Origin of the sequence: Filimonas zeae (assembly GCF_014641615.1) — a bacterium.
In the GTDB taxonomy this organism is placed as follows: Bacteria; Bacteroidota; Bacteroidia; order Chitinophagales; family Chitinophagaceae; genus Filimonas; species Filimonas zeae.
Genome location: NZ_BMIB01000006.1, coordinates 1 through 57671 on the forward strand (window position 1 = coordinate 1; position 57671 = coordinate 57671).

The 57671-nt window shown below is 45.7% G+C and carries 41 protein-coding genes (1 of these 41 running past the window's edge); 22 read left to right on the forward strand and 19 right to left on the reverse strand.

All coding sequences use genetic code 11. The annotated features are described in order from the left end of the window. Positions 1–1356: 1356 nt before the first annotated feature. The gene (locus IEY13_RS26120; protein WP_188958012.1) at positions 1357–2022 is read left to right on the forward strand and encodes an ABC transporter ATP-binding protein; all 666 of its coding nucleotides are present in this window, start codon (positions 1357–1359) and stop codon (positions 2020–2022) included. A 24-nt stretch (positions 2023–2046) separates the two neighbouring features. After that, positions 2047–3492 carry a TolC family protein gene (locus IEY13_RS26125; protein ID WP_188958014.1) on the forward strand — a complete coding sequence of 482 codons (1446 nt, stop codon included), beginning with the start codon at positions 2047–2049 and terminating at the stop codon, positions 3490–3492. Positions 3493–3496: 4 nt separating this feature from the next. On the opposite strand, the gene IEY13_RS26130 is transcribed toward IEY13_RS26125, so the two are convergent. Continuing rightward, positions 3497–4951 carry an isocitrate/isopropylmalate family dehydrogenase gene (locus IEY13_RS26130; RefSeq protein ID WP_188958016.1) on the reverse strand — a complete coding sequence of 485 codons (1455 nt, stop codon included), beginning with the start codon at positions 4949–4951 and terminating at the stop codon, positions 3497–3499. Between the two features lie 98 nt (positions 4952–5049). On the opposite strand from IEY13_RS26130, the gene apaG reads away from it, so the two are divergent. Further along, positions 5050–5436 (forward strand): Co2+/Mg2+ efflux facilitator ApaG/CorD, encoded by a 387-nt coding sequence (gene apaG / locus IEY13_RS26135; RefSeq protein ID WP_188958018.1) that lies wholly within the window; start codon positions 5050–5052, stop codon positions 5434–5436. A 51-nt stretch (positions 5437–5487) separates the two neighbouring features. On the opposite strand, the gene gldB is transcribed toward apaG, so the two are convergent. Beyond that, positions 5488–6510, reverse strand: coding sequence for a gliding motility lipoprotein GldB (gene gldB / locus IEY13_RS26140; protein ID WP_229688026.1), 1023 nt, complete (start codon positions 6508–6510; stop codon positions 5488–5490). Positions 6511–6552: 42 nt separating this feature from the next. On the opposite strand from gldB, the gene IEY13_RS26145 reads away from it, so the two are divergent. Next, on the forward strand, positions 6553–8235 hold the full coding sequence (locus tag IEY13_RS26145; protein WP_188958020.1) for an NAD+ synthase: 1683 nt from the start codon (positions 6553–6555) through the stop codon (positions 8233–8235). Between the two features lie 55 nt (positions 8236–8290). After that, complete coding sequence (locus tag IEY13_RS26150) at positions 8291–9463, forward strand: TlpA disulfide reductase family protein (protein WP_188958022.1); 1173 nt, start codon at positions 8291–8293, stop codon at positions 9461–9463. A 71-nt stretch (positions 9464–9534) separates the two neighbouring features. On the opposite strand, the gene IEY13_RS26155 is transcribed toward IEY13_RS26150, so the two are convergent. Together IEY13_RS26155 and IEY13_RS26160 are read right to left on the reverse strand one after the other, a co-directional pair. Continuing rightward, entirely contained in the window at positions 9535–10374 is an 840-nt protein-coding gene (locus IEY13_RS26155; protein WP_188958024.1) for a universal stress protein, read from the reverse strand. A gap of 67 nt (positions 10375–10441) precedes the next feature. Next, on the reverse strand, positions 10442–11617 hold the full coding sequence (locus IEY13_RS26160) for a thiolase family protein (RefSeq protein ID WP_188958026.1): 1176 nt from the start codon (positions 11615–11617) through the stop codon (positions 10442–10444). A gap of 113 nt (positions 11618–11730) precedes the next feature. Between IEY13_RS26160 and IEY13_RS26165 the strand changes: the two genes are divergently transcribed. Continuing rightward, positions 11731–12783: a quinone-dependent dihydroorotate dehydrogenase gene (locus tag IEY13_RS26165; RefSeq protein ID WP_229688027.1), complete on the forward strand. Its 1053-nt coding sequence runs from the start codon at positions 11731–11733 to the stop codon at positions 12781–12783. 143 nt (positions 12784–12926) lie between these two features. Here IEY13_RS26165 and IEY13_RS26170 read toward each other — a convergent pair whose 3' ends face one another. Continuing rightward, entirely contained in the window at positions 12927–15983 is a 3057-nt protein-coding gene (locus IEY13_RS26170; protein ID WP_188958028.1) for an AsmA-like C-terminal region-containing protein, read from the reverse strand. A gap of 112 nt (positions 15984–16095) precedes the next feature. Between IEY13_RS26170 and IEY13_RS26175 the strand changes: the two genes are divergently transcribed. The 8 genes from IEY13_RS26175 to IEY13_RS26210 all read left to right on the forward strand — a co-directional run bounded on the left by IEY13_RS26175 (position 16096) and on the right by IEY13_RS26210 (position 25014). Further along, entirely contained in the window at positions 16096–16872 is a 777-nt protein-coding gene (locus tag IEY13_RS26175) for a TerC family protein (RefSeq protein WP_188958030.1), read from the forward strand. Positions 16873–16892: 20 nt separating this feature from the next. Further along, positions 16893–18086: a carbamoyl phosphate synthase preATP-grasp domain-containing protein gene (locus IEY13_RS26180; protein ID WP_188958032.1), complete on the forward strand. Its 1194-nt coding sequence runs from the start codon at positions 16893–16895 to the stop codon at positions 18084–18086. A 462-nt stretch (positions 18087–18548) separates the two neighbouring features. Further along, positions 18549–19928, forward strand: a complete 1380-nt coding sequence (gene radA, locus IEY13_RS26185) for a DNA repair protein RadA (RefSeq protein WP_188958034.1) — start codon at positions 18549–18551, stop codon at positions 19926–19928. A gap of 178 nt (positions 19929–20106) precedes the next feature. Beyond that, complete coding sequence (locus IEY13_RS26190; protein ID WP_188958036.1) at positions 20107–20649, forward strand: ComF family protein; 543 nt, start codon at positions 20107–20109, stop codon at positions 20647–20649. Positions 20650–20714: 65 nt separating this feature from the next. Then, the gene (locus IEY13_RS26195; RefSeq protein ID WP_229688028.1) at positions 20715–21263 is read left to right on the forward strand and encodes a glutathione peroxidase; all 549 of its coding nucleotides are present in this window, start codon (positions 20715–20717) and stop codon (positions 21261–21263) included. 56 nt (positions 21264–21319) lie between these two features. Continuing rightward, positions 21320–22549, forward strand: coding sequence for a DNA polymerase III subunit (locus IEY13_RS26200; protein ID WP_188958040.1), 1230 nt, complete (start codon positions 21320–21322; stop codon positions 22547–22549). A gap of 142 nt (positions 22550–22691) precedes the next feature. Beyond that, positions 22692–24143, forward strand: a complete 1452-nt coding sequence (locus IEY13_RS26205; RefSeq protein ID WP_229688029.1) for a PSP1 domain-containing protein — start codon at positions 22692–22694, stop codon at positions 24141–24143. Between the two features lie 166 nt (positions 24144–24309). Continuing rightward, positions 24310–25014, forward strand: a complete 705-nt coding sequence (locus IEY13_RS26210; protein WP_188958043.1) for a porin family protein — start codon at positions 24310–24312, stop codon at positions 25012–25014. Positions 25015–25095: 81 nt separating this feature from the next. Here the strand turns inward: IEY13_RS26210 and IEY13_RS26215 are convergent, their stop codons facing one another. From IEY13_RS26215 to IEY13_RS26230, 4 genes are all read right to left on the reverse strand, one after another. Continuing rightward, positions 25096–26277 carry a transporter gene (locus tag IEY13_RS26215; protein WP_188958046.1) on the reverse strand — a complete coding sequence of 394 codons (1182 nt, stop codon included), beginning with the start codon at positions 26275–26277 and terminating at the stop codon, positions 25096–25098. A gap of 11 nt (positions 26278–26288) precedes the next feature. Then, positions 26289–26942 carry an ATP-binding cassette domain-containing protein gene (locus IEY13_RS26220; RefSeq protein WP_188958047.1) on the reverse strand — a complete coding sequence of 218 codons (654 nt, stop codon included), beginning with the start codon at positions 26940–26942 and terminating at the stop codon, positions 26289–26291. A gap of 88 nt (positions 26943–27030) precedes the next feature. Then, positions 27031–28770, reverse strand: coding sequence for a DUF4836 family protein (locus IEY13_RS26225; RefSeq protein ID WP_188958049.1), 1740 nt, complete (start codon positions 28768–28770; stop codon positions 27031–27033). A 54-nt stretch (positions 28771–28824) separates the two neighbouring features. Continuing rightward, positions 28825–31731: a serine hydrolase domain-containing protein gene (locus tag IEY13_RS26230; RefSeq protein WP_188958051.1), complete on the reverse strand. Its 2907-nt coding sequence runs from the start codon at positions 31729–31731 to the stop codon at positions 28825–28827. Between the two features lie 617 nt (positions 31732–32348). On the opposite strand from IEY13_RS26230, the gene IEY13_RS26235 reads away from it, so the two are divergent. After that, entirely contained in the window at positions 32349–32942 is a 594-nt protein-coding gene (locus IEY13_RS26235) for a MauE/DoxX family redox-associated membrane protein (protein ID WP_188958053.1), read from the forward strand. A 42-nt stretch (positions 32943–32984) separates the two neighbouring features. Then, entirely contained in the window at positions 32985–33284 is a 300-nt protein-coding gene (locus IEY13_RS26240) for a hypothetical protein (RefSeq protein ID WP_188958055.1), read from the forward strand. A gap of 40 nt (positions 33285–33324) precedes the next feature. Here IEY13_RS26240 and IEY13_RS26245 read toward each other — a convergent pair whose 3' ends face one another. The 6 genes from IEY13_RS26245 to IEY13_RS26270 all read right to left on the reverse strand — a co-directional run bounded on the left by IEY13_RS26245 (position 33325) and on the right by IEY13_RS26270 (position 42374). Then, positions 33325–34686 (reverse strand): RagB/SusD family nutrient uptake outer membrane protein, encoded by a 1362-nt coding sequence (locus IEY13_RS26245; RefSeq protein WP_188958061.1) that lies wholly within the window; start codon positions 34684–34686, stop codon positions 33325–33327. Between the two features lie 83 nt (positions 34687–34769). Next, entirely contained in the window at positions 34770–38345 is a 3576-nt protein-coding gene (locus IEY13_RS26250) for a SusC/RagA family TonB-linked outer membrane protein (protein WP_188958067.1), read from the reverse strand. Positions 38346–38485: 140 nt separating this feature from the next. Then, the gene (locus tag IEY13_RS26255; protein WP_188958069.1) at positions 38486–39703 is read right to left on the reverse strand and encodes a FecR family protein; all 1218 of its coding nucleotides are present in this window, start codon (positions 39701–39703) and stop codon (positions 38486–38488) included. Between the two features lie 70 nt (positions 39704–39773). After that, complete coding sequence (locus IEY13_RS26260) at positions 39774–40340, reverse strand: RNA polymerase sigma factor (protein WP_188958071.1); 567 nt, start codon at positions 40338–40340, stop codon at positions 39774–39776. Between the two features lie 377 nt (positions 40341–40717). After that, entirely contained in the window at positions 40718–41371 is a 654-nt protein-coding gene (locus IEY13_RS26265; RefSeq protein WP_188958073.1) for a hypothetical protein, read from the reverse strand. 394 nt (positions 41372–41765) lie between these two features. Continuing rightward, the gene (locus IEY13_RS26270) at positions 41766–42374 is read right to left on the reverse strand and encodes a pseudouridine synthase (RefSeq protein ID WP_188958075.1); all 609 of its coding nucleotides are present in this window, start codon (positions 42372–42374) and stop codon (positions 41766–41768) included. Positions 42375–42695: 321 nt separating this feature from the next. On the opposite strand from IEY13_RS26270, the gene IEY13_RS26275 reads away from it, so the two are divergent. The 4 genes from IEY13_RS26275 to mutL all read left to right on the forward strand — a co-directional run bounded on the left by IEY13_RS26275 (position 42696) and on the right by mutL (position 49842). Continuing rightward, a complete protein-coding gene (locus IEY13_RS26275; RefSeq protein WP_188958077.1) occupies positions 42696–43499 on the forward strand; it encodes a hypothetical protein in 804 nt (267 codons plus the stop codon). 22 nt (positions 43500–43521) lie between these two features. Next, positions 43522–44169 carry an alpha/beta fold hydrolase gene (locus tag IEY13_RS26280; RefSeq protein WP_188958079.1) on the forward strand — a complete coding sequence of 216 codons (648 nt, stop codon included), beginning with the start codon at positions 43522–43524 and terminating at the stop codon, positions 44167–44169. A gap of 193 nt (positions 44170–44362) precedes the next feature. Then, on the forward strand, positions 44363–47641 hold the full coding sequence (locus tag IEY13_RS26285; RefSeq protein WP_188958081.1) for a S41 family peptidase: 3279 nt from the start codon (positions 44363–44365) through the stop codon (positions 47639–47641). A 182-nt stretch (positions 47642–47823) separates the two neighbouring features. Then, positions 47824–49842 (forward strand): DNA mismatch repair endonuclease MutL, encoded by a 2019-nt coding sequence (gene mutL, locus IEY13_RS26290; RefSeq protein ID WP_188958083.1) that lies wholly within the window; start codon positions 47824–47826, stop codon positions 49840–49842. A 189-nt stretch (positions 49843–50031) separates the two neighbouring features. Here the strand turns inward: mutL and IEY13_RS26295 are convergent, their stop codons facing one another. Continuing rightward, positions 50032–51336 (reverse strand): D-alanyl-D-alanine carboxypeptidase/D-alanyl-D-alanine-endopeptidase, encoded by a 1305-nt coding sequence (locus tag IEY13_RS26295; RefSeq protein ID WP_188958085.1) that lies wholly within the window; start codon positions 51334–51336, stop codon positions 50032–50034. A gap of 114 nt (positions 51337–51450) precedes the next feature. Between IEY13_RS26295 and IEY13_RS26300 the strand changes: the two genes are divergently transcribed. After that, positions 51451–53493 carry a M13 family metallopeptidase gene (locus IEY13_RS26300; RefSeq protein ID WP_188958086.1) on the forward strand — a complete coding sequence of 681 codons (2043 nt, stop codon included), beginning with the start codon at positions 51451–51453 and terminating at the stop codon, positions 53491–53493. A 63-nt stretch (positions 53494–53556) separates the two neighbouring features. On the opposite strand, the gene IEY13_RS26305 is transcribed toward IEY13_RS26300, so the two are convergent. Further along, on the reverse strand, positions 53557–54693 hold the full coding sequence (locus IEY13_RS26305; RefSeq protein WP_188958089.1) for a formimidoylglutamase: 1137 nt from the start codon (positions 54691–54693) through the stop codon (positions 53557–53559). A gap of 138 nt (positions 54694–54831) precedes the next feature. Here IEY13_RS26305 and IEY13_RS26310 point away from each other — a divergent pair, with 138 nt between their 5' ends. Further along, the gene (locus IEY13_RS26310) at positions 54832–56610 is read left to right on the forward strand and encodes a BatD family protein (RefSeq protein WP_188958091.1); all 1779 of its coding nucleotides are present in this window, start codon (positions 54832–54834) and stop codon (positions 56608–56610) included. Here IEY13_RS26310 and IEY13_RS26315 read toward each other — a convergent pair. Together IEY13_RS26315 and IEY13_RS26320 are read right to left on the reverse strand one after the other, a co-directional pair. After that, positions 56607–57317, reverse strand: coding sequence for a response regulator transcription factor (locus IEY13_RS26315; protein WP_188958093.1), 711 nt, complete (start codon positions 57315–57317; stop codon positions 56607–56609). The two genes, IEY13_RS26310 and IEY13_RS26315, sit on opposite strands and share 4 nt — an antisense overlap. Position 57318: 1 nt before the next feature. Further along, positions 57319–57671: the 3' end of a sensor histidine kinase gene (locus IEY13_RS26320; RefSeq protein WP_188958095.1), read on the reverse strand. 634 nt of this gene lie beyond the right edge of the window; 353 of the gene's 987 nt are visible here — the last part of the coding sequence; its start codon lies beyond the right edge, outside the window; the stop codon is at positions 57319–57321.

Genomic DNA, 57671 nt, shown 5'->3' on the forward strand with positions numbered 1-57671 from the left:
TTGATTTTCATCTGTGATTTGGTTGATAATAAGGTTGTGAACCTTCAGGCCGTATGCCGTTATCATTTGTAGTTAAAGAGCTTTTCTTTTCCCTTTTGACTTTTTACTTTCAATCGGGTTGCAAAGGTAAGCGTTTTATTTTCAATCTTCCAAAAGTTTTTCAGAATTATTTTTGATGTTTCTTCTGACTAACTTTCTGATTTTCAATACTTTTTAAGAGCTGTTCCGTTTTTGAAGCGGGTTGCAAAGGTAGCAGTTTTTAAACTTCAGTTCCAAATTTATTTTCAGATTTTTGAACGTTTTTATTCCTGACTGTCAACCTTTTAAAGAGCTTCCGTTTTCGTTGAACGGGCGGCAAAGATAAGAGGATTTTATTCCCCGCCAAATATATTTGAAATGTCTGCGGAAAACTTTTCAGTGCAGACGGTAGTTTACTCAATGAAGAGTGATTCAGCACTAGCAAAAAGCACTTTAGTGCTTACGGATTTTCCGTAAGTGCTGACGGATTTCTCGTCAGTGCTGACGGATTTCTCGTCAGCGCTAACGGATTTCTCGTCAGTGCTGACGGATTTCTCGTCAGCGCTAACGGATTTCTCGTCAGCGCTAACGGATTTCTCGTCAGCGCTAACGGATTTCTCGTCAGCGCTAACGGATTTCTCGTCAGCGCTAACGGATTTCTCGTCAGCGCTAACGGATTTCTCGTCAGCGCTGACGGATTTCTCGTCAGTGATAACGGATTTCTCGTCAGTGCTGACGGATTTCTCGTCAGCGCTAACGGATTTCTCGTCAGCGCTAACGGATTTTCTGTAAGTGCTGACGGATTTCCCGTTAGCGCTGAGAACTTTTCCCTAAGCAACCAGGTATTTCCCCTAAGCACTTAGTACTTTTTTTTCAGCAACCAGGATTTTCCTCTAAGTGCTTAGCACTTTTCCCTCAGTAACCAGGATTTTCTCCTAAGCGCTTAAAACCTTTACCTCAGCAATCAGAAATTACTCTTTAGTAATCTAATGGCTTCTTCCCTCCTGATGAATCCTCCGCAGCACTGACTCCTTTTTTGCTGGTAACAAAAGTTCCACCGACATCTCCAACTCCCGGTCACACAGCTGATGCATACATTATATATCGGAAGTTACATATGGCATACATGGCTTATGGAAAACAATATTTGTGTGGATAGTAATATATTGAGTGCTGAAAAACAGCAACTGCTATAAGGATATGCACTGCATACATGCCGCTGTATCAAATAGATACAAAAGCTGTATCGAAAGCGAACAACCAGAGCAGCTATGTATTCCTAACCAAAACAGAACCAATCACTTATTCAATTGGCACATTTCTATAAACCTAAGAATCATGATTAAGTTACAGCACGTTTCCAAATGGGTAAATACCGGCTCAACCCGTACGTTTTTACTGAAAGATGTAAGTCTGGATATTGCAGAAGGTGAGTTTGTTTCTATTATGGGGCCTTCCGGTTCCGGCAAATCTACCCTCCTCAACGTAATTGGCATGCTGGATCAATTTGATGAAGGCCAATATGCCTTTCTGGATCAGCCCGTTCACCAGCTGAAAGAAAAACAACGCACCGCTTTATATAAACAATATATCGGTTTTGTATTTCAGGCCTACCACCTCATTGACGAACTAACAGTGTACGAGAACATAGAAACCCCGTTATTATACCAGAATGTAAAAACGGCCGAGCGGAAGGCCATCGTGGCTGATACGCTGGACAAATTTCAGATCGTGGGCAAAAAAGACCTGTTCCCTTCACAGCTGTCAGGCGGCCAGCAACAACTGGTGGGCATTGCCCGGGCACTGGTAGCCAGACCCAAACTGTTACTGGCAGATGAACCTACCGGCAACCTCAACTCTAAACAGGGCGAAGAAATTATGGAGTTGTTCAGCAAACTGAATAAAGAAGAAGGTGTAACCATTATACAGGTAACCCATTCAGAAAAGAACGCCGGCTACGGATCACGCATTATTAACCTGCTCGACGGCAGAATTGAATCATAATCCCATCAGAAAGTATTTGTTACCATGAGTATCCGACGCAGTACTGTTATCCTCTCCTCCTTTCTATCACTTTACTGCGGTATTGTTACCGCACAGGCTTCGGGCGATACCGGCAGGCTGTCGCTTCAGCAGTGCGTGGAAATTGCCATAAAAAACAATGCAGATGTGCAGCGGAAAGGATTACAGAGAGAATCTGCCCATCTGAACTGGACGCAGTCTAAAGAATACCTGCTGCCTACTTTAAATGCAGATGCCTATCACGGCAGCAATCAGGGCCGCAGTATTAACCCTTATACCAACACGTATATTGATCAGCAGCTTACATATGCCAACTACAGCGTTTACTCCAACCTCACGCTGTTTCAGGGGCTGAGCCTGCAAAATGCCATTAAACAAAACAGGCAGAACTTCAATGCCGCCTCTTACGAAGAACAGCAGCAGAAGGAGTTGTTAACGCTAAACGTGATTATGGCCTACCTGCAGGTACTGACCAATGAAGATTTGCTGGCTCTTTCTTATCAGCAGCAGGAAGTAAGTACGCGGCAGGTGGAGCGGCTGGATATACGCAATGCCGACAGTGCTGCTGACCCTAAGGAATTGTATGACTTAAAAGGCCAGTTAGCCAATGATCAGTTATCCGTGGTAAATACGCAGAACAGCCTGGAAAACGCACGGCTAAGTCTGGCGCAGCTAATGAATATTCCTTACACCCCACTCCTGGCCTTTCAGCGCATGAGTACGGGCAGTAACAGCCAGCTGTTGTACGACGCCAGTGCAGCAGAGGTTTTTAAAAATGCCGAAGCCAACCTGGCTATGGTAAAAGCAGCCGATCTGCGAAAAGCCAGTGCCGAAACTGCCATTCAGGTACAAAAAGGAAGGGGATATCCTACCGTGTTTTTAAATGGAAGCCTTGCCACCAACTACTCCAGCGCCGGTACACTTCAAAACCTGGTAAGAACCACAGAAGCAGCAGGCAACAGCTATGTAGATTATAACGGCACCAAACTGCCCGTAATAGAGCAATACAACGAATACAAAGCTTCCAGAATACCTTACGGTACACAATTGAACAATAACCTGAATAACAGCATCAGTATAGGTGTAACTATTCCCATTCTCAACAGCTTCCAGAACAAAAACCGGATAGCACAAGCCAGAATTACGGCAAAAGACGCGGCTATTACTGCCAATACCGTACGTATACAGTTACAACAAAGTGTGGAGCAGGCTTATTTTAACATGACGGCCGCCCAAAACAAATACAAGGTATTACAACAGCAACTGGCTGCTTTTAAAGAGAGTTTCCGCGTAGCAGAGGTAAAGTTTAATGCAGGGGCAATTAACTCGGTAGATTATGTGGTAGCCAAAAACAACTACGACCGGTCTAACATAAATATGGTAGTAGCCGGGTATGATCTGCTGATACGGATCAAATTACTCGACTACTACCAGGGAAAACCTTTATGGTAACAGCTTACTGACCTTGTGCCAGGCTGTACGCTTTTTTATCTCCAAAGGTGTTGAGAAGCTCCAGGGAACATACTCTGAAATCACCACTCAGGCTTACATATAAACCTATAACGTCCTGTTGGTTTAAAGCATGTTCATCAATGCTTTCAAAACGGACGTTATACTGGTTTACCAGGTTGGTAAACTTAGAACCGGTAGGCCATACCTGGGTACCACGGTTGCTGATGTTTACCAGCTTGAATTTTACACCAGCATGACGCAGACACTTATCTGCTATCTCCTGCGGTTGCAGGTTGCTTTCGATAAACAGATCCACCCCGTTGATTTTTTCAGACACATGGGTTTCACTTTCCATCATCGCATTCTTAGACAGGTTGAATACCGTACAGCTGATGGCATGATCTGCCATATCCGGCTTTGGATTGTGCTCAGGCTTTTTACCAAAGTTTTTTACAACAGCATTCGCAAATTCAACGGTATTCATAGCAGGTTTGCTACGATCGCCAAAGTCACCGGTTCTTACACCGCTTTCCAGCGTATACAGTAAAGCGTTCTCAATCATGTTGGCTTTATCATATAAACCTACGTGCTGTAATAAAGAGAAACCACTCAGCAGTAACGCTGTAGGGTTAGCAATACCCTTACCGGCAATATCCGGAGCAGTACCGTGCACCGCTTCAAAAATGCTGATATGATCGCCTACGTTGGCAGAAGGGGCAAAACCTAAACCACCTACCAGACCGGCACAAAGATCACTCACAATATCACCCTGCAGGTTGGTAAGTACCACCACATCAAATGTATCAGGACGGGTAACCAGTTTCATACACAGGTCATCCACAATTACATCATCTGCTTTCAGGTCAGGATAGTTCTTGGCTACTTCATAAAAGCACTCCAGAAACAAACCATCGGTCAGCTTCATAATGTTGGCTTTGTGTCCGCAGGTAATGCGGCGTGCGCCTTTTTTGCTGGCCATTTCAAAAGCGTACTTTATTACCTGCATGCTACCGGGGCGGGTAATAAAACGGCGGCTTAAAGCCACATCGGGTGTAAGCATGTGCTCCACACCACCATAAGTATCTTCAATATTCTCACGAACAATAGTAACATCAATAGGAATACCTGCTTTACTAAACACAGTATCTACACCATGCAGTGTTTGAAACACCCTTTTGTTGGCGTAAGTATTCCATGTTTTACGCGCAGTAACGTTAATGCTTTTAACCCCCTTACCTTTAGGGGTTTCCATTGGTCCTTTAAACAGGATACCCAGATTTTCAATAGTTTGCTGCGCCTCAGAGGTCATGCCATTGCTAAACCCTTTGTCAAACACCCATTTTCCCATGTCTACAAACTCGTATTCCAGGGGCACCTGTGCTGCCTGAAAAATAGAAAGAACGGCATCCATTATTTCCGGTCCAATACCATCGCCCTTTGCCACCGCAATCTTTGTCATCGTGATTCAGTTTTAAGTTGTAAAATTAATTGGAAAGCGGTGCGAAGGTACACCAATTAACTTTTTTCCTTATTTTTATACAGAGCAAGAATTTATCCATGATATCCAAAATTTCCGAGGGTGTACAAATAAGTGTGGAAACTTTTTACCAGGATGAATACAGTCACCCGGTAAACAGTGAATACATGTTCGCCTACCGTATCACTATAGAGAACCATAACCACTTTTCCGTTAAGCTGTTGCGTCGTCATTGGTTTATATACGACAGTAACGGCCAGAACCGCGAAGTAGAAGGAGAAGGCGTAGTTGGTATGCAACCCGTATTAGAACCTGGCAAGCAATTTCAATATGTAAGTGGCTGTAATCTGAAAACAGAAATAGGTCGTATGCAGGGCACTTACCTGATGGAAAATCTGAATTCCCTGAGCACTTTCATTGTTAAGATTCCTCCTTTTCAAATGGTAGCCCCGTTTAAAAACAACTAAACGTCAGGGGCTCTTTTTTACATTTAACGAAACTATAACCTTTCAGCACTATTAGCGGGGCTTGTACTTGGCCTCGTCAAATATTTGTTTGGCCGGAGTGTCCATCAACTGCTTAGGACTGGCTTCTGTATGTTTTTCCATCCACTTCTTTACAATCTGCCAGCCTACAAACTGGCCTATATATCCGGGAGAATCTTCACCCAGTACCGTTGTTTTAGGACCATCATTTATATAATCCCTCGTTTGCAGGGGATCAGTAATATATAACAGATCATTACGTACAAAATAGTTCCAGATCAACGCTTCATTCTTATAACAACCATCCAGCTGCGCCTGCGTATATCCTGTTTTCACACTATCAGCACTGGCTGGCAACAGCAGGTCCAGTATATATAAGCGCTTACCCAGCTCCACCATCTGCTCAATCAGCGGGCGGCTGCCATTACCCGAAGGAAAACAATCTTCCACCAGGTTACGCATACAGTTTACCGGTATATAAGCAGCTTCAAAACGGCGGCTCTGATAAGCAGGATATACCTCACGCAGATAATCGGAGTAATATAAAGGAAAGTCTTTTCCCAGGTTCAGCTGTAAACCCACTGCCATACCGGAAGCTGTAAGCACATTACTGTACCCTTCCATAGGCCCCACAAAGCAAATCATCTTCTCCGGCAGCTTATAAGCCGGAAAATAATGATGCATCAGCTTCATACCCTGCAGCACTTCTTTCTCCACCGCCTTTGTATCCGGAAAATGTTTTTGTACAGAATCATAAACAGGACGATAGTCGTGCATAAATAATTTCACCTTCGCAGGCACGCTATCCGGTTGCGGTTCCAGCCCCAGTATGTTAAACAGATAATCGTTTACAAACGTTCCGTATTTAGCCTGCAGGCTATCCAGCGAAGCCACCATATGCAGGGTATCCATAGTAAACAAATCCCTGTCGAACCGCTGCACTTCAAAAGCAAGCGATATTCCCGATACATCAGGCACTTTTTTCTGGGGGGAAGAGCAGGCCATTACACCTGCCAGCAAACCGGAGAGGATCCGGTAACGAACCGTGAACTTCATACCGGCGAAGATAATGGTTTGCTTACTTCTTATCTTTATGCTATGAAAATCGTTCTCGCACAGCAGAATTACCACATTGGCAATTTCGAAAGTAATACCCGGAAAATTATAGAAGGTATAGAACAGGCGAAAGCGCAGGGTGCTGACCTGGTGGTATTTAGTGAAATGAGCATCTGCGGCTATCCCGCACGTGACTTTGTAGAGTTTACAGATTTTATAGACAAATGCTATGAAGCCGTAAACACCATTGCCGCACATGCAGATGGCATAGGCGTGCTGGTAGGCTCCCCCGCACACAACCCCGTAAAAGGCGGTAAAAGCCTTTTTAACGCAGCCTTTATGCTGTACGATAAAAAGATTCAGGCAGAGGTGCATAAAACCCTGTTGCCTACCTACGATGTGTTTGATGAGAACCGGTATTTTGAACCGGCCTACAACTGGCAGGTAATTCCTTTTAAAGGGAAAAAGCTGGCGGTAACGGTGTGTGAGGATATCTGGAACCTGGGCGATAGCGTGTTGTACCGCGTTTGCCCGATGGACCAGCTGATGGAACAGCAGCCGGATGTAATGATTAACCTCAGCGCCTCCCCTTTCGACTATACACATGATGAAGACCGTAAAGCCATTGTGAAAGCCAATGTACTCAAATACGGTATTCCTATGTTTTACTGCAACGCAGTAGGCAGCCAAACGGAAATTGTGTTCGATGGCGGCTCTCTCATCTTTGATAAACAAGGTAACTTATGCAAAGCATTGCCTGCATTTGAAGAAGCGATAGATGGCGCAGTACTGAACGATGATGGCAGCATAGACGCTCCCATACTGGAACCGGCCCTGCGCCTGCCCAACCGGGTTTTGAATCCTGAAACCCTGCAGCCCACGCTAAACATAGCACAGATATATCAGGCACTGGTAATGGGCATACGCGATTACTTTTCTAAAATGGGCTTTACCAAAGCCATCCTGGGCAGCTCCGGCGGTATAGACTCTGCTGTTACCCTGGCACTGGCCTGCGAAGCACTGGGCAGGGAAAATGTAAGAGCTATTCTTATGCCCTCTCCTTACTCTACAGAACACTCGGTAAATGATGCCGTAGCATTAAGCGGGCACCTGGGCAATCCTTACGACATTGTACGTATCAATGATATTTACCAGTCGTTTCTGGATACCCTGGCTCCCATATTCAACAACCTGCCTTTTTCGCTGGCAGAAGAAAATATGCAGAGCAGAACCCGCGGCAATCTGCTCATGGCCATTTCCAACAAGTTTGGTTATATACTGCTCAATACCTCTAACAAAAGTGAATTAAGCACCGGCTACGGCACGCTGTATGGCGATATGGCGGGCGGTTTGGGTGTACTGGGCGATTGCTATAAACTGCAGGTGTATGAACTGGCCCGGTATATTAACCGCAACGGGGAAGTAATACCGGAAAACATTATTACCAAACCACCGAGCGCAGAGTTACGCCCTGACCAGAAAGACAGCGACAGCCTGCCGGATTATGAGGTACTGGACAGCATTCTTTACCAATATATTGAAATGCGGCAGGGCCCGGCAGAGATTATAGGGCAGGGATTTGACGCCGCACTAGTGAACAGGGTGTTAAAAATGGTAAACGTGAACGAGTACAAACGCAACCAGTTTTGCCCCATAATACGTGTATCACCCAAGGCTTTTGGTGTTGGCCGGCGTGTTCCCATTGTAGCAAAGTATTTATCCTGAGTAATTCAGTATAGTATTAAACCTTAATTTCAGTGTTCTAAAAAATCTAATAGCAATGAAAACAGCTTTATTGTGGGTATTGGCAGCGGCTCCGCTGAGTGTACTGGCCCAGGCTAAGCCTAAAACCAAAACCACCGCAGCTGCAGCAACTACTGCAACCAAATCGTATACTATTAACGGAGAATTGAAAAATATAGCAGAAGCGCCTGAAAAAGTGCTGATGCGTTATGCCAAAGACGGCCAGGGTGTTTTTGATACCGCTGTGGTTACCAACGGCAAATACACTTTTAAAGGCGTGGCAAATGCCCAGGCCCAGAGTGCTACGCTCATTGGCGGCCCCGTTACACCCCGTGGAGTAGATCCTAAGTTTATGGCCACCATTTTTCTGGAAGCAGGCGTACTTACCGTAACGCATGTGGATTCCTTTGCCAATGCACAGTTAAAAGGCGGGCCAGCCAATACTGCATGGAGCAAGCTGAGTGCAGAGCAACAGCCCTACAATGCACAGTTGCAGGCGCTGAGTGCCAGCTATCAGGCTGCTTACCAGGCGCAGGACGAAGCAAAGCTGAAAGAAATTGAAGCGCAATACGATGCAGTAGAAGAAAAAAACAAAGGCATAATGGAAGCTTACCTGAAAGCCAATCCAGGTTCTCCCATTGCTTTATATGTAATTCAACGCTGGATGCCTTACGACCTGGACATAGAGAAAATTGAGCCTATCTACAATCAGTTGTCTGCTGTAGCAAAAGCTTCTGCCCCTGGCCAGGCGTTAAAAACCAAGATTGACATGGCTAAGAAAACAGCTATCGGTCAGCCTGCTCCTGAGTTTACGATGAACGATACATTAGGTAATCCTGTAGCACTGTCTTCTTTTAAAGGCAAATATGTATTGATCGATTTCTGGGCAAGCTGGTGCGGTCCCTGTCGTAAAGAAAACCCCAACGTAGTAAAAGCTTTCAATACTTATAAGGATAAAAACTTCACCATTCTCGGCGTATCACTCGATAACCAGACCGGTAAAGAAAAATGGATGAAAGCTATTCATGATGATGGTTTAATCTGGACGCATGTATCTGACCTGCAATACTGGAACAACGCAGCAGCAAAAGAATACGGTGTACAGGCTATTCCTCAGAACTTTCTGGTAGATCCGCAAGGTAAAATTGCCGGCAAAAACCTGAGAGGTGAAGAACTGGAAAAGAAACTGGCTGAACTGCTGAAAAGCTAAACAGCATTTGATTACTAAAAAAGGGAAGCTGGCTATCAGCTTCCCTTTTTTATATCAGTATCGTTTAACTACTAGTCGTGTACAATCATCAAAGGCACGTGGCTGTGAAAGGCCAGCATTTTAGTGTGGTTACGGCGGAATAATCCATCAAACCAGCCATGCTTTTTGGGTATTGCCACAATCAGGTCTATCTCGTTTTCCATAGCGAAGTAGTTGATTGCTTCCGTAAAGTCCTCCGCCTCCAGAAAATGATATTCCGGCTTATGCCCTTTTGCCTGAAATAATGTATCCAGCATCAGGCCTTCGTAGTTGGCATCCTCCGGCAGGGGATCTTTATCACTGCTTACATTCAGTACAAACAATTTAGCCTTAGTGGCATCCAACAGGTCTGCAATCGGCTTTACAGGCGTGGTTTCCACCACCTGTTTAAAATCGCAGGCCAGCATTATCTCTTCAACAGGCGCATAATGGCATTCCGCAGGCACTATAATAACCGGAACATTGGTATGTTTGGCCACACTGGTAGTATTACTTCCAATCAGCACCTCGTCAATTTTACCGCCCCCGGTAATACCCATAATAATCAGATCTGCCTTTTCCTTCTCTACGATCTCCTGTATACCCTCTGTTAACGAATTAAATTCACATACCGCAGACACAGGAACAGAAGTGCTGTAAGTTTCCTTCAGATTGGTAACAAAATTATCCAACCCCGTCTGGCTAACCTTTCTGATATCTTCCAGGCTAAACATCTGCAGCGTGGGCATCATAGGGTCTACCGATACCGGCAACTCGTAAGTATGATAAAACACTACTCTCGCTGCTTTTACCGCCTCAGCAAACTGAAGCGCATATAATGCAGCATTCTTAGCAGTGGAAGAGAAATCTGTGGGAACCAGGATTGTTTGCATACATGAATCATTTTTGCGATAAAACTAGACGTGGAGGCCTATGCACACAATGACCAATATCATGCCATTAGATGTTCTCAATTATTCCTGCAATGCCCTGTCCACCGCCTACACAGGCTGTAACCAGGCCATACTTCTTATTCAGTCTTTTTAAATCATTTAATATCTGTACCGTCAGCTTACAACCCGTGCAACCCAGCGGATGCCCCAGTGCAATAGCACCACCATTAATGTTCACAATATCAGGGTTAATACCCAGCTCGCGGATTACCGCCAGCGACTGGGAAGCAAACGCCTCATTCAGTTCAACCAGATCAATATCACCCAGGCTCATATTCGCCTGCTTTAATACCTTAGGTACTGCTGCCACCGGGCCAACACCCATAATACGTGGATGCACACCGGCACTGGCGCAATTCACCAAACGTCCAATAGGTTGTAAACCCAGTTCGTTTACCATACGCTCACTCATCACAATTACAAAGGCAGCGCCATCACTTGTTTGTGAACTGTTGCCCGCCGTTACAGAACCTCCCAGGGCAAACACCGGTTTCAATTTGCCCAGTGCTTCCAGCGTAGTATCGGCCCGTACACCTTCATCGGTATCCACTACATAATTGCGCGTTTTCTTTTTACCGTTTTCATCTACATACACCTGCTCAACATTCACAGGCAGTATACCGCTTTGAAAGTATCCGTTTTGTATAGCATGCATGGCTTTTTCGTGCGAACGCAACGCAAAAGCATCCTGATCTTCACGGGATACCTTAAACTCTTTGGCTACCGCTTCAGCAGTAAGCCCCATGCTCAGGTAGTAATCAGGTTCATCTTTCGCTATAGAGTAGGCAGGTACCGTTTTCCATCCCGCAGTAGGTACCAGGCTCATGCTTTCTGTGCCACCGGCAATAATACATTCCGCCATACCGGTGCGTATTTTAGCGGTAGCAGTAGCAATGCTTTCCAGGCCGCTGGCGCAATACCGGTTAATGGTAATGCCTGCCACTTCAATACCCAATGCACGGGCTGCTATAATACGTCCAAACTGTAACCCCTGTTCCGCTTCGGGCACTGCGTTACCCACAATTACATCATCCACACGTTTGGGGTCTAACTGCGGCACAGTGGCCATCAATCCTTTAATCACTTCCACCGCCAGGTCATCAGGGCGATAAAAACGTAAACCACCTTTTTTGCTTTTACCAACGGCGGTTCTGAATCCGGCTACTATATAAGCTTCCTGCATGGTATATTGTTTCTACTTCAAATATAACATTATTCCCTAACAAGTTGTTTATGCAACTATGTTAATCCGGGGTGTAATTTGTGAATTGAGAACAGCAGATTTATCTTCGCGGCATGATTTACCCGCTATTAAGACAGTTGTTATTTAATCTCTCGCCCGAAAAGGCTCATTATTTCTCCATGAACCTGTTACGCAGCGGGTGCAGTGCAGGATTGATAAAAAAGATGGTGCAGAACAGTTTTGAACACAAAGACAGCCGCCTGGCAAAGAATGTGTTTGGACTGCAGTTTAAAAACCCGGTAGGTTTAGGAGCAGGTTTTGATAAAAATGCCGCCTACCTCAACGAACTGGAAGCACTGGGCTTTGGCTTTGTGGAAATAGGCACCGTTACCCCCAAAGCACAACCGGGAAACGAGCAGCCCCGCCTGTTTCGCCTGCCGGCAGATAAAGCGCTTATTAACCGCATGGGTTTTAACAATGATGGCGTGGAAGTAATTGCGGAAAGACTGGCTGCCTGGAAAAACAAACAGGCTGCAACTACCGGTGCGCCCCTGATTATAGGCGGCAACATTGGCAAAAACAAGGTAACTGCCAATGAAGATGCGTGGAAAGATTACGATAGCTGCTTCTCGCGCCTTTTTGATGTGGTGGATTATTTTGTAGTAAACGTTAGCTCGCCCAACACACCCGGCCTGCGCGAACTGCAGGAAAAAGATTCGTTGCGTAAAATTTTATCGCAACTGCAAAACAACAACCAGGGTAAAGCACAGCCTAAACCGCTGTTACTAAAAATAGCCCCCGACCTTACCAACGAGCAGTTGAATGATATTGCAGAACTGGCTGCAGAAGTAAAACTGAGCGGATTGGTAGCCAGCAATACCACCATCAACCGGCATAACCTGAGCGCTGTATCTAAAGAAGAAGGTGAAAAAATAGGCGCAGGCGGCTTAAGCGGAAAACCGGTTCGCTTACGTTCCACAGAAGTGGTACGCCACCTGGCACAGCAAACCCACCATCAGATACCCATTATTGCCAGCGGCGGCATTTTTACCGGAGCCGATGCCAAAGAAAAAATGGAAGCTGGCGCCACACTGGTACAGGTATGGACCGGCTTTATTTACGAGGGTCCGGCCATTACAAAAAATATATGTAAGGCTTTGCTGTAACAGCAGCTTTCAAAAGCTAAATAGAAGGTTAGCACGGCAACAGTTACCGCTCAATATAAACAGGCACAGGTTTCCGGCAAACTCCCATAAAGCAAGAGGCCGTATCGCAAAATGATATGGCCTCTTGCTTTATAAAAAGAAACCTATCCTTTCTTTTTAAACAATCCTTTAATTAACCCCTTACCGGTTTCCTCCAGCTTCTGTTTGGTATTCAGTGAGTCTTTGGTAGCAGTGGAATCTTTTTTGGCGCCCAGCAACTGATCTTTCAACGCATTACCAGCATCCTTAATCAGCTGATTTTTGGCACTGGCCACCGAGTCTTTCACAGCCTGCTTTGCAGCAGCCACCATGCTATCGGCTACCGCTTTCTTTTCCGCTGCAAAAGCATTCGCCTGCTGTTTCAGGTCTTCCGCCAAACTGGCTCCGGCAGAGGCCAGATCGGTACTAATGGTAGGTTTGGTAATAGTGCCCCCCATATTCACCTTCAGGTTAATTATTTCACCAGGCGTTATATTAATGCCTTTTGCACTGGCTTTTGCTGCCAGGCTATTCACCAGCTGATTGGCCTGTGTACCCAGCTTTTCGCGTGGCACTTTCATATTAATCACGTAGTCCAGGCTCTGATCCAGCCCGTGCATACCGCCTATCTCCATGCCAATATCCTTCACCTGTATGTTAAACGGCTTAATCAGTACCTTACCATTGGCAAATTCAAAATAGCTTTTAATATCTTTTACCGATACCTGTTGCAAATCGGAAATATTTAAAGTAGAAGCCAGCTTATCCAGCGGCGCAAACTTGCTTAGCGCTCCCTGTAACAACAACAACGTTCCATCTCCGGTAAGGCTGCTGAGGTCTGGCATCAGGTCAGCACCCAGCGCTCCTTTCATCTTCATTTGCGAGGTAAGCTTACCCGCCAGAAACTTACCCACCGGCATCAGCTTCTGCACCGTATTAAAGGCATAAAAGGTTTTCTGAATATCCAGGTTCTGTACATCATACGCCATAGTAACTGCAGGCTTCTTTTTGCTCTCCCTGGTGGAGTAAGAACCATTTAAGGCAATGGAGCCATCCAGCGCATTCATTTTTACATTACGTAATGCAACCGTTTCGTCCTTTATCTCCAGCGTACCGGCCACGTTGCTGTAGTCTACCTTATCATATTTAATGTTATCTGCACCCGCATTCAGCGTCATCTGAATATTGGCAGGCACCACAAACGGCTCGCCTGTAGCTGTTGCTGTATCGGCAGGGGCAGCAGCGGTAGTGCCCATCCATTTGTTCAGATCAATTTTATCGGCATGCACCTGCATTGTTCCTTTCAGTGGCTCGTTTTTCAGGGCATAGCCAAACAGATTATCAAAGCCGCCCGCAGCAGTAAAATTAGTTTGCATAAAGCTGCCCGCCACATTGCTTACTGCTACCCGTGCCGGGTTAAAAGTAAGTGTACCTGTTTTAAGTGCTACCCCGTCCGGATAATCTTTGGAGGTGTACAAAATGTTAGACGCCTGCACAGAACCAGCTGTTTGAATAGCATCGTACTTTTTGGCATCTACATAAGATTTGCGGCCTTTGCAGGATACATCTGCCTGCACCTGGCCTTTTAAAGCAGTACCCGGCTCAAAGGCATAAAACTGTCCAACGCTGGATAAGTCCAGTCCACCTTTGGCAGTCACTTCAAAATAAGGATCTGTTGCAGGGTTCTTCAGCAGCAGCGATAAATCGGCTTTATCCTTACCAACCTCTACGTGTGCAGGCGATACCACTACAGTAGTATGGTCAGGCACGCCATCGGGGTTAGAAAATACAATATGTGCGCTGGTATTCTGCACCGGCTGCGGAAAAGCCGGGGAAGCATAATACAGATTACTGATATCCACAAAACCAGAAGCATTAAAGCTGCCCGGCTTTTGCTGCGTAACTACTATGGCTTCCCCTTTTGCCTGCACATCGGCCTGCACGGTGCCAGACAGCTTAGTGCCTTTTTCCAGCTTTACAAAACGGGTAACACCTGCCAGATCCAGCCGGCCTTTGGCACCCGCATCAATGTATTGTGTGGTTAACGGCTTTTTAAACAACAAATGAAAATCGAAAGGGTCACTTCCAAACTCTATATGCGCTTTCGATATATCTACTACTGTGTTATCAGTAACCCCATCGGGGTTGGTCACCTTTACCGCCAGGTTAATATTCTTTACAGGAGCCGGCAAATCAGGGTATTGAAAAAAGCCATTGTCTACTTTCAGGTCCAGTGCATACGCGGGCATCTGTGCAGGGTTGTATATACCTTTCACAAAGCCACTCAGCGCAGCATTACCACTGGTTTTAACAGAGGCAAACTCGTTTTTATAAACAGCGGGTATCAGCGACAAATAGCTTTTAAAATCATTGGAAGGCGCATTAAACGCAATATCCATATTATAGGTGCTGTCGTTTACCAGCTGAAAAAAGCCTTTGGCAGCCAGCTTCAGATCATTTACCGCAATAGCATCGGTATTAAAAGTAAACTTATAGTCCTTCGCATTTACCTGTAGCGCCAGGTCAATAGCCGTTTTAGTATTCAGCAGGTAAGGAATACCTCCATAAGTAAAAGTAACCGCATCTGCTTCCGTTTGGGTATCCAGTGTAAAAAGGTCGGCAGTAAAGTCGCCACTACCCTCATGCGTAAGATGATTAATTTCCGCACTCATACCCGCCGGCTTATCCTCGTACCATATATAGCCATCGTTAATACTGTAATGCTGCAGTTTCATGTTAAACGAAGCCGTATCTGTAGTGGTAGTGGTATCTGCCGCTGCATCTGTTTTGGCAATGGCCCAGTTTGCCTTGCCCTCTTTGTTCACCAGCGCATGTATACGCGGGGAATTGATGTTAATGGAGTAAATGTTCATTTCCTTACCACGTATTACACTCCACAGGTTTAGCGCCACATCGGCCTCACGGGTGCTGATAAGGGTATCACCGGCAAACTCGTCTATACCGGTAATGTAAAAATCTTTCAGCGCCACAGAAGCACGCGGAAAATGACGCAGAAAAGACAGACTCACGTCTGAAAAATCTGCTTTTGCAGCAATGTTCTTATTCAGCTGCTCTTTAACAATGCGGATGATTTTGCCTTTGAACACAAAGGGCAGCGTAAACAATAAAACAAGCAACGCAAGCAGGCTGATGCCGCTGATTTTTAGTATTTTTTTCAACATGCACAAGGGGTTTGTTATCTTTCAAATGGGGTTACATCTGAAAGATAAGTGGCTTTTCTTTTATTCGAAACAATTTTTGAATCTTTGCCGTGTACCATACATTTTGTTTCACATGACTTCAATTTTTAGTACTGACAACATCGTCAGTTTTTTTGTGTTGGTTATTCTCGAAATAGTACTGGGAATAGACAACGTAATCTTCGTGAGTATTATTATGAATCGCCTCCCGAAGGAAAAACAACCCAAAGCCCGTTTATTATGGATGGTATTCGGCATTATTATGCGCAGTCTGTTGTTAATGGGCTTAAGCTGGTTGTTAAAGCAAAAAGGCATTGCCTTGTTCACCATTGCCGGTAAAGGGTTCGATCTGGCAAGCCTGGTTATGCTGGCAGGTGGTCTTTTCCTTATTTACAAAACCGTAAAGGAAATTCACCACAAGCTGGAAGGCGATGAAGAAGCCGAAGCAGCCGGTAACAAACCACAACTGGGCTTTGCAGCAGCCATTGTGCAGATTGTAGTAATTGACATGGTATTCAGCTTCGACAGTATTATTACTGCCGGCGGTACCGCTAAAGTGGTACAGGTAATGATTGCCGCAGTAGTAGTGGCTATGATTATCATGTTCCTGTTCAGCCCTGCCATTGCGGGTTTTATTTTCAAGCACCCCACTTTAAAAATGCTGGCGCTGAGTTTTCTGGTAATGATTGGCTTTGTTTTACTGGTGGAAGGTTGGAACAGCGAGGCTACGCACGAGCTGCACCTGAAAAACTATGTATACTTTGCCATGGCATTCTCATTCCTGGTAGAATTGTTAAATATGAAGATGCGGAAAGGGCAAAAATCGAAGCCTGTAGAACTGAAATCGCCACGACTCGATGAAAAACCCTAATTTCGCGCAATCTTTCGAAAATGAGCAATACACTTTCCTCCAACGAATCGAATCCGTCCGGTAAGAAAAAAATCATCGTATTAGGTAGTGGGCCGAACAGGATTGGCCAGGGAATTGAGTTTGACTATTGTTGTGTACATGGTCTGCTGGCGATTAAGGAAGCAGGTTATGAAGCCATCATGGTAAACTGTAACCCTGAAACAGTATCTACCGACTTTGATATTGCGGACAAGTTGTACTTTGAGCCCGTGTACTGGGAACATCTGTGGGAAATAATTGAGCTGGAAAAGCCTGAAGGGGTGATTGTACAGCTGGGTGGCCAGACGGCTTTAAAATTGGCTAAACGCCTGCACGAGAAAGGTATACGCATAATAGGTACATCTTATGACAATATGGATATTGCGGAAGACCGCGGCCGCTTCAGCGATCTGCTGAAGGAGCTGAATATTCCTTATCCACAGTATGGCACCGCTTACACTGCTGATGAAGCCATTGAAGTGGCCAATCAGGTAGGTTACCCGGTACTGGTACGCCCCAGCTACGTTTTGGGCGGACAGCGCATGCGTATTGTGATTAATGATGAGGAAGTGGAAAAAGCGGTAATCAGCCTGCTGAAACACATTCCGAACAACAAAATCCTGATCGACCATTTCCTGGATCGTTGCCAGGAGGCGGAAATTGACGGTATTTTTGACGGTACCGACTTCCACGTAATGGGTGTTATGGAGCATATTGAGCCTGCCGGTATTCACAGTGGCGATAGCAACGCGGTTTTACCAGCGTTCAACCTTACGCCAATGGAAGTAACCACCATGGAGTTTTATGCAGAAAAAATAGCACGCGCCCTGGATATTCGTGGTTTAATTAATATCCAATTCGCTGTAAAAGATGGTAATGTGTATGTAATTGAGGCTAACCCCCGTGCATCACGTACCACTCCGTTTATTGCGAAGGCTTACGGTATTCCTTACCTGAACATTGCCACCAAGGTAATGCTGGATGTAGCCAAACTGAAAGACTTTACCATGAAAAAGCAGCTGAAAGGCTACGCTATCAAGGAACCAGTGTTCAGTTTTGACAAGTTCCCGGGTGTAAACAAGGAGCTGGGACCTGAAATGAAGAGTACAGGTGAGGCCATCCGCTTTATTAAAGACCTGCGGGACCCTTATTTCCGCACTTTATACAAAGAAAGAAGCATGCACCTTAGCAAATAAGACACTAAAAAGCCCCGTTTTTAAAAAATCCGGGGCTTTTTTCTTTCTCATGTGCATTTCGCACCTGCGAACAATATTTTTGGTGCATCTGCTGCACCTTATCCCTAAACAGTTAAAGAGTTGTTAAGTAAATATAACCATTCAAACTGACAAATCGGAACTTTCTGCCTTTTTCGCCGTTTTAACACCCATATTCTCACCTCCGCAAGGCTAACACCTCTCAATAAATTACATTTATATTAATGTGTATACGGGGGCCTGACAGCATTGCCGTTAAAGTGCCATTATGCCACACTGGCTTGCGTTTCAGCGTTTCAAAAGTTTTCAACAAGGGTAAAAAATAATTTTGAATTGTGCCCCATTATTGTAATTTAGTGGCAGAATTTAATGGGTTAGTAAGTAAGAGGTCAGCAGCAATGCTGGCCTTTTTACTTGGCGGAAAGTCACCCTTATCTTTATGCCATGAGTAAAATAAAAACGGCATTTTTTTGCAGCAATTGTGGATATGAGAGTACCAAATGGCTGGGAAAATGTCCTTCCTGCAACCAGTGGAACACCTTTATAGAAGAGGTATTAGATAAAGGCAACAACAAAGCCGATAGCAACGACTGGAAAAACTATACTCCTAATCCACGCAAAAGCAAAACTATTGCACTCAGCCACGTAAGCAGCATTGAAGAAGAGCGGCTGGTAACTGCCGATGCAGAATTAAACCGTGTACTGGGTAGTGGCATTGTTCCCGGCAGCATTGTACTGGTAGCAGGTGAACCTGGTATAGGCAAGAGTACCCTGTTTTTACAAAGCGCCCTGCAAATGCCACAGGTGGTTACCTTATATATAAGTGGTGAAGAAAGCGAGCAGCAGATAAAAATGCGGGCCGACAGGCTGGGCATTCAGAATGAAAACTTCTACCTGCTTACCGAAGCTTCCACACAGGTAATATTCCAGGAGATTAAAAAACTGAAACCACAGCTGGTAGTGGTAGACTCTGTTCAAACTCTTCATTCTAACTTTATCGAATCATCTCCCGGCAGCATTTCGCAAATAAGGGAATGTGCTGCTGAGTTTCAGCGTTTTGCCAAAGAAACCAATACACCGGTTTTCCTCATAGGCCATATTACCAAAGACGGCAACATAGCAGGCCCTAAAATACTGGAGCATATGGTAGATACCGTGCTACAGTTTGAAGGCGACCGCAATTATACCTACCGCATTCTACGCACGCTTAAAAACCGCTTTGGCAGCACGGCAGAACTGGGTATTTATGAAATGATCTCATCCGGCATGCGTCCGGTAAGCAATCCCTCCGAAATACTCATTACCCATAAAGAAGATCAGTTAAGTGGCGGTGCTATTGCAGCTACCATGGAAGGGCTACGCCCACTTTTAATAGAAGTGCAGGCCCTGGTTACCCCCAGCGTATACGGCACCCCGCAACGTACCGTAAGCGGTTTTGATCTGCGCCGTCTGCAGTTGCTGCTGGCTGTACTGGAAAAACGCGGTGGCTTTCAGTTCGGGTTAAAAGATGTATTCCTCAATATAGCAGGTGGCCTGAAGGTGGAAGATCCTTCTACCGACCTTGCCGTTATCTGCGCCCTCCTCTCTTCTTATGAAGATGTGCCCGTTTCGCAACACATCTGTTTTGCCGGGGAAGTGGGGCTGAATGGTGAAATACGGGCAGTAAACCGTGTGGAGCAACGTATTGCCGAAGCAGAAAAACTGGGCTTTGAAAAAATTGTGGTATCCCGTTACAATAAAAAAGGCTGGGATTCTGCCAAAGGCTTCAATATAGAAGTAGTGCCCCTGGGCAAAGTAGAAGAAGTATACCAGATGTTATTCTAAAAAACAACTACTTATCCGTATCACTTTACAGCATATCGCCTCTTCTTTCCTGCACCTGTTTTACCCGCACACCTGCGCAGGTTGCGGCACAGATACCCTGCCGGATGATGGGGTGGTATGCGCCCATTGCTTTTCAGATCTTCCTGTAACCGGCTTTCTGCCGCATGCAGGCAATCCGGTGGAAAAATTGTTCTACGGGCGTGTACCCATAGCCGCTGCCGGCAGCTTGTATTACTTTACCCGTAATTCTCTGTTACAACGTATCATTTACCAGCTTAAATACCGTAACCATCCACCTACCGGCCTGTGGCTGGGCAGGTTACTGGGGCAGCAACTAAAAGAAAGCAAACGCTTCCAGCACGTTACAGTCATTCTGCCGGTTCCCCTGCATCCCCGCAAGGCACGCCAGCGGGGCTATAATCAATCCCTCATTATTGCACAGGGCATAGCAGAAGTATGCGGCTGGGAAATACTGGATCAGGTACTGCACCGTACTGTATTTACCGCCACCCAAACCCATCGCAACCGGGAAAACCGGATGCTGAACCTGCAGCAGGCTTTTACTGCAGACAGTAACGCCCTGGGCCATCACCGGCATGTATTGCTTATTGATGACGTTATTACCACAGGCGCCACACTGGAGGCCTGCGCGCTGGCTTTACAGCAGGCAGCCAGCATTTCGGTAAGCATTGCCACTGTAGGTTGTACCCCGCCCCGTTAACAACAGTTTATTTTTTCTATAGCGCCGAATGCTTCACCTTTGTTGCTACCATAAAAAATATGCTCATGAAATACGCAATATTTTGTCTCGCATTTATAGCTACCTGTTTTTCGGCGATCAGTAAAACGCCTGCTCCCAAATCTATTTATGATTTCAAAATAGAATCGCTCGATGGCGGCACTATCGACTTCTCTGCTTTCAAAGGCAAAAAAATACTGGTGGTAAATACTGCTTCCAAATGTGGTTTTACCAAACAGTACAAAGGCCTGGAAGCATTGTACGAATCGCATAAAGACAAACTGGTAATTGTAGGTTTTCCATCTGATAACTTTGGTGGTCAGGAATACCAGGACAACAATGCCATTAAAGACTTTTGCGAAAAAAACTTTGGCGTAACCTTCCCTTTAACTACCCGTGTAGACGTAAAAGGCGACAAAGCAACTCCTATATTCCAGTACCTGTGCAGCAAAACACAGAACGGCGTACTTGATGCTACCATTGGCTGGAACTTCAACAAGTTTATTATAGATGAAAAGGGCAGGTTGCTGGCACACTTCGACAGCAAAGTAACCCCGGACAGCCCTGAGCTGTTAAAATACATTGATGGCCAATAGGCCATCTTTATCCGCTTTTGATTTTTTGAGTACCGCTTAATTGATTTTGACAGGATATGCAGTTTGAGAAGGTGATAGGGCAGAAAGAGGTGAAACAACACCTGGTGGAAATGGTACAGCAAAACCGTTTAAGCCATGCTTTGCTGTTTTTAGGCAAAGAAGGCAGCGGTGTGCTGTCTCTGGCACTGGCTTTTGCGCAGTTTGTTACCTGCACCACACGTTCAGGCAAAAACAATACGCCCAAAGCAGAAGCCAGCCTTTCTATGTTTGGCGATCCGGAACCGGCTCCCGAACCAGCCGCTGCACCTGCTACCCATCTCACAGATTCCTGTGGTACCTGCCCGGCCTGCTTTAAGGCACAGAAACTGATGCACCCGGATATTCACTTTTCCTATCCCGTTATTCCTAAAAAAAGCGGCGACAAACCTACCAGCAGCGATTATGCTACCGAATGGCGCGAATTTGTTGCCAATAGCCCGTATGGTAACTCGTTCGACTGGCTGCAGTTTATAGGGGCAGAGAATAAACAGGGAAATATTACCTCTGATGAGTGTAATGATATTATCCGGAAGCTGAGTTTAAAAAGCTTTGAAAGCGAATACAAGATACTGGTAATGTGGATGCCCGAATATCTGGGCAAAGAAGGCAACAAACTGCTGAAACTGATTGAGGAGCCGCCGCCAAACACTTTGTTTGTGCTGGCAGCTGAAAACGAGGAACAAATTCTACCTACTATATTAAGCCGCTGCCAGCTGGTAAAAGTGCCTTTACTGGAAACAGCCGATATTGAACAGGCGCTGATTGAAAAATCCAATGCCCCTGCACAAACCGCCCGGCAAACAGCCGGTATTGCAGAGGGCAATTACCGCGAAGCCTTACAACTGTTACAGCATGCCGGCGACGACTGGCAAACCATGTTACGGGAATGGCTGAACGCTGCCCTTAAAGGCGGACCACAGGCGCAGGTAAAATGGATTGAAGACATTGCAAAGCAGGGACGTGAAAAGCAGAAACAGTTTCTGCGCTATTTTAACCACCTGTTGGAGCAAAGTATACGCATACGCGTAATGGGGGCCGACAGAATTCTGCTGCCCGACCAGGAAAAAGACTTTGCCCAGCGCCTGAATAAAATAGCATCCGTAAGTCAGCAACAAACGTTGATTGAGGAGCTGGATAAGGCTGCTTACTATGTAGAACGCAATGCAAACGCCAAAATGTTGTTCCACGCCCTCACCATTAAGCTCTACCACATTATTCAGGATAAAGCGCTATTTTTGACAGAATAGACATTAAAATTATCACTAATAATATCGAAATCAACAATATATGGGATGTGGATCATGTGGAACGGGCAAACCGGGCGGCTGTAAAAGCCACGGTAGCTGCGGCACAGGGAGTTGTAATAGAATGAATGTTCACGACTGGCTTATGAACCTCCCTTTCAGCGATCCTGAAAGCAGTTGTAAAGTAATAGAAGTCACTTTTAATAAAGGTAGCCGCAAAGAGTTTTTCAGGAACAGCACATTACAATACTTCGAAAAGGGCGCTTACGTAACCGTAGAAGGTGTAAGCGGTTTTGACGTGGGCGAAGTAAGCCTTACGGGTGAACTGGTTCGTCTGCAGTTGAAAAAAAGAGGGGTAGACGAGTTTAACCCCGAAATGAAAAGGGTGCTCCGTAACCCCAGCGAAAAGGATGTAGAGTTATTTCAGCATAATAAAAGCCGCGAGCAACAGGTATTAATGCGTAGCCGTGCTATTGCCCGCCAGCTGAACATACAAATGAAATTAAGTGAGGTGGAAATTCAGGCTGATGGGAAAAAAGCCACCTTCTTCTATACCGCAGATGACCGGGTAGACTTCCGCGAAATGATTAAAATATACGCGGGTGAGTTTAAAGTAAAGGTAGAAATGCGGCAGATAGGCATTCGCCAGGAAGCAGCAAAAGTAGGCGGCATTGGCAGCTGCGGACGTGAATTATGTTGCAGCACCTGGCTTACCGATTTTAAAAGCGTTACTACCACCGCAGCAAGGTATCAGAACCTGAGTATTAACCAAACCAAATTAAGTGGCCAGTGCGGCCGTTTAAAATGTTGTCTTAACTACGAGCTGGATACCTACCTGGATGCGCTTCAGCAATTTCCGGATAATGCAGACTCGCTGGATACTACACGTGGTACTGCCCACCTGATTAAAAAAGATATTTTTAAAAACCTGATGTGGTATGTGCTGCCCGAAAGCAACAAGCAGTATCCTTTAACCATTCAGCGTGTAAAAGAAATTAAGCGTTTAAATTCCCGTGGCGAAAAGGCAGATGAGTTGCAGGCAGTAGAACTGGTAGCTACTACTACCAAAACCAAGGAAATTGAACCACAGTTTGTGGATGTGGTAGGTCAGATAAGCCTGCGCAGCCTGGAACGTGGCAGCAAACGCCGCAAAGATAAAGATCGCGAACAGCGCCAGGAACAACGCCGTGGTAACGAGCGTGAGCAGCGTGGCGGCAGCGATCAGCAACAGCGCAATCAGCCCAGACAAGGCGGCGGTGGCGACAATAACCGTGAACAAAAAGGCGGTCAGCAACAAAATCAGGGCAAACAACAACAGCAGCAACGTCAGCAAAGGCCGCCTCAGCAACAGCAGGGACAAGGCAGGCAGGGCGGTGGTCAGCAACAAGGTGGCGGCCAGCAGGGCAGACAGGGTGGAAACCAACAGGCAAAAGCCGGTCAGCAACCAGGCGGCCAGCAGCAGTCTGGCCAGCAGCAAGGAGGCGGAGGCAGAAACCAACGCCATCAGCAAAGGCCCAGAAACGATAATAACAACAATAACAATCAACGTCCGCCACAGCAGAAACCTCCACAGGATCCGCCTCCGGCAACGTCATAAATAAACCAGCTTTTTGTAGCGCCGGTCCCTGAGCCGGCGTTTTTATTTTACCCATGTTAACAATCCCATAACGATTATATTTAATGTAACACGTTGGAGTAGAAACACTTAGTGTATTTGGCACGGTCTTGGTTTTCCTGAAATTAATTAACCAAAAATTCGCACTATGAAAAAGAGCAAGTTGATTTTAATGGCAGGATTAGCCGGATTTACTATGTGGAGCAGCGCCAACGCTCAAAGCACAACTACCACTACCAATACTAACCCAGGGGGTGTTTGGCTCAGAGGCTCCTATAGCCTGGCAAACATTTCTACCAGCGGTGACGGTACAGTAGACAACTCCAATAACCTTTCAACCTTTAATGCAGGCTTTATAGGTGACTTACCCTTAAATGACATGTTCTCTTTACAGTCAGGTTTGTTTTTACAGGGTAAAGGTGCTAAAGCCAGCGGTGATAACTTCAGCGTTAGATTCCGCCCTTATTATCTGCAATTACCGGTAAACTTTGCCGTTAAAGTTCCTATCGGAACCGATAGCCGCTTCTTCATAGGCGCGGGTCCATTCGTTTCTATGGGCTTATTTGGTAAAACCACTTCGGAGTATACAGTGGCTGGCGTAACTACCACTGTAAAAAACGACATCAAATTTGAATCTGTTGACGGAGAAGGCGAGAATGATGGCAACCTGGACAGATTGAAAAGATTTGAGTTTGGTATTAACGGTACCGCAGGCGTGGAAGCAGGTCGCTTTCTGGTGGGTATAACCTACGATTGGGGTCTGAGCAAAATTAACCAGGTGTATGACAATGAGAACAACGATAAAAACAAGTATCGTACACTCAGCTTAAACCTTGGTTTCCGTTTAAATTAATAAGTCAGGTATATTATATACCGGTATCTCTATGAAAACTTAAAACCCGTAAGCAGCAATGCTTACGGGTTTATTTTTTTATCAGGATTGTCTGATGTATTTTTTGATAGTACTGCTGTTTACCAGCCACAATACCGCCAGAATTATTACTCCTGCCAGTATAGTAAAAGGCGAAATCAAATGCATTACGTACATGCTCTGCTGCTGTAAAAACTCCGCCAGCGCAAACTGAGCTGCTGCAATTACTGCCAGCACCACCACAATTACTACCACATTAGAGGGAAAAAAACGCCTCATTAAAAACCGGTATAGCTGTGCAGGTGCCGCCCCCAATGCTATCAGCAGGGTAATTTCCTCTTTACACGAAGCAATGGTCAGCTGAATAAACAGGGTAAATATCAGCAAGGCAAACAGCAACATTAATCCACCTGTGATACCGGAAATATTCACCACTGTGTTTACAATCTGCCTGTATTTGCTAAAGCGCGTTTTATCAGCATCCGTAGTAAGGCCATGCTTTTTTAAATACTCCACCAGTTGCGGATTACCCGGGTCGCTGGTTTTAATTACCACGCGCGATGGTTGTGTGCGCACCTCGCTGGCAAATCTTTTATTGGCCCACGTCATAAAATTCTGCGGTACCAATACAGAAGAAATACGGTCACTAAAACCTATTACCCTGGCATAGTACGGCACATTACCCATAGGCGTGGTAATGCTTATTTTTAAAGGCAGGCTTTTCACCAGGTCCTGTGTAAGCTGTGGTAATCCCTGCGAAGTAGCAAACCCAAAGTTGTACAAATCCAGAAACATGTTGGGAATAATTACGGGTACATACTGCGCCTCCTCACTCCAGTTCCAGTCTTTATCTACCACATCAATAAACTCATCTGGCACACTTTCAAAAAACAAATCTGTATAAAAAGGCAGCTGCGCAGAACCGCCCTGGGCAGATACTTTAAAACCACTGGGCGTTAATAATCCCACTGCATCAATAAAAGGTTGCTGTTTCAGTTGTTGAATATCTGCTGCACTAAGGGCTGTAGCCCCTATTGTTTCCGCAGTAACTGCTTTGTTCAATACCAGAAAATTGGCAATACTGTCTTTGTTAGACTTTCCATGCAACAGATGGTTATAATTCACCTGCAACTGCACTGCCGACAGTATCAGCAATAAGGCTACCGACAAGCCTGTAACCGCCATTATAAAGCGGGTGCGGCCTGCACTTGCCTTAATCAGTTTTTTCAGTAAGTTGTTAAGCATATCATCAGCTGCTAAAGGTTATAAAACGTAGTATAAGGCAAATGGCGGTCTTCATCCAGATCAGTGAGTATAAAACCCGCCCCTCTTTTCTCACATTCCTCTGCTATCAAAGCTGCGGCTTTCCGGGTATTTTCTTCATCCAGATGGCTAAAAGGCTCATCCATCAACAGCCATTGAAATGGTTGCACCAAAGCCCTTATAATAGCAATACGCTGCTGTTCACCATAACTGCACAGCCCTGCCCGCTGCTGTAATATATGTGTAACCCCAAGCCTTTCTGCCATAGCATCAATTACAGTACTTTCATAATGCGTACCCGATGCAGGCAATACCCGGTTCAGCTCTATATTTTCACGCGCAGTTAACTGGCTAAACAAACGCAGATCCTGAAACACCACACTCACGGCCGATTGCCGCAGTACCGCCAGTTCAGCAGCACTAAAGCGTTGCTCTTCTTTGCCATTCCACAGCACATGGCCTGTATAATCATTACGCAAGCGGTAAAGAATGTGCACCAGTGTAGTTTTACCCGTACCACTGGGCGCCTTTACTTTAATCCATTCTCCTTGTTTCAGTGTTTTTTGGGTATTCCAGATATCACTGTTGCGCTGAGAAAGTTTATCCCGCAACGGTATTGGTATCAGATTTTGTAAAACAAGTTCCATAGCCTGTTGGTGTGGTTATTCTAAGAAAATCTATGTTACAAAAAAGCCCCGTAATTCCGGGGCTTTTTATAAAAAGTTTATTTTACCATTATGGTTTGCGTACAGGCTCCGCAGCTACGGCTGTATCCACAACCACTGCAGCAGAATCTATCGCAGTAGCAGCAGAATCCAGCTCATCTGTTAATTGCTGGCGTTTGGCTGCCTGTGCCTTCTCATTCGCTGCAATAGCAGATCCCATTTTAATAAAGGTAGCCAGACTGTTTTCCTTTTCATTCAGGGTACGCAGTTCAAACTTGCCCTTCATTACATTACCATCAAATTTATCGCTGGTAACAATCAGATCTTTTAGCGTAGCTTTTACCTGGTTCAGCGAAAAAGTGTCAGAACCTCTCGCAGGTATCTGGCTCATGATTTTGGTAAAATCAACATAAGCAAAACCAGACTTACCTTTTCCTTCGCTCAGTATGTTATCTGCAATAACTGCCTTACCGGTACCTGCTTTATACTGGCTTAATAATACGCTGTCGCTGGCAACAAAAATATTTTTCTCATCCAGTACAAACAGCACCTTTCCGCCCATATTCATGGCTGGTACATAAGCAGTACCTACTTTTGTAAGTAAGCCTTTTGATGCCAGTGCAGTTAACACTTTATCGTAAGCTGCTTTATCACCTACTTTACCGTTAAAAAGATACTTTACAGAAGGCTCTGTGCTAGGGTATTCAGGAAACTCAGGATTTACTTTCTGCTCAGTTACCAGATCGCTGCCTATAATAGCAAAATCACCTTTAAACGATTTGGTAATATCTTCCAGGGTAAAGTTCATTCCATTGCCCGCCAACAGTTGGTTGGCAGTAGCTTCAACACCCAGAAAACGAACAATATCTGTTATAATAGCAGGATCGAAAGTAAATACGCCAAAACCAGTTACGTTGCTGGAAGGATATTTGGTTACCATATCCATATCCAGCGCACCATTGCTGTGCTTTTTGATAATGTCAGCCATTACCTTACCTACATAAGAATTATAAGAGGCAACCACTTTACCATTTTCAAAATTGATTACGCCGCCATAATAAGAATCTTTTATCAGTTCCGCTGCTTTAGGTACCATAGCCAGCTGAGGAACACTTGCCAGTGAACCGGAGCTGTTAACCCATAACAGCATATCACCTTTCTCTTTAATAAAGTTTTTGAAGGCAGGGATAGAAGTTACAGAAGCATCCGCCTTTTGTGCAAACAGGGTAGCCAGTTGCGCATTTATACCCGAAGCCGGAGCTGCTGAAGCTGTTTCATCCTGGCTGTATCTGTTATAGCTTTTAATGGTGGTGATAATAACCACATCACTGTTCCAGCCTATAATAGCATCATCATCCAGTTTAGCCTCAGAATAACCGCCTGCTGCTTTGGTAATGGCAATACCTGGCTTTTGTTTTTTCAGGTACTCTTCCAGCTTAGAACTACTGGATACAGCAGCTACTGCGCCCATTACCTGCGATGAACCGGCCATTAACGAGCCTTTGCTTTCGTAAAAGCCGTATACGTCACTGGTCCAGTCGATGCCTGCATCTTTCAGGTCATCCCATTTTTTAACGTCTTCCGGAGTGGTTTTGCTTTCAGCCATTAGCGACTTCACCAGCGAATCCACACTTACTTTACTGTCCGCCAGCTTATCGTTTAAGCTTTTAACGTTAACCGAAAACACCACTGTGGCGTCTTTAGGAATATACTGTAATTGTTTGGGAAGTGATTTTTTACACGATACAAACAGTAATACCATCAGCAAAGCTGATAGCGAAAAGGTGCTCTTTAAAAATTTCATTGTCATAGCATGATTGATGAATACTGAACGAATATATAATGAAAGACTTCTGCGTTGCTGCTATTTGTTACGAATGGCTTTATATACAACTTCCTGAATAGCCGGCCTTACATTCAGCTGGCCCAGTTTGCCATTCCCTCCTCCTTCCGGACACACACGGTTACTCAGAAAAATATACAGCAGGTTGTATTGCGGATCGGCCCATACACAGGTGCCTGTAAAGCCTGTATGGCCAAAAGTAGCTGGCGAAACACCAGCAGCCGGGTAGGGTTCTTTCCGCGTAGCATTGTCTTTTTCCGGCTTATCAAACCCCAGTCCTCTGCGGCTCACTTTACTGTGATAAGCGGTAAAATACTCAATGGTCTCTTTCTTCAGTAGCTGAACCCCGTCCAGTTCTCCACCATTTAACAATAATAAATATAATCTGGCTAAATCGGAAGCATTGCTGAATAATCCTGCATGTCCCGCTACTCCGCCCATCAAAGCAGCTCCGGGGTCATGCACATCGCCACGTAGTAGTTGCAGTCTGAAATACTTTTCCTGCTCTGTAGGTGCAATGGTGTTTACAGGGAAGTATTTCCAGGGTCTGAAGGTGGTGGTAATCATACGCAACGGCCTATAAAAATGCTCGTGCGCGTACTCATCCAAACCCATGCCAGATATCTGTTCCACTATCTTTCCAAGAAAAATAAAGTCATTATCGCTGTAAACATATTTATCCCCCGGCCCCAGTTTACTCTGCAAAATGCGCTGCATCAGCGTATCCTGCCAGTCGTTACGCACATACATATTCTTAGCCACCCGCACGCTATGCCTGCTATCCGCTTCTTTAGCAAAAAAGCCCTTTAGGGGCTTTCCGGATGCGGTATCAATGGTTTCACGGTAAAAAGGAATCCAGGCAACCAAGCCCGCCTGGTGCAGCAGCACATCTGCCAGTGTAAGCCCCGCCTTGTTGCTGCCTCGTACCCAGGGCAGATAATCACCCAGCGTTTTATGCAGGTCTACTTTACCCTGCTCGTACAACTTCATAATGCTTACCGTGGTAGCAGATATTTTGGTTACAGAAGCCAGGTCATAAACTGTCTGGGTAGTCACCGGCTCTTTTTTGTCGTAGTTCATATGCCCGTAAGCACGGTTAAACACAATTTCACCATCCTTAGCCACCAGTACCACGCAACCCGGTGTTGCACCTTTGGCAATAGCACTCTCTGCAATGGCGTCAATTTTATTCAATGCCTGCACATCAATAGCAGGTTCCCCAGCCTTTACAGGCTCTGCTGTTATACCACTGCCGTAGTGAAACTCCTCACAAACTGTAACCGGCAAAGTGCCTTTGGCAGTAAGCTTACCAGCCAGCAGCAGCGCTGCTGTTTCATGCATCAGACTATCATCTTCATAGCAAGCCACCAGATTCTTTGCTTTACAAACATTCTTTACCGCATAAGGGTTGCCAAACACCAGCACTACCGCCTTCTCCTGTAGTTGCAGCGTTTGCAACAACTCCACAGCCGGGGCACTGATACCAAAATTACCGGCCGGATATTTATTAAACTGATGTACGCCTACTACCACACGATCGTACCCACCGGTTTTCTCCAGTAATAACTTTGCCTGTACCGCACTCTGCTTATAGTCAAAGAAAAAACAGTCTGCTCCATATTGTTGCTGTAACAAACGTGCCAGCGGATTGGCCTGTGTTATACCAACACCTATATATGCTGTACGGCTGTTAGCTGCCAAAGGCAACGCTTTATCGCCACTACGCGCTAACAATGTAATAGCATTATTATATACCTCCTGCTTTAAAGCAGGCACCGCTGCATTCAAAGCAACGGTAACGCCCTCTTCTGCTACCGGCACAGCCTGTTGCAAACCCAGGTTATATTTGGCCAGCAATACACGGCGCACATGCTCATTCAGCGCTTCTTTAGAAAGCAGCCCGTCTTTCACGGCCTTTCTTATCTTCTTAATAGTTCCTTTAATATCCCCCGGTAAACACAGCATGTCATTGCCGGCAATCACACTTTGCACACCTGCTTCTCCGGCAGGGTAAAATTTAGCCACCCCTTTCATCTCCAGCGCATCCGTAAACGTAAGTCCGTTAAAGCCCAGCTGCCCGCGTAGTAAACCCGATACGTTTTGGGGCGATAAAGAAGTAGCCCGGTTAGGCGTGCTGTCAATAGCAGGAATATATAAATGCGCCACCATCATACTACCCACGCCCGCCTGTACCAACCTGCGGAAAGGATACAACTCCAGCGAATCCAGCTGCATAACCGTTTTGTTAATCACCGGCAGGTCCAGATGGCTGTCTACCGCCACATCTCCGTGGCCAGGAAAGTGTTTGCCACATGCCATAATACCAGCATCCTGCATGCCTTTGGTAATAGCTTCTCCCATGCGGGCCACTTTGTATTTGTCTTCCCCAAAACTGCGGAAGTTGATAACCGGGTTGTTGGGGTTATTATTAATATCTACCACCGGCGCGTAGTTTACCTGTATACCGGAACGTTTACATTGCTCGCCTATGGCTTTGCCTACGCGATACACCAGGTCGGTATTATTCATAGCGCCCATAGTTAGCTGGTCAGGAAACTTAGCTACACTGTCAAAGCGCATACCTACACCGGTTTCCCCATCAATACAAACCATAATGGGTGTAGCCGCTTCCTGCTGTATGCGGTTTACCATCTGTGCCTGTTTTACCGGAGCACCCTGAAACAGGCAGATACCGCCTATGTTGTATTTTTTTGCATACGAGGCTACCTGCTCATCGTAAAAAGCCACTCCCGCACCTTTTTTCTCACTCACGCGTAATACCATCAGCTGTGCAATTTTTTCTTTTTTGCTCAACGTATTAAACACACTGTCTACCCAGTGCTCAGCCGCAGCAGAAGGTTGCAGAAACTGCTGCGCCTGTCCCTGCACCAACAGCCCCATGCCCAGCAAAAGAAAAAACTGCTTCATAGTCAATATTTGGTTGATTTGTTTGTAAGATAAAGATTATCCCCTTTATCTGCGGCATTTTGCAGGAATACAGAAGCAGCCAGCTTCGAATCCTGCAATAACTCACAAATACAGAAGAAGTAGAAAACACAGTCAGTCGCTAACTGCATCTTGTATCTGCAAAATGCTGATTATTCTGTTTACCTGCCTTTTTCGCTTATAGTTTATGACACATAAAAGCACATACAACTGCGCTTACGATAATGGCCTGCATAAAAAGCTGCTCTCCGGAACATCAATAAATGCAGCGTGGAACAATTGGAATTATGCTTTCTAAAACAGGAAACTTACCAACAGTTTAGGTACCAGTAACCCTGTTTTTAAGGGAATAAATGGTTAATTTTATAAGGAACCCAACCTTATTAAACGCCAAAAGCTAAACCCATAATAACATGTGCCATCAACTTCAACCAGTACCATTTTTATGTAGAGATAATTGTACTAACCCTATCCGGCCAGTACTACATTTCCAGGCAGTAAACCTCACTCCCCCGCATTGATTATTAATCGTTTATACCACAGTCAGCAATTCTAACACAATTTTAAGGATGTTATAAGGCTTCTGAACGGGTGCAAGGTTGGATTCGGCAATAAAGAATGCTATTTTTATAATAAGCGGCATTTTTTTTGCCTTCCTACCTGAAGTGCTTTCAGCTCAACCGCCCAACCTCCCTGGAGAATGCCCAGTAACTCAAAGCATTAAAAAGACTATGAAACGAAAGGAAATATGGCTGGAAATCATCTCCTGGATGCTTTTCATCTTATTTGTGTATACAGCCACAACTAAGCTTATAGATTATAAGCTTACCCTGAGCAATCTGGACGGGCAGCCTTTCAGCAGAAAATTCAGTCCATTCCTCGCTTTTGGATTACCGGTTATTGAATTTGCGATTGCAGGATTACTGATTTTTAAAAAAACCATGCTTTCAGGCCTTTGGTCTTTCCTGATGCTGATGCTGGTTTTTACAGGTTATATTATATTAATCAAGCTGAATTTTTACGGAAGAGTTCCTTGTTCGTGCGGCGGCATCATTTCGAAGCTCAACTGGACTCAACATCTGTATCTCAATCTGTTCTTTATTGCACTGGCCGTTACGGGCATAGTACTATATAAAAGAGTTTCATCCAAATTGTTATTTCCAGAACAGGTGACAACCCGACCACACCTGTAAAAAACCCGGTCTATTTAAAAAATTAAAGTCAAACAAAGATTTATGAAAAATCTCAAAATCGCTATCCTGCTTATAGCAGTTATCGCCAGCGTTACAGGAGCACTTGCCAGCAAAAAACGTGGTGGACAATTCTTTTATCTGAGAGCAGGTGAGTCTGCAACTGGTCTGGCACCGGTAATTACAGCCGTTGATCAGGAGCAAGCTCCAGGCTTATATTGCACTGGCGGTAACGATGCTTACATATGTCGTATTATGACAACCAATAATGCACCTTCCTATGTGCCTGGCGACGCAATTCCCAGAACAGACTTAATTGTAGTGGAATACTATTCAGGCTTTTAATAGTTACTAACCAAGCAGGTGCTGCGTATGCAGCACCTGTTTAACGTTCATTCTGTTGTAAACCTTCCTGCTCAATTATTTTAGGAGCGAACGGGAATACATACCGGGGCGATTGCGGTTGTAATGTATAAGTTACTCCATTGTATATGCGGGTTAACACTTTGGCAAATTTCGGTTCTGTGTTTAAGCGCTTCAGATCTTCCCACCTTAGCTGGCCTGTATTAGGCAATTCTTTCCTTCTCTCATCCAGCACAAATCTCAGTGCTGCTTCTTCATCAGTGGTTTCATAACCTACGTAAGTTCCTGTTCTGTATCTATTCTTAAGCAGTGTATTAACGTCGGAAAGACAGCCTGCAATGTTATGGAGTCTGGCCCTGCATTCGGCTCTGATAAAGTAAACTTCATTTAAAGCCAGACCTGCAAAAATGCGGCTATTTCCGGTATAGCTTCCCTGAAATTTAGCCTGGTTAGCACCCAGCAGATTATAAAAGTATGTTTTTCTTAAATCGTCTGCAGCGTAAGATTTGTATAAAACGGTATCTGCAAAACAATAAGCATAACTGGTGCTGGGAGCCCCGACAAGCGTAAGCAAACCTTCTGCGTAGAATAAAATTTCCGGATGCGATTTATAGGTAGGGAATCTATAGGTATTAGACAAAGAAACAAGAGAGCTGTCATTAAAATTAAGTAATTGCGTTTTGTACTGCAGCACAGAATCACAGCATCTTCCGGCATTTACATAATCTCCTTTCTGCAAATACACCCTGGCAAGCAATGCATAAGCGGATAGCTTTGTGGGACGCATATACTGAATATTCAGAGGCATTCTATCTGCTACCAGCTTCAATTCATTAATAACAAAATCGTACACATTCTTAACCGGAGCCCGTCCCGCAAGAATATTTATATCAGAAAATGTTCGCAACGGAATGCCAGGATCGCTGGCTGCAGTAGCTTCATTATATTGTTTACCAAAAGTATTTACCAACTCAAAAAACATAAAAGCGCGCGCAAAGCGTGCATGTCCCTCTACTGAATCATACCTGGCCATATTATCGGCTGTACGGGTTATTTTCTCAAGCCCCTCCAGCACAATATTCGAGTTTCGTATAACCAGATAAGGACTGGTATAAGCAATGTCATTAGTACCTGCCGGAAATATTTCCTTCAACCATAAAACAGAGTTTCGCTCATATGGCTGCAGAGAGGTATAGTTAACATCAGGAAAGTAGAAATTATCTGCCCCGGTTTGCCCCAGCGTTATGTAGTTTGTGTTCATGGTAGGCGTGTAATCCAGTACCGCCTGAAAGTCGCTCAATGTAGTAAGTACAATATCGCCTTCCTGGCTTTTAGCATCCAGAAATTCATCCTGCTTTTTGCACCCTGTTAAACATAACAACATACATACAGCTCCAAAAAATACGGAGAGCATCTTTTTTGTGCTTACTTGCATGACTATTCAACTATTAATTCAGTTTCAATAATTTAAAATACCGCTCTTACCCCTACCGAAAAAGACCGCACCTGAGGCATATCCATACTATCAGGATCAATTCCAAACTTGTTTGCCCGCCATATAATTCCCAGATTGTTTATATAGCTATATACCATTAGCGACTTAATCCTTTTATGCAGTTTGTCATTGTCAAAAGTGTAGCCTAAACGTATATCCTGTAGTCTGATATGGTCTGCCCTGCTTACTACCGCCTCCGAATATTGATAAAAGGTAGCCTTTGCATTGTCATTAGGGTAAGAGAGAGAAGGTGTTGAAGTATGCAGTTCATCTCCAGGCTTTTTCCAACGGGTGTTATACCCTGCTGCATTATAGTTGGTATACAATAAATCAGCTTCGTTTAAAGACATTACCGGGCGGCGGAAATAATATTTTAGTTTGTATACAATGTTAACAGATACAGATAGCTTTTTCCACTCAAAATCGTTTCGTAAAGCGCCAAAGATGGTTGGTACGGAAGAACCCGAGAAAACAAGGTTCTCTGTAGCAAAATTATTAATGATGTCTGTATACTTTTTGGTAACCTCACCTTTTATAACCCCCTGCGGCTCGCCGGAAGCAGGGTCTAATCCCGCCCATTTGTAACTAAACACACCAAACAAAGGCTTACCCACAATAAAAAGCATATCACCCGGGCGTGTTTGAATGGTGCTTGAGTTCTGGGGAATTTTATAACTCACCACCTTGTTAGCAAGCAGATTAAATAAAAGGCTCGTGTTCCAGCTCACCTCTTTCTTTCTCATGGTAGCAAAGGAAAGCCTCACGTCCATACCATGTGTAATCATGCTGGCCGTATTCCTCCACAATGTTCCTGCATTACCCACCTGAGGAGGCAACTGGTTGTTGTTTTCCAGTAAATCTTCTCCCTTCTTCTCATACCATTCTACCGATCCTGTTACCAGATCTGATTTTGTTTTAAAATCAACGCCTATGTTTACGTTCCTTACCTTTTCCCATCTTATCTGAGGGTTACCAATGGTACTGATAATAATAACCGGGGCATTTGTTACCGGGTCCAAGGCTGTAGAACCCGTGGTATATGCAGAACCTCCATTATAGATGTTGCCATTATAGCCATATGTGGCTTTTATTCTCATATAGGGCAACCAGTCCACCTTATAAAACTGCTCTTTGCTGATGGCCCAGCCTAAACCTGCTGACCAAAGCGGTGTTATTTTGTCGTTTGTTTTTACACCAAACAGGTTAGCTCCATCACGCCGTGCGCTTATACTTACATCATATCGGTTTTTATAATTATATCCGATGTTAGAGTAGTAGGATATAAACCTGTTTAAGATGCCGGAAAAATTGCCGTTATAACCATTGTAAGCAGCGGCAATAGTTGACGTGCCGGAAGGGTTAACAGGATAAGATGTATTCAAACTTACATTCGTTGCATAAGTACCGGTAGCTGGCTGATAGCCTACCAGAAGCGCTTTGCTACCGTCGTAGTCACTCTCTCTTACTTCCACCCCGAGGATAGCAGAAATTTCATGATCGTTTATACGCTTTGCATAATTTATCTGCGCCCTCAAATTCTGTATCAGCCAGTCATAATGCTCTTTTTCAAGAATTCCTCCTCTGGGAAATACATAGCTGAATGCATTAGTGGAGGCATTATACTGCGCAAAACGATTAATCATATACCGGGTAAGATAAACCTGCTCGCTCCGGTAGTTTTTAATTTCAGACACCTGCTTTTCACGCTGATACTGCATCTCCACACTCAACCCTTTGGCAATGGTATATTTTGCAGCAGCGCGCAATAATAAATCATTCCGGGTGGTAGCATTATCCGCAAATCGTATTTCATCCAGCGGGCGATATTTGCCATCCAGAAATCCCAGACCGGCAACGCTGTCTACAAAAGCTGCCCGGTAATCTTTCACAACAGCCAGTGCTTTACCCGAAGCATCTGCCAGGCTTGCGTAAGGATATAAAGTTCTGTACTTTCCCGCTCCTATAACTGCAGCGCCATATCCAACAGCATTATTCAGCAGGTATTTGTTCAGGCTGTAATTGGCCGCAACAGTCACCTCCAGATTTTTAACCGGCGTAAAGGCAATAGTTGTATTGAATGTAGTACGGTGATATCCGTTTCTTACCAGATTATCTCTGTTTCTATCTGTACCCAGCGAGAACGCGTATCTCAACTTTTGAAAACCGCCACGCACATTCAGCGCATACTGCTGGTTAACTGCATTCTGATACACATGGTTCAACAGATCGTTTCTTACATCAACATTCCGGTAAGCATCTATAGCAGCATCTGCCTCTGCAGCAGAAATGGCTCCTGAACGTTTCTTCACCAGCAAATCTATCACCGGCGACATGGGCGGTCTGGTGGCTGTTAAAATATCGGCATCAAAAAAGCCCCTGTTAAATAAATCCGTTTCTATATCTATATAATCAGAAGACCCCAGAAATCCCTTTGCTTTTTTCAGCGCTGGTTTGCCCTTAACGGTTAAGTTAGCACTCAGTTCAACTTGTAGTTTCTGATTAAAAGCGCCCTTTTTAGTAGTAATTACAATAACTCCGTTGCCACTTCTGGTACCCCATATACTAGCCGCTGCTGCATCTTTCAGCACTGTAATTGTTTCTACATCGTTCGGGTTAATATTACGCATATCACCTTCGTAAGGGAAATTGTCAACAATAATCAGTGGATTTGTATTTACCTGAAGGGGAGCCAGTGTACTCACACCACGGATGGAGTAACCAAGGCCCTGTGTACCTGGCCCGGTGGTAATTTTAGCAGCTCCATCCACCGTTAACGTCAGCATACCACTGGTAATATTGTTCATACGGCTCAAAATGTCCGTAGTTACGCTTCTATTAATATCTGCCTGCCCCAGCATTACAAACGAGCCGGTGGCACGCTCTTTAGGCAGCTGTTGATAACCAGTTACCGGATTCAGTGTTACTTTTTCCAGTTCAGCAACCGTGGTTTTTACCACAATCACCTGATTATTCAGGCTGGAAATGCCGCTTTCTGTTTTTTCACAGCTAATACAGGAGGTTTCCAGGCGGGTGTTGGGGCCAATACGGTGTATGGTAAATCCGCCGTTATCATCTGCTATTACGTAACGGTCGTAGCCTTTAATAGTAATCATAGCCCCTGGCATAGGCTCGTTACGCTCGTTTACTACGGTGCCGGAAACCGACAGCAGGGTATCTTTCTTCACCACAAAAGCGTAGGGATCTTTAGAAGTAACGGGAGAAGGCCCTGTTTTCATAGCCACCAGCACAGCAGTACCGGAAATACGGTATGCAAAATGGCTTTTATCTAAAATCTGCTCCAGCGCCTTTTCCAGCGGCATATTGTTGATGCGCAGGGTAACAGGCGCGGAGTTACGGAGTATCTCAGAGCGGTAAGTAAATACGTAACCAGTCTGTTTTTCAATTAGTTTGAATACTTTTTTAAGAGAAGCATTTTTTACATCCAGATTCACCACCGGTGATTGAGGAGCTGCATAAACCCTTACTGCTGTACAGAGAAGAAGACAGAAGAAGATTTTAATAATGGATACAGAGACAGGGCTATTCATACCTTAAATTACTGTTTTTGGCTTTAAAGCGCGCACAGTGTAAGGCAAAAATGAAGATAATTATCCATGTACAAAAGGATTCCTTACGGAAACTCGCTGTATTCCCGCAAATTAGTGGCTAAACACTATAGAAAGACGGCCTATAAGACGATAATCGTCCTGTTTTCGAGCTTGAAATCCACATCTCCACCAATGAATTTAATGTCATCCAGTGTTTTGGTCAGCGGACTTTTACGGTCGAAGCTACCAGTTATAGTAACGTCGCTTTTGGGCTGTTTCTTATAAATCACCTTTACATTGTACCAGCGACTCAATTCGTCCAGCACTTTAGGTAAAGGGGTTTTATCAAAGTAGAAGGAGCCGTCTATCCAGGAAGTGGCAACCCGGGTGTCTACAGTAGCTACCTCTAACTGGTTATCGGTAGTAAAGCTGGCCTGGTTACCTGGTTTTAAAACAGCACTCTGTACGCCATTTTCAGAAGATACCTTTACTGCACCATTTACAAGGGTGGTTTGGATATCATCATCAGTCTGGTAAGCACTTACGTTAAAGGCCGTACCTAACACCTCAATATTCATGGTACCCGAAGCAGGTTTGCTTACAGTCACATGAAAAGGATGTTTGGCATCTTTAGTTACATCAAAATAAGCTTGTCCCTGTAATAATTCCACTTCACGGGTGCTTCCTGAAAAGGCAGAGGGAAAGCGGAGGGTGGAGGAAGCGTTTAGCCAAACCCGTGTGCCGTCGGAGAGTGTTAGCGAATACTCTCCGCCGACGGGAATGGTGATGGTGTTGATCAAAGGGTGCAAGTCACCTGCAGACTTGTCAGCAACGGCCTGACTAACAATATTATAGGTCACTAGCCCGTTTGCAGCTTTTTCAATGCTGGCATTTCCTTCTTTAGCAAGTTCACCAACGGACACGGTGTTTAATTCAACAATTCGCCCGTTACTTAATTGTAACATTGCCTTTTTACCGCCCGGAACAATGGCATCTGTGGTAGCAACGGCTGTCAGATTTCCTTTACTGCCGGGTTTGGTAAAATTCAATGTCCAGTAAGCTCCGGCTCCCAGTATAATCAGCCCGATTACACTGGCGGCGACTTTTCCATAGGTTAGCAACGGCCGGCGATTCAACCGCGGGAATCTTTGTGCGCTTTCCTCATTTGCAACCATCATTAGCTGCTCATGAGAACGGTTATATATTTTATCCAGTTCAGACTCTATTTCGGGAGACAATGCCTCCTCAAAGTCTAAACCAGATATCCAGGCGTCAACCGCACGAATTTCTTCTATGGTTGCCTGACCATCTGCGTAATGATGTAACGCCTGTAATATATCCTCTGATAGGTTATCCATAATGGTGTTATACTAATAAGAGTAAGCTGAATGAATAATTACGTATGCCTCTGAAAAAAAATCTGAGAAATTATAGAAAAAACAGTGAAGCCACCTTTTCTAAAGATTTCTTCACCTTGCTAACGCCGTTTTCTACCTGTTTTTCAACAGTACGGGCAGAAATACCCTGCTCGGCAGCAATCTGTTTGGCGGTAAGCCCTTTTATTTTGCTGTCAATAAATATTACCCGGCATTTTTCAGGTAAACGGTCAATGGCTAACTGCAGGCATTTTTCGAGGAACCTGCTATTATATACGTCTTCGGGAGTAAGGTGGCTGGCAGTTTCGGGAAGCGCTTCACCTGGCATCTGCTCGCGGCCTCTTTTAGAAAGATAGCGTACAGAACCATATTTTACACAGGTGAACAGGTATTTACTGATATCCTCAATTTCAATGGTGGCATGGTTGCGCCACAGACTCAGAAAAATGTCCTGAACAATATCTTCCGCTGCGTGTAAGTCTTTGGTAATCTTTAATGCCGCCCTTAATGCAGATTTAGCGTAACGCGTATGCAAAACGCCAAAAGCGTCTGCATTACCAGATCGAATTAAATTTAATATTTCAGTATCACTACAATGCGTGTACATAATTCGTTTCATGTTTGTTACAGGGTTCGGGCGTCTGATGCAGGATCAGGTAAAGTTAACTCTGGCAAACTATTGTAAATATACTACTCTCCCTCCGTTCACACCCCCATTTCCAGATACTTTTTCGCAAAATTCGGTGTTTTACCGTTCTTACCGGTATTTTTTGCCCGTAATATGCTGTTAAATCATCTTCCTGAAAATAAAATACCCTGTATAGATATACAGGGTGCCTACCAGCTTACTGGTGTTATTCCCATGAAAACGTTGAATCATTTTAAAAGAGTCCCCCGTATAGACATACGGGGCCTTGGGCCAAGCTTTATAAAAGCTTATACACCGTGACTAACCGAACAAGTTCTGCTAATCATGTCTGAATGATCGTCAATAAATTATGAGATGGCAGGCAACCCTGGGAAAAGATTACTACTGGTTACAACGCAAGGGGTTAAAGCGCTCTTATTGGGGAAACAAAGCGCACTGCTAATATTGCCAAAAAAAATGATTAATGCAATATATTTAATCAATATTTTTTCACGCTTTACAAAACCAGCCCCTTCCAGACTGGCAGCAGCCTTCCGCGTTCGTCTGTTGGCACCTGTTCTGTGTTTCCTGCTGCCTATACTCCGTTGTGCAGGCAAGGAAAACAACAGATTACCACCCGCTTTTTCAGAGGCTATCAACCGCGGAATCTGCTGTTCTTCGAATGTTTTGGCAATGGCTGCGGCAGCGTGCTGCAGCAGTATCTGTACTTCTGCAACGTTTTTGTCAGCTTTCAACCAGTGTATTGCTTTTCCGGCAAGCTGCTGGTAATGAGTACGTTTACGGCCATCTGGCAGTGTACTGTAAGCCGCAGCAGCCAGCGGCGAGGCAATGGCAAGTAACTCCGCATGTTTACGGGTATTGGCAAACTCCGGCGCATGCTTCACACGCTCTCCGCTCAGCGGATTGGCCATACAGGCAATAGTTCGCCCTTTGCTTTTGTAAATCCGGAGCGGACCATACCTGCCCGCAGGCGGTGGATTTTCACACGTATATATTGCCATATCTCTCTTTGTAAGTTAATCAATTAAACGTTGCCCACCTCCTGTTTTCCTCACAAATCTGAACGCTTTAGCACCGAACCTGTGCTATACCTGTACCGAACAAACGATGAAGAAAAACCGACATTTCCCCAATCCCAAACAAAGGCATGCAGCAGTAAACACTCAGACAACAACATAAAAAACCCCATATGGAAATACGGGGCGCTTTTTACCAAAACTAACTGCATATCATGCTTACCGCATGAGAGCTTATATGTAGACCTCAGGCATTTCTGCCTTCGCAACCTTCAATGTTAATGGGGAAATTGGACTTCGTAATGCGAATATAAAGCGGCTTTAATTCATTATGCCACCCTGAACAAAATGAATAGAATCTTTTATTTTATAATATATGCTATTGCCAGTTGGCAATTTTCAGGCGCTCAAAAAACAGCATTTCGTCCCATTCCTGCACCTCGCCCGGTTGCAGACTGCCAAGCGTAAGATCTTCAATCTCTGTTCTTATCAGCCTTTTGCACTTATGCCGTACAGCAGCCACCATTTTCCGCACCTGGTGGTAGCGCCCTTCAGTAAGGCTGATGCGCAGCCAGGTATGGGGAATAAAATCCGGCGTTTCAAAAGCATGATGAAAAAGGTCTGCCGGCTCCGGTACAATATCCACCTCGCAGGGTGCGGTGGTGTACCATCCCCCGTCGCTGGCAGAAATCGGTATGCCTTTGCGCAACAGCTCCACCGTTTCGGGCTGCACCGCATGGGCCACCTTTACCAGGTAGGTACGTTTGTGCGGCACTTCACCCTGAAACAACAGACGCGTTACTTTTTTATTGGTGGTCAGCAGCAGCATCCCTTCTGAGTTGCCATCCAGCCGGCCAATGGCATGTGTTCCTTCCGGGAAAGGAAAATCCAGTTCGCTCAACAGTGGCACCGCATGGGAGCTTACAAACTGCGATACCATATTATAGGGCTTATTCAGTACAAAATAACGATGGCCGGATACACTCATGCAAACCTTAAATAATGATAGAAAAGGTTAAAAGTACCCTAAACCAGGCAAGCATCCTTCTTTTTACATAATAATAAGAGTAACTTTAAAACAACAAGCCAGCCGCAAGGCACGGTAAAGAAATTACTGAAAAACCAAAGTGTCCTTTGCTTCCATTTTCTTTTGTAAAAACCACTCCCTCTACCCTTCCACCGCCGGCATGCCTATGTGAATAGTGGCCCGTTTGTGCCTTATTCTTATGTTTTTACCCACCGAACAAAAACAAATAAGCATAAAAACAATACTTTGCGGACTATTTTACCAAAATAAACCCCTGTTATCATGGCATTGATATCACGCAACTCTTTGTTTCTTAGTCTGTTCGTGGCTGCTGCTGCCTTCTGTTCCTGCGGTGGAAACAATGTAAAAACCCCTTCTGGCGCCACTACAACAGAAGGCCCGTCTACCAACTTTACCAACCTCGATACCCCGGTATACTTTAGTGGCCTGTGGGTAAACGAAAACTATATTGGCAATGTAAAGCAGAACAAATCGCCCAAAGCCGCACAAGCTGCAGCTGGCGAAATGAAAAGCTGTATCAATATCCCGCTGAAAACACTGGTACCCACTTCTTTCATTTTCGGTTTTCATGAAGGTGGCGATCCGCTGGTAGTGGTTAAAAACGGGCCTGATTTTCAACTGTGGGATCAGCAGAGCAAACAACCGGAGTTAACCATTAAGCTGGAATCGCCCGAACGCATGAAAATTGGCAACGATGTGTTTGTTAAAATGGCTACACCTGGCAACAGCGCCGCGCAGGATCTGGGTATTCTTTCTTCTGTACTGTTCCGAGGCAACTATATTACTTCTAACGGCACCACCGTAGAGTTTACAGAAAATGGCGAGGTGAAGGGGCTGGATGGCTATACCTCATACAGCCCTATTATAGATTATAACGATGTGGCACTGGATGTTGACCAGTTGATTATGGAAGGTCCTGGCAAACCTGCCGAGCATTTTGGGTTTAAGTTTGTTAACGATGCGTTGCTGGTATATCAGTTAAAATGCGTGCAGAAAGACACAGCTAAAAATACCTGCCTGAAGGTAGACTTTGGCGAAAGCAGATACATTTTAAAAAGAAAATAAGATTGCCCTGACGGCGAGTAGCATGACAACATATTTTATCAGTGGATTAGGTGCCGACAAAAGGGCTTTTGACAAAATAGAATTACCAGTTGGCTATGAGGCAGTGTATCTGGATTGGGTACCGCCGCTGGCCGATGAAAATCTGGAACAATACGCCGCACGCTTTGCCCAAAAGATAGACGCTTCAGCCCCCTTTATGCTGGTGGGTCTATCTTTTGGTGGTATGCTGGCAGTGGAAATAAGTAAAATAAAGCCCCCACGCCACCTGGTTCTGATAGCTACCGCCGCCACCCGTAATGAATTACCACTGCCTTACCGCATTGCCGGCGGCCTTAGACTGGATAAATTGCTGCCTTATAAGCGACTTACCAAAAAGCCGGGCAAGTTTATCAACTGGCTGTTTGGCCCGCTGGATGAGGAGAGCAAAGAAATACTGCACAGCTTTATTAAAAACACCAATCCCGCTTTTTTAAAATGGGCTATAGGGCAGATAGCACGCTGGCGCAATACTGCCCATCCGGCCAACCTGTTGCAGATACATGGCAGTAAAGACAAACTGTTTCCTGCACAATTTTCCAAAGCTACCTTTGAAATGAAAGATGGAGGGCACTTTTGCCTGTTTAGCCATTGCCGGGTAATTAACATGCTGCTGGCCAACCAGCTGCGGTAAAAAAATGGCCCCTGTTAGACAACAGGGGCTTCTGTAAATTACACACATGAGAAAGAGCGCAATATATTGCGCAATCCAACATGGCACAATACCTATTTGCAGGTAATTTGTGCCCGTTCAACCGCTTATCCATTTCCCCCTCCCTGGTTTGCGGTATTCTTTTTACATTTCAGATTCAACCAAAGTTTTATACATGATAAAAACACTATCAGGCCTGGCGGTCTGCCTGGTATGCACAACCCAGCTACCAGCCCAGATTGATGCAGGACTTTTCCGGTATGCAGATGTATCTCAAACACAGATTGTTTTTACCTACGCCAACGATATCTGGATTATGCCAAAAGAGGGCGGGCAGGCCATAAAACTAAGTTCACCTGCCGGGGTAGAAAGCTTTCCCAAGTTCTCTCCCGATGGTAAAACCCTGGCATTTACAGGCAACTACGATGGTAATAAAGACGTATACACCCTGCCGGTGAACGGTGGCGTACCACAGCGGCTTACACAGCACGGCTACCCCGACAGAGTGGTAGACTGGACGCCCGATGGCAAGGTGCTTTTTGCCTCGCTGCGCGAAAGTGGTAAAGAGCGCTTTAACCAGTTTTATACTGTAGCGCCCACCGGTGGTGCAGTTACCAAGCTGCCGCTGGCCTATGCAGAATTTGGCAGCTATAGCCCCGATGGTAAACAAATAGCCGTAACCTTCCGCAGCCAGGCTTTCAGAAGCTGGAAAAGATACCGCGGTGGATGGAAGGCAGATATTCATGTATACAACTTTGCCACGCAGACTTCGGAAAACATCTCTGCCAAAGACACAGCGGGCGATGAGTTTCCTATGTGGCACGATAAATATATTTATTTTCTGAGCGATCGCGGGCAGGACCTCCGCATGAACCTGTGGCGTTACAACACCACTACCAAAGCGGTGGAGCAACTGACGCATTTTAAAGATTACGATGTTCACTTTCCTTCCATGGGGCCATCAGACATTGTGTTTGAAGCAGGTGGCAAGCTGTACCTGTTCTCACTCACCAGCCAGAAGGCAACCGAAGTAAAAGTATCTGTAATAACAGATAAAGCTACGCTGCGCCCACGTCAGGAAAACGTACGCAATTACCTGCAGTATATTACTATCAGCCCCGATGGTAACCGTGTACTGGCAGGCGCCAGAGGAGATGTATTTTCGTTACCTGCAGAAGAAGGTTATGTAAAAAACCTTACCCATACCTCCGCAGCAGCAGAACGCAGTGCAGCATGGTCGCCCGATGGCAAAACCATTGCTTACTGGAGTGATGCCTCCGGCGAATACGAACTGTACTTACAGGATGCCACCAAAGAAACAGCCCCACAAAAGGTAACCAGCTATGGCCCCGGCTTCCGGTACGATCTGTTCTGGTCGCCCGATAGTAAAAAGCTGGCCTTTATAGATAAGGCTATGCGCATTTACATCTTCGATGTCAGCACCCGGCAAACAACAGAAGTAGATCATGCCCTGCGCTACATGCATGGCAACCTGGATAACTTCAGAGCCAGCTGGTCGCACGACAGCAAATGGCTGGCCTATGCCCGTGATCTGGACAACCAGCACGATGCGGTGTTTCTGTACGACTATACCAATAAAAAGGCACATCAGGTAACCAGCGGCTTTTACAGCTGCACCAATCCGGTGTTTGACAGAGAAGGTAAATACCTGTACCTGTTAACCAACCAGAACTTTAACCCTACGTATAGCGATATTGATAACTCTTTTGTATACACCAATGCCATGCAGGTAGCAGCCATCAGCCTGCAGAAAGATACCCGCTCGCCCCTGTACGCTAAAAACGATACAGTAAGCGTGAAGCAGGAAGACGAGCCTGCTAAAAAAGACGAAGACAAGTCTAAAACCCTTGACAAAGGCAAGGATAAAAAAGACAAAAAAGACGACGACAAAAAAGAAGATAAGAAAGACGAAAAAAACGTAAAGATTGATCTGGACCAGATAGAGCGCCGCTTAACGCTGTTACCTGTAGCACCAGGCAACTATAACAGGCTATCAGCCGGTAAAGGCAAGCTGATCTATATCAAATATGCAAGCGGTGCGCCTCCTTCCATCCGCTACTTTGATCTGGAAGAGCGGGAAGAAAAAACCATCCTTAACAACAGCGGCTTTTACCTCCTTACCGCCGATGGCCAGAAAATGCTGGTATCGCAAAACGGCAACTGGGCAGTAATTAAAGCGGCCGAAAACCAGAAGCCAGACAAGCAGGTACCGGTAAAGGATATGAAGATGACCGTTGAGCCTATGGCAGAGTGGAAACAAATATTCACCGATGCATGGAGGCTTGAGAGAGACTACTTCTACGATCCGGGTATGCACGGCGTTAACTGGCAGCAGGCAAAAGAGCGCTACCAGAAAATGCTGGAAGGCGCAACTACCCGCGAAGAGGTAAACTTTGTAATAGGCGAACTGATTGGCGAACTGAACGCCTCACACACTTACTATGGTGGTGGCGACGGCGACCGCGAAAAGAGCACCAGCGTAGGCTACCTGGGTATTGACTGGGAGGCTGCCGGCAACTTTTACAAAGTAAAAACCATACTGCGTGGTGCTACCTGGGATGCGGAAGCACGCTCTCCGTTAGACCAGCCCGGCATTAACGTAAAAGAAGGCGATTACATTCTGGCCGTAAACGGAGTGCCGTTAACAACTACGCAGGAGCCTTATGCCGCTTTTCAGGACCTGAGTGAAAAAACAGTAGAGCTGACGTATAACAGCACCCCCGACCGGAAAGGTGCTAAAACCATAGTGGTAACCACTATGGAGGATGAATACCGCCTGCGCAATCTGGCCTGGATTGAAGGCAACCGCAAGCGCGTGGAAGAAGCCACCAACGGTGAAGCGGGTTACATTTTTGTACCCAGCACAGGCGTGGATGGTCAGAACGAACTGATACGGCAGTTTAACGCCCAGTGGGATAAAAAATCGCTGGTAATAGATGAACGCTTTAACAACGGTGGTCAGATACCCGACCGGTTTATAGAACTGCTGAACCGTAAACCGCTGGCGTTCTGGGCCATACGCGATGGCAGCAAGTGGCCATGGCCTCCTTACGCCAACTTCGGCCCCAAAGTAATGCTTATTAACGGCTGGAGCGGCTCGGGTGGCGATGCCTTCCCCGACTACTTCCGCAAAGCGGGCCTGGGGCCATTGATTGGTGCCAGAACCTGGGGCGGGTTGATAGGCATCAGCGGCCTGCCTGATCTTATTGATAACGGCAATATTACCGCCCCCTCTTTCCGTATGTACAACCCCGATGGCAGCTGGTTTGCCGAAGGGCATGGGGTAGAACCCGATATTGCCGTGGATGAAAACCTGGGCCAGATGGCCAGAGGGATTGATCCGCAGCTGGAAAAAGCCATCAGCACTATTAAAGAACTGCTGAAAACCAAAGGCTACACCGCACCAGGGGCGCCCACGTACGAAAAACGTTAGTCCTTTTCTGTTTCACATACCATCAACCGCGCATGTACTTATCCACATGCGCGGTTTTATTTTAGCCATACCGCTACAATAGCCCTGTTTTTGTACAAAACACATGGTTTATAACACCAGCCGTTTTTACCGTCTCACTTAATGGCTTATTTTTACAAATTCAAAAAAAAGGTTAGGAAGCAGTGCCAGATATTATACAATTATTACCCGACAATATTGCAAACCAGATAGCCGCCGGTGAGGTAATTCAGCGCCCCGCCAGTGCCGTAAAGGAGTTTCTGGAAAATGCAGTGGATGCGGGTGCTACTGAAATACGATTAATTGTAAACGACGCCGGCAAAAGCCTGATACAGGTAATTGACAACGGCAAAGGCATGAGCGAAACCGATGCCCGCATGAGCTTTGAGCGCCATGCCACCAGCAAAATAAAAAAAATTGACGATCTGTTTAAGGTACGCACCATGGGCTTCCGTGGTGAGGCACTGGCCTCTATTGCGGCCGTTGCACAGGTGGAGCTGAAAACACGCCGCGCAGAAGATGAGTTGGGTACTTATGTGGAAATAGAAAACAGCGCCGTGGTTAAACAGGAGCCTTGTGCCTGCCCCGTAGGCACCAACATGTGCATGAAAAACCTGTTTTTTAACGTACCTGCCCGCCGCAACTTTTTAAAAAGCAATGCCGCAGAAATGCGCCATATAGTAGATGAGTTTATCCATGTGGCTATGGCATTTCCGGAAATCTTTTTCTCTTTTACCGCCAATGGCATAGAGCAGTTTCACCTGGAAGCAGGCAGCCTTAAACAGCGTATTGTACAGCTGATGGGCAACCAGCACAGCAGCAAACTGGTACAGGTAAAAGAAGATACCGACTATATGAACATATTCGGTTTTGTGGGTAAGCCCGAAACAGCCCGCAAAACACGTGGCGATCAATACTTTTTTGTAAACAGCCGCTATATCAAAAGCCCCTACCTTAACCATGCGGTTATGAGTGCTTTTGAAGGTATGCTGCCTAAAGACAGCTTTCCGCTGTATGTACTGTTTATTGATCTGGACCCAACCCAGGTAGATATTAACGTACACCCCACCAAACAGGAGATTAAGTTTGAGGACGAAAAGATTGTATACGCTTTTGTACAGGCAGCCGTAAAACATGCACTGGCCACATTTAGCGTAGCACCCTCACTCGACTTTACTCTTAACGCCGACATACAACAGCTGGATGCTGTTAGCAAACCCTTTACCAATAACGAGCAGGAGAATGCCTCCGGCTCTCAGTTATACCAGACATTTACCCAAAAGCATCAGGCCCACGCTATAGAGGGCAGCAACAAAAGCGAACTGAAGCACTGGAAAGAATTTTTTACGCCACTGGGAAGAGAGGGAGAGCAGCGTGAACAAAGTACCCCCCAGGGCAGCAGCAGTGCTTCGGGCAGAACCGATAGTTATATGGAAAGAGGCACTACATCAAACAGACAGGAAAAAGCAGCACAGGGCCACTGGGCCTTACCCGGCGAACGCGCCTTACCAGGGCTCTCCGGCAGCGGCAGCGCCTTTGATGATATTGGCGGTATTTCAGGCGGCGGCATGGAGGGCCTGTATTCACTGGAAATGAGTACCGGCAGGCAACTGGCTCCCAACGCGCTGTTTATTCAGTTACACAACACCTACATACTCGCTCCTGTAAACAACGGCTTTCTGGTAGTACACCAGCAGCTGGCGCACGAGCGTATATTATACGAACGTTATTCTCTCGCGGCACACTCGCACAACATGGCCTCACAGCAAAGCCTGTTTCCTTCTACGCTGGAACTGGCACCTGCCGATGCGGTGCTGTTGCAGGACTTACTGCCCGAGCTAAAAGCCATCGGTTATCAGGTAGAACCTTTTGGTAAAGACAGCTTTATTATACAAGGCACCCCGGCAGATATTACCCAGGGCAACGAGCGCCATTCTATTGAATTACTGATAGAGCAGTTTAAACACTTCAGCAGCGATATCAAATTCAGCAAGCGCGAAAAACTGGTACGCTGTATGGCCCGCCAGCAGGCTATCAAAACCGGGCAGGTACTTTCTCAGCAGGAAATGTTACGCCTGGTAGAAGAACTGTTGAAATGCAGCACGCCCAATGTAACGCCTACCGGCAGCCCTACTTATCTGGAGTATAAGGAAGACTATCTGGATAAGATGTTTGGCAGATAAGCATTACTTACACAAGTATACCCGCTCTATTATGGGGCAGCAACAAAAAGATGGCGTATCGTAAATCCGATACGCCATCTTTTTGTTCGGGAACCTGATGGTATCTATTGTTGTTTATAAAATGCTCAGGGCCTTCATTTTATTGTTGATACCACCTATTTGTATGGGTAGTGCATGGTACTTATGGCATCAGTACTCTTCTATAATATCTGTAAGAAACTGCTCTACGCCCCTGCGTATAACACTGGCTGCTGCCTGATGATTGTTTACCAGCACAGAAAAGGCCAGTACTTTGTTTTTACGGGTTAACAAATAACCACTCAACGCTATGTTGTTACTCAAAGTTCCTGTTTTGGCATAAATGCGGCCTGCATAAGCTTTGTAATAACCGGTTAAGGTTCCTGCATCACCAGTTTGCAATATGCCTGCTATACGCTTCCAGTTAAAGTCAGCACTCATTTTCGCCAGCAGCCACACCAGGTCCTGTGGTGTTATCAGGTTGTACCGGCTAAGGCCACTGCCATCTACCCAGCGCGGGCGTTGCGGCATGGCGCTGTAATCCTCCTCCAGCATGGCTTGTATAACAGAGGCAGTACGCATATCGTTAAAACGCTTTCTACCTGCCATCAGCAATGCCTGCTCTGCGTAAAAGTTATCGCTCCGGTGCATCATAATACGCAGCAGGGCATCTACCGGCTGACTGTGTATCACCGTTCTATTGCCTTCCGGTTCCGGCGTAGCCTCATCAGCAGGTTGCTGCCAATGGATAGGTTTATGCAGGGTATCGGCCAGTAATTGCATATTCAGGCTATCGCTGGTAATAAAGGGTATTGTAACAGGCTTATAGCTGTTGCCGGTGGCAGCGTAAGTAAACCTGTTCTCATGCAATGTCCGTTGCAGTTTGTTTATATAACCTGTTTGGTTGTTACCCGTAATAACTGATGTAAAAGAAGCAGGCACCACCTGTTTTTCACCGCTCCGGCCACTCACGGTAAGCAGGTTGCCATAAATAGGTAAAGCGCTTCTTTCCGCCATATAATCTTCTGTAAAATCATCCCAGGCCCAGCCGGTACCCCACGCATTTCCGTTCCATCGCTGTGCCCCGGCCTGTAACGGTTTGGTGGCTTTGCACAGCCAGTCATATACAGGCTGGTATGCAAAATCCGGATGCAGCAGGGTAGGGTCGCCCGTGGGCAATAGCTGTAGTGCATCCCGGGTTTCCACTACCTCCAGGCCATCCAGGCTATCACCCAGATACTTCATGGCGGTATAGCAGGTAAGCAACTTCATATTGCTGGCAGGAATAAAATATTTGTCGCCCTGGTAGTTATACAAATACGCACCGGTACGCAGGTCCATTACACAAACACCAGTGTGGGCATTGGCCAGCGCCGGTAAAGACAGCGGTGATTGACCAGTGGCTACAGCAGTTTTGCGGGAAGCGGTACAGGAAACCGCCAGCACAGGCAGTATTCCTAAACAAAGCTTTAACAAATAATCTTTTTTCCTAATTAACCGTACCGTTTCACCTATCATTACCCTTTTTTAACCAAATTAAATAAAAGGGCGTCCCCCCGGTGAATAAATTTGCCGCTTCAAGCATAAAACATGAGAAATAGCTTTCACCTGCAGGGCATGCTGGTGGCCGGTGCTTTATTATCGGGCGCGGCTGCTTTTGCCGGACCAGAAAAACCTGGTCAGATTAAATACATAGATAAAGCCAATATGGACCTGTCCGTAAAGCCCGGCGATAATTTTTACCGCTATGCCAACGGCACCTGGTTAAAAAACAACCCCGTACCCGGCAGCAAAACCCGCTGGGGCAGTTTTGATATGCTGCGCGAAGAGAGCAGCAAACGCCTGCAAACACTGCTTACCGCTGCAGCCAAAAACACGGGAAAAGACAGGGCTACGCAAATGATTGGCGACTACTATGCCAGTGGTATGGACAGTGCTGCCATTGAGGCCAGAGGTTATCAGCCTATTCAGGCCGATCTTACCCGCCTGGCAGCCATTACCAGCGCAGAGCAGGTAATGACAGAAATAGCCACCCTGCGCACCAACGGCTACGGCGCACCGCTGTTTGGTATGTTTGTAGGCCCCGACCGTAAAAATGTAAACACGTATATAGTACAGATAAGCCAGGGCGGCACCACCCTGCCAGACAGAGATTACTACCTCAAAAACGATCCGCGCAGCACCACCATCCGCGAGGCTTACCGCAACCACCTGCAAAAGATGTTTGCACTGGTAGGCGATAATGCTATGAACGCAGCCAGCAGTGCCGATGCTATTATCCGCATTGAAACTGCACTGGCCAAAGCACAATTCAGTCGTGTGGAAATGCGCGACCCGTATAAACTGTATAACAAATACGCAGTAAAAGACCTGGCTACGCTTACACCGGGCTTTAACTGGCCCACGCTTTTTAGTCAGATGAAAGTGAAGGCAGGTGACAGCGTACTGGTAAACAACCCACAGTTTTTAAAAACTACCGATGTGTTGTTAAGCGCCGTATCGCTGAACGACTGGAAAAGCTATCTGCGCTGGAACGTACTGAAAAGTACCGCCCCTTACCTGAGCAATGCTTTTGTACAACAGGCGTTCAGCTTTACACAGGTACTTACCGGCCAGAAAGAACAAACGCCCCGCTGGCAACGCATCAGCGCTATGATAGATGGCGACCTGGGCGATCTGCTGGGCCAGGTATATGTGCAACAGTATTTTAAACCGGAAGCCAAACAGCGCATGCTGGACCTTGTAAACAACCTGCAACAGACTTTTGAAGAGCGTATTAAGCGCCTGGACTGGATGAGTGATGTTACCAAAGAACGCGCACTGGAAAAACTGCACGCTTTTACCAAAAAGATAGCCTACCCCGATACCTGGAGAACCTACGAGGGTATTGCAATTACCCGTAACGACTTTGCCGCCAACGTACACAGCAGCAATGTATGGAGCTATAATGATATGGTTACCCGTATGGGCCAGCCGGTAGATAAAACCCGCTGGGGAATGACGCCTCCTACTATTAACGCGTATTACAGCCCCACCAATAACGAAATTGCGTTCCCTGCCGGTATTCTGCAGTTTCCGTTCTTTGATTTTGGTGCAGATGATGCTGTTAACTACGGTGGCATTGGTGCGGTAATAGGTCATGAAATGACACACGGTTTTGACGATCAGGGCCGCCAGTCCGCTGCGGATGGCAACCTGAAAGATTGGTGGACCAAAGCAGACGCAGACAAATTCACCACCAAAGCCGATGAGGTAGTAAAACAATACGAAGCCTTTAAGGTGCTGGATACCCTGCACGTAAACGGAAAACTGACGTTGGGTGAAAACCTGGCCGACCTTGGCGGGCTGAATATTGCCTTTGAAGCCTTTACAAAGACCAAACAATTTAAAGATGGCAAAAAAATTGATGGCTTTACCCCAACACAACGTTTCTTTTTAGGCTGGGCGCAGGTATGGCGCAGCAACGCATTGCCGCAAACGCAGGCCCAGCTGCTGTTGACAGATCCGCACGCTCCAGGCGAGGCGCGTGCGAATGGCCCTATTGTAAATATGAACGCGTGGTATGAGGCATTTAATGTACAACCAGGCGATAAATTATATAAACCGGAAGCAGAGCGTACGCATATCTGGTAAACGCTAGTCCTTTCCCCCTCTGATAACCAGAAAAAAGCCGGCCCTCGTGGCCGGCTTTTACTTTTAGCTTCTTTCTACTGCCCGCAACCATCTTTCAGGTATGTCGTTAGAGGCAGCAATAAGGTAGTCCCTATGGCTACAGGCCATATACTTTCCATCGGGTAGCTGCACCCACCACCGTCCGGTACGTTTGCTCTGTAAAAACACGGTTTCTATTTCTGCAAAGGCAATACTGAATTCGTTAAACTCATCCGTCATCTCCATTGGTGCTTCCTGCTTGCCTTTGTGTATACCATCCATCAGGTACCACAGCATATGGCTTATCTGTTTGGCGGTAAGGTCCTGTACATCTCTTTTAGGTATATAACCATAAATACCAATGGTACTAAGGTTAGGGCTCATACCGGCATACTGCATCAGGGTGCAGGCTTCCTCGCCGTTAAACCCGTTGGGGGTCATATAGTTAGACGGGGCATGGCTGTGTTGTATAGCTGCAATATCAAAGCTTAGCATATGGCTGTTGCGTATTACCGGCTCCATTTCATCAATATGCTCTTTAACGCGCCCTACCCGGTAACAATCAAACCGCAGCTTGTCAATGGTTTCCAGCATGGTAGGGTGTACCAGATAACTCTGAAATCCTATATGGTTATAATGCTTTACAAAGTTGGGTTCGCTGGTCAGCAGGTCCAGCATAAAGTTCTCTACCGGCAGTATGCTGTCAATATCCATATCAATACGGGCATCCACACAGGTAAGCTCAATAATATTCTCCGCAGCGGCATACACGTTGTACTGCGCCCGGGTAATATCGTGCGAGCCGCCCAGAATCACCACCCTTTTGTTACAAGATACCAGTTCAGACACCACCGTACGCAGTGCCCCATAGGTGTCGGCCATGGTAATACCGCGTTTTACGTTGCCCATATCTATCACTTTTACAGAGTCGTGCCAGTGGTACAGGCTGTAAAAAGCGCGGCGGATGGCATTGGGGCCATCGGAGTGACTAAACCCAGGGCCTTCTCCCCGCATTTCGCCACAACCTAACAGAATAATATCTGCCCCGTCAATATCCGGCAGTTCGTCTTCATAGGCATCAATATGTTTACCCAACTGGGTATCGCGGTAGCCTTCATCGTTCGATAACTCAGAAATATTCACGGGGTCCAGAAAGTCAATAATCGATTCTAAAGAAGACATATCGCTAAAATTGTTATTGTGTGGGGCAAACATACTAAGTCCCACCCGATTTATAAAGTGTTAAAACAGCAGATAGCGGCTGTCAATCGCTCATTTCGATATATCTTAGAAAACGCTATCAGTTTATATTTGTACAGAATGAAATTGCGCCGGCTACTATATTTCAACTTACTGCTACTGCTTTCCGCTGTCAACACCAGCGGCCAGGTTAGTTTCAGTATACAAACCTCCTCCCCCGAAATATATAAAAACGATGTGCTACAGGTAGCCTATGTGGTTACCAATGTAGAGGATATCAGCAACTTTGTACCGCCGGTGTTTAAAAGCTGGAATGTAGCTGCCGGCCCTATGGAATCGCAGGAAACCTCTGTTATAAACGGCAAAAGCACCAGCAAACGCAGCTTTGTATATATGCTGGTGCCACAGAAAACAGGCATGGTGGCCCTTCCCGGTGCATCGCTTACGGCCAATAATCACACATTGGTTTGTAAGCCCGTTACCATTAACGTACTTAACAAAAACAATCCCGTACCGGGGCAAATGGCCCCGCCACCGCCCTCCACCCTGCAATCTTTATTCGATCCGCAGGAAGGTGGTGGCAGCGATGAGCATTTTGGCAAAATACCAGAACTGCGTGAGCATGAAGACGCGTCTGAAAAAATAAAAGAACTCAGCTTTATCAAAGTTACCTCCAGCAAAAGCAGTTGCTATGTAGGCGAGCCCGTACTGTTAACCTACAAACTTTACCGCGCCACCCGCAGCAGGGCCGTAATAGAAAGGCAGCCGGCATTTACCGGGTGTAGTGTAAAAGAAATTACGTTTGACGAACAAAGCACGGTTGAGCAATACCAGGGGCACCGTTATATTGTAAATATTATACGCAAGGTGCAGCTACAACCACTGCAATCCGGCACCCTGAAGCTGAACAGCGCCACGGTACTCAATGAAATTACCTTTCTGCTACCCCATAAAAAATACAACGAAGAGAAGTTTAAGGCGCTGATACAAAACAAGCCCGGCAGTATAGAAGTTATGCCGCTGCCTAAGCAGCATAAACCGGAAGATTTCAGCGGCGTTACCGGCAGCTTTACCATAAAGGCAAAGGCTAAAGAAAACAACATTCCCGCACAGGAAAACAACAGCCTGCTGTTAACCATCAGCGGCAAAGGCAACCTTACCGATATTAAACCACCGGCAGTAAAATGGCCCGACAGTACCGAGCATTTTGAAGCAGTTACGGAAGACAATATCAACCAAACACTGTTTCCTACAGAAGGTACCCGCACTTTTGCTTACCACTTTGTAGCCAATAAAGAAGGAGAGGTGATTATACCTCCCATACGCTTCTCATACTTTAATGTGGAAAAGGAAAAGTATGAAACGCTTACCACAGAAAGTGTACGTTTTCAGTTTACCAAACCATCTGGCAAAAAGCATTACGCGGTAAAAGAAGATGGTGGCAGCTTCCGGTACGGATGGGTAGTGTTACTGGCACTGATAGCAGGTGGCCTGGGCTGGTATTATTATAAACAGCATACAGCAGCCATGGCTGCCGCCAAAGCAAAAACACCTGCCACGCCACCGGCACCTGCAGCACCACAACCCACCGTTAATTTTATGATAGCGTTTGAAATGCTTTTGCAAATAGAAGATCACCACCTGTTCTTCAACAAAAGCAAGGAAATACTGGAACAGGCTATAAGCACTAAAACCAATACCTGGCAGGTACCGTTTGGTGTGCTTTTGCAGGCACTGGTACACCACAGCGAATACGGGCATATGGCAGAAGCCTGTAAGCAACTGCATGAGGAGTGTGATGTAGCCATGTATTCACCCGGAATGGACAGCAGCGACCGCACACTGGTGCTGGATAAAATGAAACAGTTATTACAGCAGTTTAACCTGCTGCCTGCCTAAGCATCATTATACTTATAACCAACGCCCCTTACAGAATGGAAATGACGGGGGTTGCGGGTATCCTGCTCAAAATACTTGCGGAAGTTGAGGATGAAGTTATCAATGGTACGCGTAGTAGGGTATACGTTATAGCCCCATACCACCTGTAATATTTTCTCGCGGGTAACTACCTCGTTACGGTTTTCTACCAGCAGCTTCAGCAGCATAGCTTCCTTTTTACTCAGCTGCACCACCTGTCCGTTCCAGGTAGTAGCTTCCTGTGCACGAAAGTCAATGGTATTGCCACCAAAGGCATAGTCATCACCAATACTTTCCTTATCCTGCATCTTCTTGTTCTTCTGTATCAGCTTTTCTACGCGCAGCATCAGCTCTTCCAGGTTAAAGGGTTTGGTAAGGTAATCATCCGCCCCCTTCTTCAGGCCCAGCACGCGGTCGCTGCTGGTATTGCGTGCACTCAGTATTAAAATAGGAACATCTATATGTTGTATGCGTATGCCTTCTGTAACCCCTATGCCATCCAGCTCGGGCAGCATAATATCCAGCACCACCAGATCAAAGTATTCTGCCTGAACTATCTTCAAAGCCTCTGTACCGTTAAAAGCAGATGATACGGAATACCCTTCCATTTCCAGGTTTAGCTTCAGTGCCTCATGCAGGTTCTCCTCATCCTCTACCAGTAATATATTGCCTTTTGATTCTGTGGCCATATTATGCAGATTGTAATGTTACAGTAAATATACTTCCCTGTGGGGTATTATCCTTTACAGCAATACTGCCTTTATGATCTGTGGCAATCTTTTTACAAAGGTACAGACCCAGCCCGGTGCCTTTGGTACTGCGGGTACTCTCGCTGCCTATGCGGTAAAATTTGGTAAATATCTTTTTCTTTTCTGTGTCTGGTATACCCGCCCCTTCATCTGCAACAGTAAGCTTTACCTGCTTTCCTTCTATAGCCAGGCCCAGTAGTACCGGCTTGTCTTTGGCGGAATATTTCAGTGCATTCTCCAGCAGGTTACTAACCAGTAATTGTAAAAGCAATTGCTCACCATCCACATATATCT

What these genes read in the sequence shown, in the direction of transcription:
- IEY13_RS26305 (WP_188958089.1), bottom strand. Translation starts at nt 54,693, where the DNA reads ATGTCTTCTTTAGAATCGATTATTGACTTTCTGGACCCCGTGAATATT.
- IEY13_RS26165 (WP_229688027.1), top strand. Translation starts at nt 11,731, where the DNA reads ATGATTTACCCGCTATTAAGACAGTTGTTATTTAATCTCTCGCCCGAA.
- IEY13_RS26270 (WP_188958075.1), bottom strand. Translation starts at nt 42,374, where the DNA reads ATGAGTGTATCCGGCCATCGTTATTTTGTACTGAATAAGCCCTATAAT.
- IEY13_RS26265 (WP_188958073.1), bottom strand. Translation starts at nt 41,371, where the DNA reads ATGGCAATATATACGTGTGAAAATCCACCGCCTGCGGGCAGGTATGGT.
- IEY13_RS26230 (WP_188958051.1), bottom strand. Translation starts at nt 31,731, where the DNA reads ATGAAGCAGTTTTTTCTTTTGCTGGGCATGGGGCTGTTGGTGCAGGGA.
- IEY13_RS26280 (WP_188958079.1), top strand. Translation starts at nt 43,522, where the DNA reads ATGACAACATATTTTATCAGTGGATTAGGTGCCGACAAAAGGGCTTTT.
- IEY13_RS26145 (WP_188958020.1), top strand. Translation starts at nt 6,553, where the DNA reads ATGAAAATCGTTCTCGCACAGCAGAATTACCACATTGGCAATTTCGAA.
- IEY13_RS26310 (WP_188958091.1), top strand. Translation starts at nt 54,832, where the DNA reads ATGAAATTGCGCCGGCTACTATATTTCAACTTACTGCTACTGCTTTCC.
- IEY13_RS26200 (WP_188958040.1), top strand. Translation starts at nt 21,320, where the DNA reads ATGCAGTTTGAGAAGGTGATAGGGCAGAAAGAGGTGAAACAACACCTG.
- IEY13_RS26240 (WP_188958055.1), top strand. Translation starts at nt 32,985, where the DNA reads ATGAAAAATCTCAAAATCGCTATCCTGCTTATAGCAGTTATCGCCAGC.
- IEY13_RS26215 (WP_188958046.1), bottom strand. Translation starts at nt 26,277, where the DNA reads ATGCTTAACAACTTACTGAAAAAACTGATTAAGGCAAGTGCAGGCCGC.
- IEY13_RS26195 (WP_229688028.1), top strand. Translation starts at nt 20,715, where the DNA reads ATGAAATACGCAATATTTTGTCTCGCATTTATAGCTACCTGTTTTTCG.
- IEY13_RS26150 (WP_188958022.1), top strand. Translation starts at nt 8,291, where the DNA reads ATGAAAACAGCTTTATTGTGGGTATTGGCAGCGGCTCCGCTGAGTGTA.
- IEY13_RS26260 (WP_188958071.1), bottom strand. Translation starts at nt 40,340, where the DNA reads ATGAAACGAATTATGTACACGCATTGTAGTGATACTGAAATATTAAAT.
- apaG (WP_188958018.1), top strand. Translation starts at nt 5,050, where the DNA reads ATGATATCCAAAATTTCCGAGGGTGTACAAATAAGTGTGGAAACTTTT.
- IEY13_RS26300 (WP_188958086.1), top strand. Translation starts at nt 51,451, where the DNA reads ATGAGAAATAGCTTTCACCTGCAGGGCATGCTGGTGGCCGGTGCTTTA.
- IEY13_RS26315 (WP_188958093.1), bottom strand. Translation starts at nt 57,317, where the DNA reads ATGGCCACAGAATCAAAAGGCAATATATTACTGGTAGAGGATGAGGAG.
- IEY13_RS26225 (WP_188958049.1), bottom strand. Translation starts at nt 28,770, where the DNA reads ATGACAATGAAATTTTTAAAGAGCACCTTTTCGCTATCAGCTTTGCTG.
- IEY13_RS26175 (WP_188958030.1), top strand. Translation starts at nt 16,096, where the DNA reads ATGACTTCAATTTTTAGTACTGACAACATCGTCAGTTTTTTTGTGTTG.
- IEY13_RS26220 (WP_188958047.1), bottom strand. Translation starts at nt 26,942, where the DNA reads ATGGAACTTGTTTTACAAAATCTGATACCAATACCGTTGCGGGATAAA.
- IEY13_RS26245 (WP_188958061.1), bottom strand. Translation starts at nt 34,686, where the DNA reads ATGTTGTTATGTTTAACAGGGTGCAAAAAGCAGGATGAATTTCTGGAT.
- IEY13_RS26210 (WP_188958043.1), top strand. Translation starts at nt 24,310, where the DNA reads ATGAAAAAGAGCAAGTTGATTTTAATGGCAGGATTAGCCGGATTTACT.
- IEY13_RS26130 (WP_188958016.1), bottom strand. Translation starts at nt 4,951, where the DNA reads ATGACAAAGATTGCGGTGGCAAAGGGCGATGGTATTGGACCGGAAATA.
- IEY13_RS26250 (WP_188958067.1), bottom strand. Translation starts at nt 38,345, where the DNA reads ATGAATAGCCCTGTCTCTGTATCCATTATTAAAATCTTCTTCTGTCTT.
- radA (WP_188958034.1), top strand. Translation starts at nt 18,549, where the DNA reads ATGAGTAAAATAAAAACGGCATTTTTTTGCAGCAATTGTGGATATGAG.
- IEY13_RS26120 (WP_188958012.1), top strand. Translation starts at nt 1,357, where the DNA reads ATGATTAAGTTACAGCACGTTTCCAAATGGGTAAATACCGGCTCAACC.
- IEY13_RS26155 (WP_188958024.1), bottom strand. Translation starts at nt 10,374, where the DNA reads ATGCAAACAATCCTGGTTCCCACAGATTTCTCTTCCACTGCTAAGAAT.
- IEY13_RS26160 (WP_188958026.1), bottom strand. Translation starts at nt 11,617, where the DNA reads ATGCAGGAAGCTTATATAGTAGCCGGATTCAGAACCGCCGTTGGTAAA.
- IEY13_RS26125 (WP_188958014.1), top strand. Translation starts at nt 2,047, where the DNA reads ATGAGTATCCGACGCAGTACTGTTATCCTCTCCTCCTTTCTATCACTT.
- IEY13_RS26180 (WP_188958032.1), top strand. Translation starts at nt 16,893, where the DNA reads ATGAGCAATACACTTTCCTCCAACGAATCGAATCCGTCCGGTAAGAAA.
- IEY13_RS26285 (WP_188958081.1), top strand. Translation starts at nt 44,363, where the DNA reads ATGATAAAAACACTATCAGGCCTGGCGGTCTGCCTGGTATGCACAACC.
- IEY13_RS26170 (WP_188958028.1), bottom strand. Translation starts at nt 15,983, where the DNA reads ATGTTGAAAAAAATACTAAAAATCAGCGGCATCAGCCTGCTTGCGTTG.
- IEY13_RS26275 (WP_188958077.1), top strand. Translation starts at nt 42,696, where the DNA reads ATGGCATTGATATCACGCAACTCTTTGTTTCTTAGTCTGTTCGTGGCT.
- IEY13_RS26255 (WP_188958069.1), bottom strand. Translation starts at nt 39,703, where the DNA reads ATGGATAACCTATCAGAGGATATATTACAGGCGTTACATCATTACGCA.
- IEY13_RS26205 (WP_229688029.1), top strand. Translation starts at nt 22,692, where the DNA reads ATGAACCTCCCTTTCAGCGATCCTGAAAGCAGTTGTAAAGTAATAGAA.
- gldB (WP_229688026.1), bottom strand. Translation starts at nt 6,510, where the DNA reads ATGAAGTTCACGGTTCGTTACCGGATCCTCTCCGGTTTGCTGGCAGGT.